The sequence below is a fragment of the Escherichia sp. XD33 genome, assembly GCF_019375075.1.
Taxonomy (GTDB): Bacteria; Pseudomonadota; Gammaproteobacteria; order Enterobacterales; family Enterobacteriaceae; genus Enterobacter; species Enterobacter flexneri_A.
Genome location: NZ_JAENDM010000030.1, coordinates 1 through 52,169, shown reverse-complemented (window position 1 = coordinate 52,169; position 52,169 = coordinate 1). Strand labels below are relative to the sequence as shown.

Annotated in this window: 41 protein-coding genes, 4 pseudogenes and 1 riboswitch; of the genes and pseudogenes, 26 read left to right on the top strand and 19 right to left on the bottom strand. The window is 51.8% G+C overall.

From position 1 onward, the window contains the following. Window positions 1-253: 253 nt before the first annotated feature. Window positions 254-592 carry a Ni(II)/Co(II) efflux transporter accessory subunit RcnB gene (gene rcnB, locus K0778_RS16825; protein WP_000153067.1) on the bottom strand — a complete coding sequence of 113 codons (339 nt, stop codon included), beginning with the start codon at window positions 590-592 and terminating at the stop codon, window positions 254-256. Window positions 593-810: 218 nt separating this feature from the next. After that, window positions 811-1,635 (bottom strand): nickel/cobalt efflux protein RcnA, encoded by an 825-nt coding sequence (rcnA, locus tag K0778_RS16820; RefSeq protein WP_000134636.1) that lies wholly within the window; start codon window positions 1,633-1,635, stop codon window positions 811-813. A gap of 120 nt (window positions 1,636-1,755) precedes the next feature. On the opposite strand from rcnA, the gene rcnR reads away from it, so the two are divergent. The 5 genes from rcnR (at window position 1,756) to K0778_RS16795 (ending at window position 5,517) form a co-directional block, all read left to right on the top strand. Then, a complete protein-coding gene (gene rcnR, locus K0778_RS16815) occupies window positions 1,756-2,028 on the top strand; it encodes a Ni(II)/Co(II)-binding transcriptional repressor RcnR (RefSeq protein ID WP_000019944.1) in 273 nt (90 codons plus the stop codon). Window positions 2,029-2,119: 91 nt separating this feature from the next. After that, a riboswitch (TPP riboswitch) is annotated at window positions 2,120-2,216 on the top strand. A gap of 34 nt (window positions 2,217-2,250) precedes the next feature. Next, on the top strand, window positions 2,251-3,039 hold the full coding sequence (gene thiM / locus K0778_RS16810) for a hydroxyethylthiazole kinase (RefSeq protein WP_001195564.1): 789 nt from the start codon (window positions 2,251-2,253) through the stop codon (window positions 3,037-3,039). Further along, window positions 3,036-3,836 (top strand): bifunctional hydroxymethylpyrimidine kinase/phosphomethylpyrimidine kinase, encoded by an 801-nt coding sequence (gene thiD / locus K0778_RS16805; RefSeq protein WP_000822274.1) that lies wholly within the window; start codon window positions 3,036-3,038, stop codon window positions 3,834-3,836. The genes thiM and thiD overlap by 4 nt, the downstream gene beginning before the upstream one ends. Window positions 3,837-3,900: 64 nt before the next feature. Beyond that, a complete protein-coding gene (locus K0778_RS16800) occupies window positions 3,901-4,719 on the top strand; it encodes a glycoside hydrolase family 25 protein (protein WP_071940762.1) in 819 nt (272 codons plus the stop codon). Window positions 4,720-4,770: 51 nt separating this feature from the next. Further along, window positions 4,771-5,517 carry a GntR family transcriptional regulator gene (locus K0778_RS16795; protein WP_000434038.1) on the top strand — a complete coding sequence of 249 codons (747 nt, stop codon included), beginning with the start codon at window positions 4,771-4,773 and terminating at the stop codon, window positions 5,515-5,517. Here the strand turns inward: K0778_RS16795 and K0778_RS16790 are convergent. Genes K0778_RS16790 through K0778_RS16780 form a run of 3 tightly spaced genes read right to left on the bottom strand, consistent with a single transcriptional unit; the run spans window position 5,491 to window position 8,731 of the window. Next, window positions 5,491-6,456: a carbohydrate kinase family protein gene (locus tag K0778_RS16790; RefSeq protein WP_000011957.1), complete on the bottom strand. Its 966-nt coding sequence runs from the start codon at window positions 6,454-6,456 to the stop codon at window positions 5,491-5,493. The two genes, K0778_RS16795 and K0778_RS16790, sit on opposite strands and share 27 nt — an antisense overlap. Beyond that, a complete protein-coding gene (locus tag K0778_RS16785) occupies window positions 6,453-7,457 on the bottom strand; it encodes an ADP-ribosylglycohydrolase family protein (protein WP_000846231.1) in 1,005 nt (334 codons plus the stop codon). Before K0778_RS16785 ends, K0778_RS16790 begins: the two co-directional genes overlap by 4 nt. Then, a complete protein-coding gene (locus K0778_RS16780; RefSeq protein ID WP_000858484.1) occupies window positions 7,454-8,731 on the bottom strand; it encodes a nucleoside permease in 1,278 nt (425 codons plus the stop codon). The genes K0778_RS16785 and K0778_RS16780 overlap by 4 nt, the downstream gene beginning before the upstream one ends. Window positions 8,732-8,987: 256 nt before the next feature. Here K0778_RS16780 and fbaB point away from each other — a divergent pair, with 256 nt between their 5' ends. From fbaB to K0778_RS16740, 8 genes are all read left to right on the top strand, one after another. After that, window positions 8,988-10,040, top strand: a complete 1,053-nt coding sequence (gene fbaB, locus K0778_RS16775; RefSeq protein ID WP_000129551.1) for a class I fructose-bisphosphate aldolase — start codon at window positions 8,988-8,990, stop codon at window positions 10,038-10,040. A gap of 307 nt (window positions 10,041-10,347) precedes the next feature. After that, on the top strand, window positions 10,348-11,202 hold the full coding sequence (gatY, locus tag K0778_RS16770; protein WP_071940761.1) for a tagatose-bisphosphate aldolase subunit GatY: 855 nt from the start codon (window positions 10,348-10,350) through the stop codon (window positions 11,200-11,202). 28 nt (window positions 11,203-11,230) lie between these two features. Further along, complete coding sequence (gatZ, locus tag K0778_RS16765) at window positions 11,231-12,493, top strand: tagatose-bisphosphate aldolase subunit GatZ (protein WP_001741990.1); 1,263 nt, start codon at window positions 11,231-11,233, stop codon at window positions 12,491-12,493. Window positions 12,494-12,502: 9 nt separating this feature from the next. Continuing rightward, window positions 12,503-12,955, top strand: coding sequence for a PTS galactitol transporter subunit IIA (gene gatA / locus K0778_RS16760; RefSeq protein WP_000182899.1), 453 nt, complete (start codon window positions 12,503-12,505; stop codon window positions 12,953-12,955). A gap of 30 nt (window positions 12,956-12,985) precedes the next feature. Then, entirely contained in the window at window positions 12,986-13,270 is a 285-nt protein-coding gene (gene gatB, locus K0778_RS16755) for a PTS galactitol transporter subunit IIB (RefSeq protein WP_000823270.1), read from the top strand. Window positions 13,271-13,273: 3 nt separating this feature from the next. Then, window positions 13,274-14,629, top strand: coding sequence for a PTS galactitol transporter subunit IIC (locus tag K0778_RS16750; protein WP_071940760.1), 1,356 nt, complete (start codon window positions 13,274-13,276; stop codon window positions 14,627-14,629). 47 nt (window positions 14,630-14,676) lie between these two features. Beyond that, the gene (gatD, locus tag K0778_RS16745) at window positions 14,677-15,717 is read left to right on the top strand and encodes a galactitol-1-phosphate 5-dehydrogenase (protein WP_000844219.1); all 1,041 of its coding nucleotides are present in this window, start codon (window positions 14,677-14,679) and stop codon (window positions 15,715-15,717) included. Between the two features lie 105 nt (window positions 15,718-15,822). Beyond that, complete coding sequence (locus tag K0778_RS16740; RefSeq protein ID WP_001295426.1) at window positions 15,823-16,596, top strand: DeoR/GlpR family DNA-binding transcription regulator; 774 nt, start codon at window positions 15,823-15,825, stop codon at window positions 16,594-16,596. An 81-nt stretch (window positions 16,597-16,677) separates the two neighbouring features. Here the strand turns inward: K0778_RS16740 and yegS are convergent, their stop codons facing one another. Then, complete coding sequence (yegS, locus tag K0778_RS16735; protein WP_000807356.1) at window positions 16,678-17,577, bottom strand: lipid kinase YegS; 900 nt, start codon at window positions 17,575-17,577, stop codon at window positions 16,678-16,680. Window positions 17,578-17,982: 405 nt separating this feature from the next. On the opposite strand from yegS, the gene yegR reads away from it, so the two are divergent. Continuing rightward, on the top strand, window positions 17,983-18,300 hold the full coding sequence (gene yegR, locus K0778_RS16730) for a protein YegR (RefSeq protein WP_001318299.1): 318 nt from the start codon (window positions 17,983-17,985) through the stop codon (window positions 18,298-18,300). Window positions 18,301-18,630: 330 nt separating this feature from the next. Here yegR and yegQ read toward each other — a convergent pair whose 3' ends face one another. From yegQ to mdtA, 8 genes are all read right to left on the bottom strand, one after another. Then, entirely contained in the window at window positions 18,631-19,992 is a 1,362-nt protein-coding gene (yegQ, locus tag K0778_RS16725; protein WP_000476014.1) for a tRNA 5-hydroxyuridine modification protein YegQ, read from the bottom strand. A 146-nt stretch (window positions 19,993-20,138) separates the two neighbouring features. Next, the gene (locus tag K0778_RS16720; protein ID WP_038999770.1) at window positions 20,139-20,471 is read right to left on the bottom strand and encodes a YegP family protein; all 333 of its coding nucleotides are present in this window, start codon (window positions 20,469-20,471) and stop codon (window positions 20,139-20,141) included. A gap of 190 nt (window positions 20,472-20,661) precedes the next feature. Continuing rightward, window positions 20,662-21,384, bottom strand: a complete 723-nt coding sequence (baeR, locus tag K0778_RS16715; protein ID WP_000137877.1) for a two-component system response regulator BaeR — start codon at window positions 21,382-21,384, stop codon at window positions 20,662-20,664. Continuing rightward, on the bottom strand, window positions 21,381-22,784 hold the full coding sequence (baeS, locus tag K0778_RS16710) for a two-component system sensor histidine kinase BaeS (protein ID WP_000675150.1): 1,404 nt from the start codon (window positions 22,782-22,784) through the stop codon (window positions 21,381-21,383). Before baeS ends, baeR begins: the two co-directional genes overlap by 4 nt. Continuing rightward, window positions 22,781-24,196 carry an MFS transporter gene (locus K0778_RS16705; RefSeq protein WP_000130850.1) on the bottom strand — a complete coding sequence of 472 codons (1,416 nt, stop codon included), beginning with the start codon at window positions 24,194-24,196 and terminating at the stop codon, window positions 22,781-22,783. The genes baeS and K0778_RS16705 overlap by 4 nt, the downstream gene beginning before the upstream one ends. Continuing rightward, window positions 24,197-27,274 (bottom strand): multidrug efflux RND transporter permease subunit MdtC, encoded by a 3,078-nt coding sequence (gene mdtC, locus K0778_RS16700; protein ID WP_039023090.1) that lies wholly within the window; start codon window positions 27,272-27,274, stop codon window positions 24,197-24,199. Further along, window positions 27,275-30,397, bottom strand: a complete 3,123-nt coding sequence (gene mdtB / locus K0778_RS16695; RefSeq protein ID WP_039023089.1) for a multidrug efflux RND transporter permease subunit MdtB — start codon at window positions 30,395-30,397, stop codon at window positions 27,275-27,277. After that, the gene (mdtA, locus tag K0778_RS16690) at window positions 30,397-31,644 is read right to left on the bottom strand and encodes a multidrug efflux RND transporter subunit MdtA (RefSeq protein WP_000678989.1); all 1,248 of its coding nucleotides are present in this window, start codon (window positions 31,642-31,644) and stop codon (window positions 30,397-30,399) included. Before mdtA ends, mdtB begins: the two co-directional genes overlap by 1 nt. Window positions 31,645-31,922: 278 nt before the next feature. Here mdtA and K0778_RS16685 point away from each other — a divergent pair, with 278 nt between their 5' ends. The 4 genes and pseudogenes from K0778_RS16685 (at window position 31,923) to pphC (ending at window position 33,948) form a co-directional block, all read left to right on the top strand. Beyond that, complete coding sequence (locus tag K0778_RS16685; protein ID WP_001386899.1) at window positions 31,923-31,979, top strand: type I toxin-antitoxin system Ibs family toxin; 57 nt, start codon at window positions 31,923-31,925, stop codon at window positions 31,977-31,979. A 272-nt stretch (window positions 31,980-32,251) separates the two neighbouring features. After that, the gene (ibsA, locus tag K0778_RS16680) at window positions 32,252-32,311 is read left to right on the top strand and encodes a type I toxin-antitoxin system toxin IbsA (protein ID WP_010723109.1); all 60 of its coding nucleotides are present in this window, start codon (window positions 32,252-32,254) and stop codon (window positions 32,309-32,311) included. 220 nt (window positions 32,312-32,531) lie between these two features. After that, window positions 32,532-33,191 (top strand): VWA domain-containing protein, encoded by a 660-nt coding sequence (locus K0778_RS16675; protein WP_000003154.1) that lies wholly within the window; start codon window positions 32,532-32,534, stop codon window positions 33,189-33,191. Next, window positions 33,188-33,948 (top strand): annotated as a pseudogene (gene pphC / locus K0778_RS16670) (protein-serine/threonine phosphatase PphC). Before K0778_RS16675 ends, pphC begins: the two are co-directional and overlap by 4 nt. A gap of 64 nt (window positions 33,949-34,012) precedes the next feature. On the opposite strand, the gene K0778_RS16665 reads toward pphC, so the two are convergent. Next, complete coding sequence (locus tag K0778_RS16665) at window positions 34,013-34,474, bottom strand: YegJ family protein (protein WP_000722348.1); 462 nt, start codon at window positions 34,472-34,474, stop codon at window positions 34,013-34,015. 199 nt (window positions 34,475-34,673) lie between these two features. On the opposite strand from K0778_RS16665, the gene yegI reads away from it, so the two are divergent. Beyond that, window positions 34,674-36,620, top strand: a complete 1,947-nt coding sequence (gene yegI / locus K0778_RS16660) for a protein kinase YegI (RefSeq protein ID WP_000856082.1) — start codon at window positions 34,674-34,676, stop codon at window positions 36,618-36,620. Window positions 36,621-36,631: 11 nt separating this feature from the next. On the opposite strand, the gene yegD is transcribed toward yegI, so the two are convergent. Then, entirely contained in the window at window positions 36,632-37,984 is a 1,353-nt protein-coding gene (yegD, locus tag K0778_RS16655; protein WP_000469709.1) for a molecular chaperone, read from the bottom strand. 133 nt (window positions 37,985-38,117) lie between these two features. On the opposite strand from yegD, the gene alkA reads away from it, so the two are divergent. Beyond that, complete coding sequence (gene alkA / locus K0778_RS16650) at window positions 38,118-38,966, top strand: DNA-3-methyladenine glycosylase 2 (protein WP_000288396.1); 849 nt, start codon at window positions 38,118-38,120, stop codon at window positions 38,964-38,966. Between the two features lie 108 nt (window positions 38,967-39,074). On the opposite strand, the pseudogene K0778_RS16645 reads toward alkA, so the two are convergent. Continuing rightward, window positions 39,075-42,392, bottom strand: a pseudogene (locus K0778_RS16645) (diguanylate cyclase). A gap of 317 nt (window positions 42,393-42,709) precedes the next feature. Here K0778_RS16645 and udk point away from each other — a divergent pair. The 3 genes from udk (at window position 42,710) to asmA (ending at window position 45,899) form a co-directional block, all read left to right on the top strand. Then, window positions 42,710-43,351, top strand: a complete 642-nt coding sequence (gene udk, locus K0778_RS16640) for a uridine kinase (protein ID WP_001295424.1) — start codon at window positions 42,710-42,712, stop codon at window positions 43,349-43,351. Between the two features lie 91 nt (window positions 43,352-43,442). Further along, window positions 43,443-44,024, top strand: coding sequence for a dCTP deaminase (dcd, locus tag K0778_RS16635; protein WP_001234767.1), 582 nt, complete (start codon window positions 43,443-43,445; stop codon window positions 44,022-44,024). 21 nt (window positions 44,025-44,045) lie between these two features. Further along, complete coding sequence (gene asmA, locus K0778_RS16630; RefSeq protein ID WP_001252361.1) at window positions 44,046-45,899, top strand: outer membrane assembly protein AsmA; 1,854 nt, start codon at window positions 44,046-44,048, stop codon at window positions 45,897-45,899. 451 nt (window positions 45,900-46,350) lie between these two features. Here asmA and K0778_RS16625 read toward each other — a convergent pair whose 3' ends face one another. Then, window positions 46,351-47,934 carry a TerC family protein gene (locus K0778_RS16625; protein ID WP_000454731.1) on the bottom strand — a complete coding sequence of 528 codons (1,584 nt, stop codon included), beginning with the start codon at window positions 47,932-47,934 and terminating at the stop codon, window positions 46,351-46,353. A 72-nt stretch (window positions 47,935-48,006) separates the two neighbouring features. Continuing rightward, window positions 48,007-49,041: pseudogene (locus K0778_RS16620) on the bottom strand (integrase core domain-containing protein); the annotation flags it as partial. 752 nt (window positions 49,042-49,793) lie between these two features. Between K0778_RS16620 and galF the strand changes: the two are divergent. The 3 genes and pseudogenes from galF to K0778_RS16605 form a co-directional block, all read left to right on the top strand. Then, the gene (galF, locus tag K0778_RS16615; protein WP_024188874.1) at window positions 49,794-50,684 is read left to right on the top strand and encodes a GalU regulator GalF; all 891 of its coding nucleotides are present in this window, start codon (window positions 49,794-49,796) and stop codon (window positions 50,682-50,684) included. 393 nt (window positions 50,685-51,077) lie between these two features. Then, window positions 51,078-51,707: a phosphatase PAP2 family protein gene (locus tag K0778_RS16610; RefSeq protein WP_032082730.1), complete on the top strand. Its 630-nt coding sequence runs from the start codon at window positions 51,078-51,080 to the stop codon at window positions 51,705-51,707. A gap of 137 nt (window positions 51,708-51,844) precedes the next feature. After that, window positions 51,845-52,169 (top strand): annotated as a pseudogene (locus K0778_RS16605) (IS1 family transposase); the annotation flags it as partial.

Genomic DNA, 52,169 nt, shown 5'->3' with positions numbered 1-52,169 from the left:
GCGGCGTTTACTGGAAAACTCACTGTCGGCAAAAGTCAGTTGCTGGCTCATCCGGTTACTCATTCTGGGTTCAGGTTACAACACGATGATCTCACATCTCGGACTTATTCGCACCTTCCTTAAATCTGGCGCACTGGAGGCAACCGCATTAATCAACGTGAAATACGACTAATAACAAGCAAGACGAGCAAGTGGCTAATAATAAAAAATAACAAGGTGTCTGCATTTCCCCCTCATGATGAGGGGGCTTTTTTTAGCGATGATAAAAAATCTCACCGTCGTAGGCTTTAATGATTTTACCGTCGGTGTCGCTGATCAACACGTACGCGCCACCCATATAGGTCCAGTGCGTCCCGGCATCAGGCGCGGGCAGGTTACGCAACTGCCACTGCTTAATGTTGTACTCATCGGTACGGTACATTTCTGGTACGGTGTCCCCTGGTTTGAAATGCTTAAAGTCAGCAATGAAACTACTTAACTCATACTTAGAAATTCCCGAGGTATTGGTCGAACCCGCGGTGGCTGGTGCGGCCCAGGCGGCACTGGTAACCAGCAAAAGCGCACCCAGCAACATCTTATTTTTAATGGTCATAAACTCTCCACTTTGGGGATCTGTAATATCAGTCGCATATCTTTCCTGCCATACAATATAACTGACAAGCGATATTTTGTTAGTGATCCCATGATTTCGTAAAAAGTGTAAATGAAAGGATGCCCTAAAAGCATCCTTAGCGAGCAGAGAGTCAGCGGAAATAGCTGATTTAAGAATCATCCTGGGCTGAAGATAACATGCAAGCCTAAAGGATTGAGTTATCGCATTATGCCCATGAAGCCATGTACGCCCATATACACACCGACTAAGCCAATCAACAGACTGGAAAAATAGGGGGCGCGTTTAGCGAGAGTGTTAAATCCGCTCCAGCGTTTTGCGACCTGCTGAACGCTGATTGCTGCGCCAACGCCTACGGTGACAAGCGTTAACGCCAGGCCAATGCTGAAACTGACGACCAGTGTTGCGCCCAGTGTCAGGGCTTTCAACTGAATGCATATCAACAGCACGGTAATTGCTGCCGGGCAGGGGATAAGGCCACCGGTTAAGCCAAATAACAAAATTTGCCAGTTGGTGACCTCTCTACCATCAAAGCGTCGTTTAATGTCATTGGCATGGGCTCGTGCATGGGCATCCTGATACTCGCCATGTTCGTGATGGTGATGATGTCCATGGTCGTGGTGATGTTCGTGATCGTGATGATGATGCTCATAATCATGCCCGTGCATATTCTCCAGCCAGTTGCGTTCGCCGCGCCAGGTACGCCAGAACATCCAGAACGCGGTGCTAATAATGATCACTGCGGAAATCAGCTGGAGCCACGGTTCTGCTGATTGAGCAGTAAAGCGCTTGCTGATCACCATCCCGCCAAAGGCAATTAACCAGACCACTGCGGTATGCGAAATAGTTGCTGCCAGTCCGAGCATCACCGCTTGTTTAATGGTGCCTTTGATGGCGATGATAAACGCCGCCATCATCGTTTTTGAGTGCCCTGGTTCCAGGCCATGAAGCGCACCAAGTAAGATGGCGCTGGGGATGAAGAACCAGGCGTTTCCTTGCTGAAGAAGAGTTGTAAATTCGGTCATGATAATAATTCTTAGTATTAATTCGGCAATCTGATTCTACTCCCCCCCAGTACCTGATACTACCCCCCAGTAGATTAATAGTGCTATGATTTTTCATATTCTTGTTAACCAGGTGTTGCCATGTCTCATACAATCCGTGATAAACAGAAACTGAAAGCGCGTGCCAGTAAGATTCAGGGCCAGGTCGTGGCGCTCAAGAAAATGCTCGACGAGCCGCACGAATGCGCTGCAGTTTTACAACAGATTGCTGCTATCCGTGGCGCGGTAAACGGTCTGATGCGGGAAGTGATTAAAGGTCATCTGACGGAACACATCGTTCACCAGGGGGATGAGCTAAAACGTGAAGAAGATCTGGATGTCGTTCTGAAGGTGCTGGATTCATATATCAAATAATTTATTAACGCGATTGTAAAACTGCCGTTTTTCCTCGTTTACAACGCGTGCGCTGGACATTACCATCCTCCTCTGCGATTTATCATCGCAACCAAACGACTCGGGGTGCCCTTCTGCGTGAAGGCTGAGAAATACCCGTATCACCTGATCTGGATAATGCCAGCGTAGGGAAGTCACGGACCACCAGGTCATTGCTTCTTCACGTTATGGCAGGAGCAAACTATGCAAGTCGACCTGCTGGGTTCAGCGCAATCTGCGCACGCGTTACACCTTTTTCACCAACATTCCCCTCTTGTGCACTGCATGACCAATGATGTGGTGCAAACCTTTACCGCCAATACCTTGCTGGCGCTCGGTGCATCGCCAGCGATGGTTATCGAAACCGAAGAGGCCAGTCAGTTTGCGGCTATCGCCAGTGCCTTGTTGATTAACGTTGGCACACTGACGCAGCCACGCGCTCAGGCGATGCGTGCTGCCGTTGAGCAAGCAAAAAGCTCTCAAACACCCTGGACGCTTGATCCAGTAGCGGTGGGTGCGCTCGATTATCGCCGCCATTTTTGTCATGAACTTTTATCTTTTAAACCGGCAGCGATACGTGGTAATGCTTCGGAAATCATGGCATTAGCTGGCATTGCTAATGGCGGACGGGGAGTGGATACCACTGACGCCGCAGCTAACGCGATACCCGCTGCACAAACACTGGCACGGGAAACTGGCGCAATCGTCGTGGTCACTGGCGAGATGGATTATGTTACCGATGGACATCGTATCATTGGTATTCACGGTGGTGATCCGTTAATGACCAAAGTGGTAGGAACTGGCTGTGCATTATCGGCGGTTGTCGCTGCCTGCTGTGCGTTACCAGGCGATACGCTGGAAAATGTCGCATCTGCCTGTCACTGGATGAAACAAGCCGGAGAACGCGCAGTCGCCAGAAGCGAGGGGCCAGGCAGTTTTGTTCCACATTTCCTTGATGCGCTCTGGCAATTGACGCAGGAGGTGCAGGCATGAAACGAATTAACGCTCTGACGATTGCCGGTACTGATCCGAGTGGTGGTGCGGGGATTCAGGCCGATCTTAAAACCTTCTCGGCACTTGGCGCTTATGGTTGCTCAGTTATTACTGCACTGGTGGCGCAAAATACCCGTGGCGTACAGTCGGTGTATCGCATTGAGCCTGATTTTGTCGCCGCCCAGCTCGATTCGGTGTTCAGCGATGTGCGAATCGATACCACTAAAATCGGTATGCTGGCGGAAACCGATATTGTTGAAGCGGTGGCAGAACGGTTGCAACGTTATCAGATCCAAAACGTGGTACTCGACACCGTTATGCTGGCAAAAAGCGGCGACCCGCTGCTTTCACCTTCGGCGGTTGCTACGCTGCGCAGTCGATTATTGCCACAGGTTTCATTAATAACGCCAAACTTGCCCGAAGCTGCCGCCTTGCTCGACGCGCCACACGCGCGCACCGAACAGGAAATGCTGGAACAAGGGCGATCGCTGTTGGCGATGGGCTGTGGCGCAGTGCTAATGAAAGGTGGTCATCTGGATGATGAGCAAAGCCCGGACTGGCTGTTTACCCGCGAGGGTGAACAACGGTTTACCGCACCGCGCATTATGACCAAAAACACCCACGGCACTGGTTGTACACTCTCTGCGGCGTTGGCTGCACTACGCCCGCGCCATACAAACTGGGCTGACACCGTACAGGAGGCAAAAAGCTGGCTTTCATCGGCGTTAGCCCAGGCCGACACGCTGGAAGTTGGTCACGGTATTGGTCCGGTTCACCACTTCCACGCCTGGTGGTGAGCACCGTACTATAGCTGCTTTGGTTATTGTCAGCCTTTGGCACTGACATTCAGGGATGAAACCAATGCAGCTAAGAATTACCAGTCGAAAAAAACTCACCTCTCTATTATGCGCTCTTGGGCTAATTTCCATCATTGCAATTTATCCGCGTCAGACGGTGAATTTTTTCTATTCGACAGCAGTTCAGATTAAAGACTACATCCACTTCTACGGTTATCGCCCGGTTAAATCTTTCGCAATTCGCATTCCTGCCAGTTATACCATTCACGGAATAGATGTTTCGCGCTGGCAGGAGCGGATCGACTGGCAGCGGGTGGCAAAAATGCGCGACAACGGTATCCGCTTACAGTTTGCTTTTATTAAGGCGACGGAAGGCGAAAAGCTGGTGGACCCCTATTTTTCGCGTAACTGGCAACTAAGCCGCGAAAATGGCATGCTGCGTGGGGCGTATCATTATTTCTCCCCGTCGGTATCCGCTTCAGTTCAGGCGCGATTATTTCTGCAAACGGTGGATTTCTCACAAGGCGATTTCCCTGCCGTGCTGGACGTAGAAGAACGGGGAAAATTATCGGCAAAAGAATTACGCAAGCGGGTAAGTCAGTGGCTAAAAATGGTAGAAAAACGCACGGGAAAAAAGCCGATTATTTACTCAGGAGCCGTTTTTTATCACACGAATCTGGCGGGCTATTTTAATGAATATCCGTGGTGGGTGGCTCACTATTATCAACGTTGTCCGGACAATGACGGAATGGCCTGGCGCTTCTGGCAGCATTCCGACCGTGGACAGGTAGATGGCATCAATGGTCCGGTGGATTTTAATGTGTTTAATGGCACGGTGGAGGAGTTGCAGGGATTCGTTGATGGGATTAAAGAAACGCCTTAAATAAGAAGCAGTGATATACTCCCACCAGACTCCCTGGCAGGAAAAAGACAAATGGAACAAGCGCATACCCAGCTGATTGCCCAACTGAACGAGCGTATTTTAGCTGCGGATAACACGCCGCTTTATATTAAGTTTGCCGAAACGGTAAAAAATGCCGTGCGCAGCGGGGTGCTGGAGCATGGCAATATTTTGCCCGGTGAGCGTGATTTAAGTCAGTTAACCGGCGTTTCGCGCATTACGGTGCGCAAGGCGATGCAGGCGCTGGAAGAAGAGGGTGTGGTGACGCGTTCGCGCGGTTACGGCACGCAGATCAACAACATCTTCGAATACTCGTTGAAAGAAGCGCGAGGTTTTTCTCAGCAGGTGGTATTGCGCGGGAAAAAGCCCGATACGCTATGGGTTAACAAGCGTGTCGTGAAATGTCCCGAAGAAGTCGCGCAGCAGCTGGCGGTCGAAGCAGGAAGTGATGTCTTTTTGCTTAAGCGTATTCGCTATGTCGATGAAGAAGCGGTATCGATTGAGGAATCGTGGGTTCCGGCGCATTTAATTCATGATGTTGATGCCATCGGGATTTCACTTTATGACTATTTCCGCAGCCAGCACATTTACCCACAACGTACACGTTCCCGCGTTAGCGCCCGGATGCCGGATGCCGAGTTTCAGTCACATATTCAGTTAGATAGCAAAATACCGGTGCTGGTGATCAAGCAAGTGGCGCTTGACCAACAGCAACGGCCTATTGAGTACAGCATTAGCCACTGTCGCAGCGATCTATACGTTTTTGTGTGCGAGGAGTAGTTCCTCGCGCGTTGGCGCACAATCACCGCCCCGATGCCCGACAACCCACGACGCCACTGCATTGCCCAGTAATACGGCATCCGCCAGTGGCAGACCAGAGGCCAGCCCGGCAAGTACGCCACCTGCATGACTGTCGCCCGCCCCAATGGTGTCTACAACTTGCGTTGGAAATGCCGGAATGCAGCCAGAAGCGTCGTTGCTGAAATACCATGCACCCTCTTTATCGAGACGAACGATCAACGGCGCGGCAAATTTCTCCTGCCATTGCTTGCCAAGTGTTGTTATCTCTGCGGATAAAGCAAAACGTTCGGCGGCAATCTCAGCCTCTTGACGATTGAGTGATACTAAAGGTCGACAGGCCATGATCCGCGCCAGTAATGCGTCCGGGATATCGCCGATACGTGGGCCAAAATCGATAAACGGCGTCACGTCTTGCAGCTTTTCCAGCCATTCCACTAACAATTCGCCGCAGGGCGAGGCCAGTTGATAACCGGAAAAATAGAGCAGGCTGCCAGGCGCAACGGTTAATCGCGCCAGCCACTGGCGATTCCACTGATTTTCCACACCGCTGAATGACATAAAAGTGCGTTCGCCATCCGGCTCAACCAGCGCCAGACACCAGCCGTTATCGCCTTCGGCGTTATCGATCAGGCTGATTAACCCCTCTTTCGCCATCCGGTTGCGAATAATCTCCGCCCACACGCCCTGACCGAGCGGCAAGGCATTACCCGCTTCGATGCCGAGGCGCTTTAACGCCACGGCAATATTCAGTGCGCAGCCGCCAACGTTAACGCTCTGCTGCTTCAGTTCGATATCGCACCCACGCCAGGGGAGGGCATAAGCGTCGGCGATCACATCAATGACCGCCGCGCCGACGACCATCACCGGCTGACGCGAGGTTAATTCAGGCAGCAGCGTGTGTAATCGAGCGCCGCTCATACCGCCTCCCGTTGTTGACGATATTTCGCCAGCGCTGTGGCATAGCGGTTGAAATCAAGCTGATTTACCGCATCCAGTTCCGCCTTTAATGCAGGATCGATAGCGTTAACGCCATGCAACGCGCCGCAAATCGCCGTCGCCATAGCGCCGATGGTGTCTGTGTCGCCGCCAAGGTTAGCGCACAGGACGGCGCAGCGATTCGGGTCGGTTTGTGCCAGTTCAACCAGCGCAATGGCGCACGGAACGGACTCAATAGTGCTGGTACCTGCGCCAACGACCTGGTAAAGCTGTTCGCTGGCGGATTCGGTGCCGTCGGCATTGCGCACAATTTTCAGCGCAATCTCCAGACGTGCTGCCAGTGAGGCGCTGAAGGTAGTGATGCGTTTTTGCTGTGCATGTCGCGCAATTGAAGGCAGTGAATCTACAATCGCTGACCAGCTTTCTCCGTCAATGGCACGAGAAATCGCCCATGCGATGACTACCGCGCCTGCAACCGCCAGATCGGATTTATGGGTCGGGCTGGACGCCAGCGCCACATCATCAATAAAGGAATCAACATCGTGCGCCGGAAGCAAACAACCTAATGGCGAGACGCGCATCGCTGCGCCGTTGGTCACGCCGTTGTTTTCCAGTTCAGCAATGGGTTTACCGTCGCGAATGGCGTTAAGCGCAATCTTCGAGGTCGGACCAAGTACGTTTTTGTTAAAGGCGTCGAAACGCAGCGCCCAGTCGAGAATATTACGCCCAATCAGATTCGGATCGATCTTGCCTTCACGTTCCAGTAACGCATCCGCCAGACACAGCGCCATCGAGGTATCGTCGGTGAATTCGGCGCGGTTAAAATAACAGGCCGCGTTATTCTCCTTTGGTCCAGGAAGAAAACGGTCAATCCAGCCAAAGTGTGCTTTAACGCGGCTGCGTGGCCAAAGCTCGGAGGGCATCCCCATCGCATCCCCTAACGCCTGCCCATAAAGAGCACCGAGAATACGTTCTGTTTTCATTTAACTTCCCCTTGTGTCAACGCAATATCGCGATCATCGACCTTGATAGCCGTAATTTCGTTGTCGGATTCGCGGAAAAAAATCATGAACAGCACGGCGATAATGGCAATCATCACCGCGCCGAAAGTCCACATCCCGGACCAGTTGAAAGTCAGTCCGTTTACCGGTTCCTGATAAGCGAACATCTTTTCCATCATCACACCGCCAAGACGATAGCCGAGCAAACTGCCGAAGCCCTGGCAGCAGAGCGTGATCAGCCCCTGCGCAGCGGTACGCATATGCACGGGGGCTTTTTTATCGACATAGATGTAAGCGGTAACGTAGTAAAAATCGTAACTTACGCCGTGAAGCAAAATACCGAGGAACAGTAACGCGTAGGTGAAATATTCATCCGCACTACCGTAAATAAAGAAGCCATAGCGGATCGCAGCGGTGACCAGACCAAGCAATAATACCTTTTTGATACCAAAGCGTTTAGTGAAAAACGGCAATGCCAGCATAAAGAAGATTTCAGAGAACTGGCCGAGCGTCATCCAGCCGGTGGCGTTTTTCATGCCAACTTCGGTCAGATAACCGTTGGCAAAGATGTAATAGAACGCTAGTGGCATCGCAAACAGGAATGAACAGAAGAAAAAGACGAGGAAGTTTTTATCGCGCAGCAGGATCAGCGCATCCAGGCCGAGCATGACTTTAATATCCATTTTGCCGGTGCTTTTTGGTGGCGTGTCGGGCAGGAAAAACGCAAACACACCGAGCAGAGCAGAACTTCCGGCGGTAATCAGCAGCGGGATGTTAGTCGGTGAGATATCGGCATACCCCAGTATTTGCGGCAAGAAACCACATGCCAGACCGGAGGCAATCCAGCCGATAGTGCCCATCACACGAATGCGCGGGAAATCACGCTCAACATCCGGCACGTTGGCAAAAGCGATGCTGTTAGTCAGCGCAATGGTCGGCATATAGGTTAGCGAGTAGGCCAGCAGTAACGGGAAGAACCCGGCAAAAGTGGTCTGTTGCGCAGCGAAATACATCAGCAGCGCGCCTGCGAACATCAATACCGCCAGCACTTTCTGCGCCGAGAAAAAGCGGTCAGTGATGGAGCCAACCAGAATTGGCGACAGGATCGCCGCAATGGCGGTACAGGCATACGACCAGCCAATTTCTCCGGCACTAAAACCGCTTTTACTTAACCACAACCACAATGGCACAAACCACGCGCCCCAGATAAACCATTCAACAAACATCATGAACGACAGCTTTGCTGTTGTTTTCATCTTTTAATTCCTTCATGACAGGTAATGTAAGGTACGCGATGACAATACCACTTAATAATACCTTTTAAATACCTTTGCGGTGAAAACTTGACCGCGCTAACATTTTTTCTGATGAATCGAGCCAACAGAAAACGCTGAAAAAACATCCAAAAGATGGAAAAACTCGCCCGTAACGACCAGGATTATGATTGCCCGCAAAAGGCGGGCCAGGAAAATCCATAGCCGATATCCAATCGGAATTTACGGGAGCATAGTAATGACAGATATTGCGCAGTTGCTTGGCAAAGACGCCGACAACCTTTTACAGCACCGTTGTATGACTATTCCTTCTGACCAGCTTTATCTCCCCGGACATGACTACGTAGACCGCGTGATGATTGACAATAATCGCCCGCCTGCGGTGTTACGTAATATGCAGACGTTGTACAACACCGGGCGTCTGGCTGGCACAGGATATCTTTCTATTCTGCCGGTTGACCAGGGCGTTGAGCACTCTGCCGGAGCTTCATTTGCTGCTAACCCGCTCTACTTTGACCCGAAAAACATTGTTGAACTGGCGATCGAAGCGGGCTGTAACTGTGTGGCGTCAACTTACGGCGTGCTGGCGTCGGTATCGCGGCGTTATGCGCATCGCATTCCATTCCTCGTCAAACTTAATCACAACGAGACGCTAAGTTACCCGAATACCTACGATCAAACGCTGTATGCCAGCGTGGAGCAGGCGTTCAACATGGGCGCGGTTGCGGTTGGTGCGACTATCTATTTTGGCTCGGAAGAGTCACGTCGCCAGATTGAAGAAATTTCTGCGGCTTTTGAACGTGCGCACGAGCTGGGCATGGTGACAGTGCTGTGGGCCTATTTGCGTAACTCCGCCTTTAAGAAAGATGGCGTTGATTACCATGTTTCCGCCGACCTGACTGGTCAGGCGAACCATCTGGCGGCGACCATTGGCGCGGACATCGTCAAACAGAAAATGGCGGAAAATAACGGCGGTTATAAAGCGATTAATTACGGTTATACCGACGATCGCGTGTACAGCAAGTTAACCAGCGAAAACCCGATTGATCTGGTGCGTTATCAGTTAGCTAACTGCTATATGGGCCGGGCTGGGTTGATAAACTCCGGCGGTGCTGCGGGCGGTGAAACTGACCTCAGTGATGCAGTGCGTACTGCGGTTATCAACAAACGCGCTGGCGGAATGGGGCTGATTCTTGGACGTAAAGCGTTCAAGAAATCGATGGCTGACGGCGTGAAACTGATTAACGCCGTGCAGGACGTTTATCTCGATAGCAAAATTACTATCGCCTGATACGCCTTATACGAACAACACCACCCCGTAGGACGGATAAGGCGTTTACGCTGCATCCGGCAACCTATGCCTGATGCGACGCTGAAGCGTCTTATCATGCCTACATAGCACTGCCACGTATGTTTACACCGCATCCGGCATAAAAACACGCGCACTTTGCTACGGCTTCCCTATCGGGAGGCCGTTTTTTTGCCTTTCACTCCTCGAACAATTTTCATATTGTCGTTTTTGTGATCGTTATCTCGATATTTAAAAACAAATAATTTCATTATATTTTGAAATCGAAAACAAACGACAGAATATGAAAATGTACGTGGTATCGACAAAGCAGATGCTGAACAACGCACAGCGCGGCGGTTATGCGGTTCCGGCATTCAATATTCACAATCTCGAAACGATGCAAGTGGTGGTAGAAACCGCTGCCAACCTGCATGCGCCGGTCATCATCGCCGGAACGCCTGGCACATTTACTCATGCTGGTACAGAAAATCTGTTGGCGCTGGTCAGCGCGATGGCGAAGCAATATCACTATCCACTGGCAATTCATCTCGACCATCACACGAAATTTGACGATATCGCTCAGAAGGTTCGTTCTGGCGTGCGCTCAGTCATGATTGACGCCTCGCATTTGCCTTTTGCGCAAAATATTTCACGGGTCAAAGAGGTGGTGGATTTTTGCCATCGCTTTGATGTCAGCGTCGAGGCGGAGCTGGGGCAACTTGGCGGCCAGGAAGATGATGTGCAAGTCAATGAAGCCGATGCGTTGTACACCAACCCCGCTCAGGCGCGTGAATTTGCCGAGGCAACCGGAATTGATTCCCTGGCGGTCGCCATCGGCACGGCTCATGGGATGTATGCCAGCGCACCGGCGCTTGATTTTTCTAGACTGGAGAACATTCGCCAGTGGGTGAACTTACCGCTGGTGCTGCATGGCGCGTCAGGGTTATCGACTAAGGATATTCAGCAAACCATCAAACTGGGGATATGCAAAATCAACGTTGCAACGGAGCTGAAAAATGCCTTCTCGCAGGCGTTAAAAAATTACCTGACCGAGCACCCTGAAGCGACCGATCCCCGGGATTATTTGCAGTCGGCTAAATCCGCAATGCGCGATGTGGTGAGCAAAGTGATTGCCGATTGTGGCTGCGAGGGCAGGGCATAACGCACCTGCCATTTAACAAGGAAAAAACATGAAAACGTTAATTGCCCGGCATAAAGCTGGTGAACATATCGGCATATGTTCAGTCTGTTCTGCCCATCCGTTGGTTATCGAAGCGGCGCTGGCATTTGATCGCAACAGCACGCGCAAAGTGCTGATTGAAGCAACGTCAAACCAGGTCAATCAATTTGGCGGTTATACCGGAATGACACCGGCAGACTTTCGCGAATTTGTTTTTACGATTGCCGATAAAGTTGGGTTTGCACGCGAACGCATTATTCTCGGCGGCGATCATCTGGGGCCAAACTGCTGGCAGCAAGAAAATGCGGATGCGGCGATGGAAAAATCCGTCGAGCTGGTAAAGGAATATGTTCGTGCCGGCTTCAGTAAAATTCATCTTGATGCGTCAATGTCCTGCGCGGGGGATCCCATACCGTTAGCACCAGAAACGGTTGTGGAACGAGCTGCTGTGCTTTGCTTTGCTGCGGAAAGTGTGGCGACAGATTGCCAGCGTGAGCAACTGAGCTATGTCATTGGCACCGAAGTTCCGGTTCCGGGCGGTGAGGCCAGCGCCATTCAGTCAGTACACATCACCCATGTTGAAGATGCCGCCAATACTTTACGTACGCATCAAAAGGCCTTTATTGCCCGTGGGCTGACAGAGGCGTTAACACGTGTGATTGCCATCGTGGTGCAGCCGGGTGTGGAATTTGATCACAGCAATATTATCCATTATCAGCCGCAGGAAGCGCAGCCGCTGGCGCAATGGATAGAAAACACCCGAATGGTTTATGAAGCACATTCTACCGATTACCAGACCCGGACGGCTTATTGGGAATTAGTCCGCGATCACTTTGCAATATTGAAAGTCGGTCCCGCATTAACCTTTGCTTTACGCGAGGCGATATTTGCACTGGCACAAATTGAGCAGGAACTTATCGCCCCTGAAAATCGCAGCGGTTGCCTGGCGGTAATTGAAGAAGTGATGCTCGACGAACCGCAATACTGGAAAAAATATTATCGTACGGGTTTTAACGATTCATTACTGGATATTCGTTACAGCCTGTCGGATCGTATTCGTTATTACTGGCCGCATAGTCGGATTAAAAATAGCGTCGATACGATGATGGTGAATCTTGAAGGCGTGGACATCCCACTGGGCATGATTAGTCAGTATCTTCCCAAACAATTTGAACGCATTCAGTCCGGGGAATTATCAGCAATACCGCATCAGCTGATTATGGATAAAATTTATGATGTTTTGCGCGCCTATCGCTACGGCTGTGCGGAATAAGGACGGTATATGACTAACCTGTTTGTTCGTAGCGGAATTTCTTTTGTCGATCGTAGCGAAGTTTTAACCCATATCGGTAATGAGATGCTCGCCAAAGGTGTGGTTCATGATACCTGGCCACAGGCATTAATTGCCAGAGAAGCAGAATTCCCTACCGGGATAATGCTTGAGCAGCACGCTATTGCAATACCGCATTGTGAGGCGATTCATGCTAAGTCGTCAGCCATTTATCTGTTAAGGCCAACAAATAAAGTTCATTTTCAGCAAGCGGATGATGATAACGACGTGGCGGTATCGTTGGTTATTGCGTTGATTGTGGAAAATCCGCAGCAGCAATTGAAACTTTTACGCTGTTTATTTGGCAAGTTACAACAGCCCGATATCGTCGAGACACTAATCACTCTTCCTGAAACCCAGTTAAAGGAATACTTCACAAAGTATGTTTTAGATTCAGACGAATAAATCCCTCTGTAACAATAAAAAGGACTATTTATGAAACGCAAGATTATTGTCGCTTGCGGAGGCGCGGTTGCGACCTCTACGATGGCGGCGGAAGAAATTAAAGAGTTGTGTCAGAATCATAATATTCCTGTTGAATTAATCCAGTGTCGGGTTAATGAAATAGAAACCTATATGGATGGTGTGCATTTGATATGCACCACTGCCAAAGTGGATCGTAGTTTTGGCGATATTCCGTTAGTTCACGGCATGCCTTTTATTTCTGGTATCGGTATCGAAGCATTACAAAATAAAATTCTGACTATCTTACAGGGGTGACCTATGTTTTCAGAAGTCATGCGTTATATTCTCGACCTCGGCCCTACGGTGATGCTGCCGATTGTCATCATTATTTTTTCTAAAATATTAGGCATGAAGGCAGGCGATTGCTTTAAAGCGGGTCTGCATATCGGGATTGGCTTTGTTGGCATTGGCCTTGTGATTGGCTTAATGCTGGATTCCATTGGCCCGGCGGCGAAAGCGATGGCGGAAAATTTCGACCTGAATCTGCATGTGGTCGATGTTGGCTGGCCGGGCTCTTCACCAATGACCTGGGCGTCGCAAATTGCGCTGGTGGCGATTCCGATTGCGATTCTGGTTAACGTGGCCATGTTACTGACCCGTATGACGCGGGTGGTAAATGTTGATATCTGGAATATCTGGCATATGACCTTCACCGGCGCGTTGCTGCATCTGGCAACCGGTTCATGGATGATAGGGATGGCAGGTGTGGTAATTCACGCGGCGTTTGTTTATAAGCTCGGCGACTGGTTTGCCCGCGATACCCGAAATTTCTTTGAGCTGGAAGGTATTGCTATTCCGCACGGTACGTCGGCGTATATGGGGCCGATTGCGGTGCTGGTCGATGCTATCATCGAGAAAATCCTAGGCGTTAACCGAATTAAATTTAGCGCCGACGATATTCAGCGCAAATTTGGTCCATTTGGCGAGCCTGTCACCGTGGGTTTTGTGATGGGGCTGATTATCGGCATCCTCGCGGGTTACGATGTCAAAGGTGTATTGCAGCTGGCGGTAAAAACGGCGGCAGTGATGCTGCTAATGCCACGGGTGATTAAACCCATCATGGATGGTTTAACGCCCATCGCTAAGCAGGCTCGTAGTCGTTTACAGGCGAAGTTCGGCGGTCAGGAGTTCCTGATTGGCCTTGATCCGGCGTTGCTGCTGGGACATACGGCGGTGGTATCGGCAAGCCTGATTTTTATCCCACTCACCATTTTAATTGCTGTTTGTGTGCCGGGTAATCAGGTGCTGCCGTTTGGCGATCTTGCCACCATCGGCTTCTTCGTGGCGATGGCGGTCGCCGTGCATCGTGGAAATCTGTTCCGCACCTTAATCTCGGGTGTCATCATTATGAGCATCACCCTGTGGATCGCGACGCAAACTATTGGTTTGCACACCCAACTGGCGGCTAATGCTGGGGCGTTAAAAGCCGGGGGTATGGTGGCTTCAATGGATCAGGGCGGTTCTCCCATTACCTGGTTACTGATTCAGGTTTTCTCCCCGCAAAATATTCCCGGTTTCATTATTATCGGTGCAATTTATCTGACCGGTATTTTCATGACCTGGCGTAGAGCGCGTGGCTTTATTAAACAAGAGAAAGTCGTTCTCGCAGAATAATTTTTACCTGAGGGGGAGGTTATCCCCCTTAACAATCAGGAGTTTTTATGAAATCAGTGGTGAATGATACTGATGGTATCGTGCGCGTTGCAGAAAGCGTCATTCCTGAAATTAAACATCAGGATGAGGTGCGGGTAAAAATTGCCAGCTCGGGCTTATGTGGTTCCGATTTACCCAGGATATTTAAAAATGGTGCACATTATTATCCAATAACGTTAGGCCATGAATTTAGCGGCTATATTGATGCGGTGGGATCCGGTGTTGATGATTTACACCCTGGCGATGCGGTTGCCTGTGTGCCGTTATTACCCTGTTTTACTTGTCCAGAGTGTCTGAAAGGGTTTTATTCCCAGTGCGCAAAATATGATTTTATTGGCTCGCGGCGTGATGGTGGATTTGCTGAATATATTGTCGTTAAGCGAAAAAATGTCTTTGCTCTACCCACGGATATGCCTATTGAGGATGGGGCTTTTATTGAGCCGATTACCGTTGGTCTGCATGCTTTTCATTTAGCGCAAGGTTGTGAGAATAAAAACGTTATTATTATTGGTGCCGGAACCATTGGCCTGCTGGCCATTCAGTGCGCTGTCGCGCTGGGAGCAAAGAGTGTGACGGCGATCGACATTAGTTCAGAAAAACTGGCACTGGCAAAATCTTTCGGTGCGATGCAAACATTTAACAGTAGCGAAATGAGCGCGCCGCAAATGCAGAGCGTTTTACGCGAACTGCGCTTTAATCAGCTTATCCTCGAGACGGCTGGCGTACCGCAAACTGTCGAACTGGCGGTAGAGATTGCCGGTCCTCATGCCCAACTGGCGCTGGTGGGCACGTTGCATCAGGATCTGCATTTAACATCGGCAACGTTTGGCAAAATATTGCGTAAAGAGCTGACGGTTATCGGCAGTTGGATGAACTACTCCAGCCCTTGGCCGGGGCAGGAGTGGGAAACGGCGAGCCGGTTGCTGACAGAACGTAAGTTAAGCCTGGAGCCATTAATCGCTCACCGTGGAAGCTTTGAAAGCTTCGCCCAGGCGGTGCGTGACATCGCTCGTAATGCTATGCCGGGCAAAGTGTTGCTCATTCCCTGAAACCGCGGGCCAGCGTGATGCTGGCCCGGTATTGTGCAAAACAGATCATTCACCAATGGTCCCCCTTCGTTTACACTAGCCACAATTGAATATGGGTAAATGACGATGAATTCATTCGAGCGAAGGAATAAGATCATCCAATTAGTGAATGAACAGGGAACCGTGCTTGTTCAGGATCTGGCGGGAGTATTTGCTGCCTCGGAAGCGACAATCCGTGCCGATTTGCGCTTTCTCGAACAAAAAGGCGTGGTTACGCGCTTTCATGGCGGTGCGGCGAAAATAATGTCTGGTAATAGTGAAACCGAGACCCAGGAAGTCGGGTTTAAAGAGCGATTTCAGCTCGCCAGCGCGCCAAAAAACAGAATAGCGCAGGCGGCAGTCAAAATGATCCACGAAGGGATGACCGTTATTCTCGACAGCGGAAGTACGACAATGCTTATCGCCGAAGGATTAATGACCGCCAAAAATATCACGGTGATTACCAACAGTCTCCCGGCAGCGTTTGCCCTTTCCGAAAATAAAGACATTACTCTGGTCGTCTGTGGTGGCACGGTCCGCCATAAAACGCGCTCGATGCATGGTTCCATTGCCGAGCGTTCATTACAGGATATTAATGCCGATTTAATGTTTGTCGGTGCTGATGGTATTGATGCGGTTAATGGTATTACGACCTTTAATGAAGGTTATTCTATTAGCGGTGCGATGGTCACAGCCGCTAATAAAGTGATTGCCGTTCTCGATTCATCGAAATTTAACCGTCGCGGTTTTAATCAGGTACTACCAATCGAAAAAATTGACATTATTATTACCGATGATGCTGTGTCAGAGGTGGATAAACTGGCATTGCAGAAGACGCGGGTAAAATTAATTACGGTGTAGTATTGTTCTGTATGCCGGATAAGGTGTTTACACCGCATCCGGCATTACGGATTCTCCCTGGTTCAAGAGAGAATAGTTTGATTAACGCAACAGTGGACAATCTGGTGGTAATCGACAACGCAACGCTGCCGGAAGTATTTCAATATGAAAATTTTGCCCACTCAACGGTTCGCCATCAAGATTAAAGGTGATGTCGTGTGGTGCCTGAATATCAAACCACGACGAAGCGCCTTCGATAATATTCGGGTTATCTTCGTCAGATTTTAAGGTTGATACGAGAGCCGGAAGTATTTCATCGCCGGTAAAAATGCGCAGTTGCAGCAAGCCATCGTTAATTAACGCGTTCGGACACAATTGCTGACCGCCACCGGCCTGACGCCCGTTACCAATACCAATGACCAGGGCGTCACCTTGCCAGTGAAAGTTTTCACCGCGGATTTCACAACGGTCCGGTTGCAGAGTATCCATACGCATTAAGCCATGAATGATGTAAGAGACGCTACCCAGCGCGGCTTTTAATTTTTCCGGCGTTTCTGTGGTAATACGCGTCCCAAATCCGCCTGTCGCCATATTAATAAAACAGGTTTGTTTGTTGACCTGCGCCATATCTATCGCAATGGCGTCACCGGCAATTGCCAGTTTCAGCGCCTTATCCAGTGCCTCAGGAATCCCTACACTGGTGGCAAAATCATTGGCGGTTCCTAATGGCAAAATTCCCAGCGCGGGTATGTCATCCCCCTCACACTGAATCAACGCCGTAGAAACTTCATTAATGGTGCCATCGCCACCACCGGCAATCACCGTTGCGACGCCCAACTTCCGGGCCTCCTCTACATATCGTGCGGCATCGCCTTTCTCCCAGGTGACCCGCACATGGATCGTCATTCCTTCCTCACGCAACAGCATAATTGCTTCGCGCAAGGGTAGATTGTCAGTACTTTTGCCATTAAGAATCAGTAAGCTGGCGGGAAATTCTGCCATGATCGTATGTGCCTTTATGATTGGTCTGTAGATAGTGTAGAGCAGAAAACAAAAGGTGGAGTCAGAACAGGATGAAAGTCGGAGGATAAAAAGTCAGTTCAAGTATGGAGGATTCAGTGGTTACCACCAGGAGCTTGCAATGGGGACAGCGAATACTAACGGCTGCCACCGATAAATTTCAAAAAAGAGCATATACCTAATATTCAACTAAACAGTGGCATCTTCAATATAATATATTAAAGCCCCCATGGAGTTACCCTGAAGGGCCTCAATGTCCGTAATTCCTACTTATGTAGGAAATGTTGTACAGAACATTTATTATAATCCTATTCAATTATAATAATCATGCCATTATTATATTTAAACACTAGAGAGTGTCGTTGGTATTTAATGGGGGAAGGTGAGATGAAAAAGATAGCTGCTATATCATTAATTAGTATTTTTATTATGTCTGGTTGTGCTGTGCATAATGATGAGACAAGTATCGGTAAATTTGGTCTTGCATATAAAAGTAATATTCAGCGTAAACTCGATAACCAATACTACACCGAAGCCGAAGCTTCTTTAGCCAGGGGTAGAATATCTGGTGCAGAAAATATAGTAAAAAATGATGCAACTCATTTCTGTGTTACTCAGGGCAAAAAAATGCAAATAGTTGAGCTGAAGACAGAAGGTGTAGGATTACATGGTGTCGCTCGTCTGACATTCAAATGTGGAGAGTGAGAATATTTTTTGGTAAGCGTCAAATATGCGCGTTCTGGCTGTGCGTAGCCGGAACCTGTGGGAGCACGATGCCGATAAGTGAAAGGCATCGTGCTATGAAGGAGGATTCTATCGATGTGGTCAATGGAAGACGGTTACCAGAGATAGGGCTTATGCATAAAAAAATAAGCCCGTGTAAGGGAGATTACACAGGCTAAGGAGGTGGTTCCTGGTACAGCTAGCATTTTATGGGTTATGTTTTTCAGCGAAACGGATGATAACCTTAATAAATGCAGCTGTATGTGATCGGTTTCTAAGAATTTTCCATCCGGGAAAAATAATCGAAATTAATCACTTACCGTGTGGGTTACGCGTGGTTTCCCCGGAGAAATTACGCATCAGCAGAGCGTAATTGAGCTCAAGATCCTGCGGGACCGGGAGCCACACAGTATAACCATCGCCTGGTGCGACCGGCATCGCTTCACCTTTGGCGTTTTCCATGTGCTCAAGGGTAAAGTTAATGTTGCCTTGCGGCGTCATCAGCTCAAGGCTGTCGCCAACGGAGAATTTATTTTTCACCGCTACCGCCGCGAGGTCCCCCTTGCGCTCACCGGTAAACTCACCAACAAACTGCTGGCGGTCAGAAACTGAATAACCGTATTCGTAGTTCTGATAATCGTCGTGAGTATGACGACGCAGGAAACCTTCGGTATAGCCACGATGCGCCAGACCTTCCAGAGTTTCCAGCAGGCTGGTATCGAACGGTTTGCCCGCAGCGGCGTCATCGATAGCTTTACGGTAAACCTGTGCGGTGCGTGCGCAATAGTAGAAAGATTTAGTACGGCCTTCGATTTTCAGCGAATGCACGCCCATTTTGGTCAGGCGTTCTACATGGGCGATGGCGCGCAGATCTTTCGAGTTCATGATGTAAGTGCCGTGCTCATCTTCAAACGCGGTCATATACTCGCCCGGACGCTGGGCTTCTTCGATCATAAACACTTTGTCGGTTGGCGCGCCGATACCCAGCGTCGGCTCAACATTTTGCACCGGAATCGGCTCGTACTTGTGTACGATGTTGCCAACGTCATCTTCTTTCCCTTCCTGGACGTTGTACTCCCAGCGGCAGGCGTTGGTGCAGGTACCCTGGTTCGGATCGCGCTTGTTGATATAGCCAGAGAGCAGGCAGCGACCGGAGTAGGCCATGCACAGTGCGCCGTGAACGAAGATCTCGATCTCCATATCCGGCACCTGATTGCGGATCTCTTCAATCTCTTCCAGCGACAGCTCGCGAGAGAGGATCACGCGGGTCAGGCCCATTTGCTGCCAGAATTTCACCGTCGCCCAGTTTACGGCGTTAGCCTGCACCGAGAGGTGGATCGGCATTTCAGGGAAGTGCTCACGCACCAGCATAATCAGCCCTGGATCGGACATAATCAGCGCATCCGGCCCCATTTCCACCACCGGTTTCAGGTCACGGATAAAGGTTTTCAGCTTGGCGTTGTGCGGTGCAATGTTGACCACGACATAAAACTTTTTCCCCAGCGCGTGGGCTTCATTGATGCCGAGCTGAAGATTTTCGTGGTTGAATTCGTTGTTGCGCACACGCAGGGAGTAACGCGGCTGGCCCGCATAAACAGCATCTGCGCCATAAGCGAAAGCGTAACGCATATTTTTCAGCGTTCCCGCCGGGGAAAGGAGTTCCGGTTTAAACATAATTCTCTCGTTCTGATGACAGGTCAGATCCGCTTCACCTGATGAAGCGGTTAGGGGAGTGCCCCCACTTTAAGGGCGGGCATTGTAGCGCTGTGGGGGGATCTGGTAAAGCGCCGGACGCCAACAACCCACGCCCGGCATCGTAATTACGTATTGTCTTTCACCGTCTGGCTTGTGCCATTGGCTTTAACGGAGGCAATTCCGGTTTCACGAGATTGCGCGGTGGCGTACATCTGGCTGGAGCCGATAATTTGATGATTAGCGGCTTTCAGATTGAAATAGAATTTGCCGTTACTTGCCGTTTTTTTCTCATAGCGTTCTTCTTGCGGGCTGTTGCTACGCACCGACGCGATGCCCTTTTCCGCAGAGGCTTTTGAGGTATAAAGCTCGCTGGTGAGGATAGTCTCACCATTGCCCGCTTTTAGCACAAACCGGTACTGATTATCACTGCTCTTACTGAGTTCAAACCAACCAGCCATAATGACTCCTTGATTGAAATTGTGTATCGAAAACAGCATCTAAAGGTGCTGTTTACCGATTAAAGTATGAGCGATTTTCTGATGCCTGCCAGGGCGGAGAGATAATGTCAGTTTGCTGACCATGCGTGGGATAATGTTGCCGGATCTGGTCTGAACGCCATCTCCGGCTAACAAAATAATGTCGCTAAAACTAAACGATGCGGCAGGCGTCGGCTTCCCAGCGGTAACCGACGCCATAAACGGCGCGGATAAATGACTGTTCGGCGTCGAGAGATTCCAGCTTGCGGCGCAGGTTTTTAATGTGGCTGTCGATGGTGCGGTCGGTTACTACGCGGTAGTCGTCATAAAGATGATTGAGCAATTGCTCGCGGGAGAACACTTTTCCTGGTTCGTGAGAGAGCGTTTTCAGCAGACGAAATTCCGCAGGCGTCAGGTCAAGCATTTTACCGCGCCATGAAGCCTGAAAACGACCTTCGTCGATAATCAACGGGCTTTCAGCATCCTGTTGCTGCAACTCGCGCTGCGGTTTGCAACGGCGCAAAATGGTTTTGACGCGCGCTACCACTTCCCGTGGGCTGTACGGCTTACAGATATAATCATCTGCGCCAATCTCCAGCCCCAGCAGGCGATCGATCTCTTCGATTTTTGCCGTCACCATCACGATCGGAATGTCAGAAAAACGACGAATTTCCCGGCACAGCGTCAGGCCATCGGTGCCAGGGAGCATCAGATCTAACAGGATCAGATCCGGTGGTGTCTGGCGCACATACGGCAGTACCTGATCGCCGTGGCTGATAAGCGTCGGCGCATAGCTCGCAGCACGCAGATAATCAATGAGCAACTGCCCCAGCTTCGGTTCATCTTCCACGATCAAAATACGCGGTGTGTTTTCGTCGATTGGTAACTCGGTCATACTTCTCTCTGTAAATCCCGTTCCAGCGGTAACTCTACTGTAATGCTTACCCCGCCAAAAGGCGAATGGGCAGCAATAATGCGACCATTATGTGCTTCAACAATGTTCAGGCAAATCGCCAGCCCCAGCCCGGAACCGCCGCTGGCACGGTTGCGGGAACCTTCGGTGCGATAAAAACGTTCAAACAATTTTTGTAGCTGATCGTCACTGACACCTGGCGCACTGTCGGCAAAGGTCAGGCGCACCGTTTTGTCGCGCTGCCCGGCAGAGATTTGCAGGCTGCCGCCGCTGTCAGTGTAGCGCAGGCTGTTTTCCAGTAAGTTATTGAATAACTGCATTAAACGGTCGCGATCGCCAAATACGGTAATACTGTCTGGCAGGGAAAATTGCAGTTTCAGGCCACGACTGGCGAATCGTTCGCGAAATGCGCCGCCCGCCACTTCCAGCAGTGGGATCAAATCTACCGGTGCTTTTTGATAGGCGAGAGCGCCTTCATCAGACATCGACAACTGATGGAGATCGTCAACCAGTTTGGTCAGTGTACCGACCTCCGCCTGTAAAGACGCCACCGTCTCCGGCGTGAATTTACGCACGCCATCCTGAATGGCTTCCAGTTCACCGCGCAGCACCGCTAATGGCGTACGCAGTTCGTGAGAAATATCGGCCATAAAATCGCGCCGCATTTGCTGGTTTTTCTCCAGTGTGCTGGCAAGCTGGTTGAAGTCTTGCGCCAGTTTGCCCAGTTCATCTTCACTGGTGGGCGTTACGCGGGTAGTGAAATCGCCCGCCGCCAGTTTGTGCGTGCCATCGACAAGTCGTTTTACCGGTGCCAGTAAACCGCGCGCCAGCAGAAAAGTGGCAAGTGCCGCGAGTAACGTTGCCAGGGCGACAATCAACCAGCTGGTTTGCCGCTGTTGTTTATCGAAATTGATATCAGTATTGCGCGTTAACCGCTCAACGGGGGAGGCGATCACCGCGCCAACTTCCGCACCGTTGACCAGAATGGGTCGCCGTGTACCGTCAGGTGGAATCGGCGCTCGCGGACCAACCAGCACTTTGTTGTTTTGATCAACCACCCAGAACTGGGTACGCCAGCCGTGCGGTGGCATACCCGGGCCGGGTTTATCTTCCGAATTATCGTGTTCAAATGAACGCAGGATCTGAAAGACAAAGCGATCATTGTTGCGCAGGAAGCGCCAGTTGCCATGCTGCGCATACTGCTCGCCAAGCGCATCACTTAACAGTTGTAATCGCTGTTCATTACCATGCTTGATGTAATCAATAAAGCCACGCTCAAAACTGATACGCACCGCCCAGTGCATACTGATCAGCAAGACAATGCAGGTGGCGAAAATCGCCAGAAACAGTTTGCCGGTAATACCGGGTCGCCAGAACTTCATTGCGCGCTCCTTTTTCGCCGCGAAATAGCTACATTTTGATGCGTATCGTTCGGCACTCTGGCAAAGATGAACGCCGGAAGGGCGATGATCAACGCCATGCTAAGCCAGGTGTACATAAAGACGGTTTGTGTGGTGCCGCTGTCGACGCTGACATGCTGTGAACCAAAAAGTCCCAGCAACAGCCCGGCGATAGTGACGCCGATACTCATCGACAATTGCATAATCATCGACAGCAGGCTGTTGCCGCTGCTCGCCAGATTGTCCGGGAGATCTTTCAGCGTCAGGGTGTTCATGGAGGAGAAACGCGTCGAGTTGACCATCCCTTGTAAAAACAGGACGAACGGCAAAACGTAGTACCAGCCCAGCAGGGCGGTAGTCATAAACAACAGGGTGACCAGCGACAGACCCAGCGTGGTCGCTACCAGTACCCGACGATAACCAAAGCGATTCACCACCTGTACCACAATTCGCTTCATTCCCATGCTGCCAAGCACCATCGGGATCATCATCAGTCCGGCATGAAACGGCGAGAAACCGAGGCCAATTTGCAGGAAAACCGGTGTCATAAAGGGCAACATGCCACTGCCAATACGTCCGGCAAAGCTCCCCGCCAGGCCCAGCGAAAAGGTACGAGTACGGAACAGTTTCAGACTGAACAGGGCACGGTTGTTATTTCTGGCGTGCAGCAGATAAAGCACCAGTGCCACCACGCCAACTGCGACCAGGCCTGCAATCGTCAGCGGCGATAAACCTGTACCTTTACTGCCGTCCAGCGCCAGGGTTAATACCGCCATGCCAACCGCCAGCAATAAAAATCCGGAGAGATCAAAGCGCCGCGTCTGCATGGTGTAGTTTGGCATTAACAGCAATGTGGCGATCGCACCGATAATCCCCACCGGAATGTTGATCAAAAAGATCCAGTGCCACGATGCGTACTCCACCAGCAGACCGCCGAGCGCCGGACCGAGCAGCGGACCGACCTGACCGGGTAACGTGACAAAGGTCATCGCCGCCATATATTGCTCGCGCGGTACGATTTTCATCACCGTCAATCTGCCGACCGGCACCATCATCGCGCCGCCAACGCCCTGTAACGCGCGTGCCAGCAACAGTTCGTTCAGCGTGCCGGAAAGCGCGCAAAACAGTGAACCGAGAGTAAACAGCACGATGGCGGTAAAGAAAATATTGCGCACGCCGACTTTGTCCGCCAGCCAGCCGCTGGCGGGCAGCATCACCGCCACGGTCAGCACATAAGAGACAATGACCATGTGCATATGCAACGGACTTTCCCCGAGGCTTTGCGCCATTGAGGGAAGGGCGGTGTTTACGATGGTGGTGTCCAGCGACTGCATAAAGAAGCCGAAAGCCACAATCCACAATTGCCAACGGGTGCTGTCGGGAAGATCTGTCATTTACTCGGTTACCGTTTGTTTAGGTTTACGCGAAAAACGCAGCCGCAGACGGTCGAAAAAGAGATACACCACCGGCGTGGTATACAGCGTAAGGAGCTGGCTCATTACCAGTCCGCCGACAATGGTGATCCCCAGGGGGTGCCGCAGCTCCGAGCCGTCGCCGCCCGACAATACCAGCGGCAGCGCACCAAACAGCGCCGCCAGGGTAGTCATCATAATCGGGCGAAAACGCAGCAGACAGGCCTGGAAAATAGCTTCCTGCGGCGTCAGGTTACCGTGCCGTTGGGCTTCAAGCGCAAAATCGACCATCATAATGGCGTTTTTCTTCACGATGCCGATTAATAGCATGATCCCTATCAGGGCGATTAGGCTGAACGGGGCATTGAACAGCTCCAGCGCCAACAGCGCTCCAACGCCCGCCGAGGGCAGGGTGGAGAGAATCGTCAGCGGATGTACGTAACTCTCGTAAAGGATACCCAGCACGATATACACCGTGGCGATGGCGGCGATAATCAGGATCACCTGCGAGTTCATCGTCTCCTGGAACACCTGCGCCGTGCCGGCAAAACTGCCGCGCACCGTCGAAGGCACACCAAGCTGGGTCATTGCGCGATCGATCGCCGCACTGGCGTCCGAGAGCGATTTTCCGGTCGGCAGGTTAAACGAAATGGTCGAGGCCGCCGATAATCCCTGATGATTCACCGATAGTGGGGCATTCGCCGGTTGCCATTTAGCGAAATACGACAGCGGGATCGCTTTGCCTTCGTTATTGATAACGAACATTTTTTCCAGCGCACTGATGTCCTGGGTATAGCGCGGATCCACTTCCATCACCACTTTATACTGGTTCATCGGCTGGTAAATGGTCGAGATTTGCCGCTGACCGAAGGCGTTATTTAACAGACTGTTGGCGGCTTGTACGTCGATTCCCAGCCGTGCCATGGTGTCGCGGTCGTAAACCAGATTCATCTCCGCGCCGTTATCCTGCTGATCGGAGTTCACGTCCGCCAGTTCCGGCAACGTCGCCAGTTTTTTGCGGATTTTCGGCTCCCATTCTCGCAGTGCCGCCAGGTCGTCGGATAACAACGTGTACTGGTAGCTGGCGTTCGACTGACGCCCACCAACGCGAATATCCTGTACCGCCATCAGGAACAGATTCGCCCCCGGTTCTTTCGCCAGTTTTACGCGCAGACGGTCGATAATTTGCTGCGCCGTTTCGCTGCGTTCGTCGCGTGGCTTGAGGGTGATAAACATCATCCCGCTGTTCACTCGCGAACCGCCTGTAAAGCCGGTGACATTATCCACTGCCGGATCGTCACGGATAATTTTCATGAAATCCTGCAACTTACCGCGCATCGCCTGAAACGAAATACTCTGATCCGCCTGAATCCCGCCCATCAACACGCCAGTGTCCTGCTCCGGGAAGAAGGTTTTCGGGATCGAGATATACAGCCAGATATTCAGCGCAATGGTGCCAAGCAGCACCACGCCCACCAGACGGGTATGATTGAGCACCCATTTCAGTGACTTGCCGTAGCCTTGTTGCAGGGCTACCAACATGCGACCAAAACCACGCAGTCGCTTTTGCTCGCGCGGCTTGCTGGCTTTCAGCATCCAGCCACACATCATTGGCGTTAATGTCAGAGAAACCAGCAACGATATACCAATGGCGACAGAAAGCGTCACGGCAAATTCGCGTAACAGTCGGCCCGGCAATCCGCCCATCAACAGCAGCGGCAGGAACACCGCCACCAGTGACAGACTCATCGACAGCACCGTAAAACCGACTTCGCGAGTACCTTGCAGTGCGGCTTGCAACGGTTTCATTCCCGCTTCCAGATGACGTGCAATGTTTTCCAGCACCACGATGGCGTCATCCACCACGAAACCAGTAGCGATGGTGAGCGCCATTAACGAAAGGTTATTGAGACTGAATCCGCACAGGTACATCGCCGCAAACGTACCAATCAGCGAAACCGGCACCGAAACGGCGGGAATAATAGTGGCGCGACCCGAGCGCAGGAATAAAAACACCACCAGAATCACCAGCGCCACCGAGATAATCAGCGTTTGCTCGACTTCTTCCAGCGAGGCGCGAATGGTGGGGGAGCGATCCTGGGCAATTTGCAGATCAATCGCCGCCGGAATGGTTTCCTGCAACTCCGGTAATTTTGCCCGGATGCTGTCAACCGTCTGGATAATATTGGCTTCTGGCAGTTTGCGGATCATCAGTAAAATAGCCGGTTTGGCGTTGGTCATCCCGGCGTTGCGCACATCCTGCACTGAGTCGATCACCGTCGCCACATCGCCCAGACGAACCGCGCCGCCGTTGTTGTAGTGAATAATCAACGGCTGATATTCAGCGGCGGTTTTTAGCTCATCATTGGTCTGGATCTGCCAGCGGTGAGTGCCATCTTCCAGCGCGCCCTGCGGTTTACGCACGTTGGCATTGCTGACGGCGGTGCGTACGTCGTCCAGCGACACGCCCTGATTAAACAGCGCCTGCGGATTCAGCCCGACGCGTACGGCGGGCAGTGAGCTGCCTCCGACATCGACATCACCAACACCGTCGATTTGCGAAATCGTCGGAGCCAGCTGCGTCGAGGCGAAATCGTACAGTTCACCCTGCGAATAAGTATCGGACGTCAGCGTGAGGATCATAATTGGCGCATCCGACGGGTTCGCTTTGCGATAGGTCGGGCGGCTGGGCATCCCACTGGGCAGCAAACTTTGTGCAGCGTTGATCGCCGCCTGCACATCACGCGCTGCGCCGTTGATATCCCGGTCAAAATCAAACTGCAAAATAATACGCGTGCTGCCGAGCGAACTGCTGGAGGTCATTTCACTGACTCCGGCAATGCGCCCAAGTGAGCGCTCCAGCGGCGTGGCAACGGAAGACGCCATTGTTTCTGGTGACGCACCGGGCAGCGAGGCGCTGACCATAATCACCGGAAAATCGACCTGCGGCAGCGGGGCGACCGGCAGCATACGGAAGCCCAGTATGCCGCACAGGGTAATGGCAACCGACAGTAAAATCGTCGCCACCGGACGGTAAATGAAGAGGGCAAAAAACTTCACTTACGCCTCCTCTTCATGACGGGCAAAGCGGCTTTTGGTCCTCAATGTCAGGCGGTCGAACAGCAGATAAATCACCGGCGTGGTGAACAGCGTCAGCACCTGGCTGACAATCAGGCCGCCGACCATGCCGATACCTAACGGACGACGCAGTTCCGCGCCGACCCCGGTACTCAACATCAGCGGCAGCGCGCCAAGCAGAGCCGCCAGGGTGGTCATCAGGATCGGACGAAAACGCAACAGACAAGCCTGGTAGATTGCCTCGCGCGGCGACATGCCTTGCTCGCGCTCGGCAGCCAGCGCGAAGTCGATCATCATGATGGCGTTCTTCTTCACGATACCGATCAGCAAAATAATGCCGATAATCGCAATCACATCCAGTTCGCTACCAGCAATCAGCAACGCCAGCAGTGCGCCAACCCCTGCGGTGGGTAGCGTCGAGAGAATGGTGATCGGGTGAATAAAGCTCTCGTACAGAATGCCGAGCACGATATACATCGCCACCACCGCCGCGACAATCAGCCAGACAGTGCTGCCCAGCGCCGACTGGAAGGCGAGGGTGCTGCCCTGGAACTGCGTGGTGATATCCACCGGCAGATTCAGCGTCTTTTCGGTGTCCATAATCGCCTGCACCGCATCGCCCAGCGAATAGTTATCCGGCACGTTAAAGGAGATGGTCGTTACCGGGAACTGATCCAGATGGTTGATGGAGAGCGGCGCAAAACGCTGCTCAATTTTGGCAATTGAGCTTAGCGGCACCACGCCGCCGTCGCTGCTGGTCAGGCGAATGGTATCCAGCGCCGCGAGGCCTGGGGTATTTTCGGTGTTGTGCTCCAGCACCACGCGATACTGGTTGGCCTGAGTATAAATAGTGGAAATCAGCCGCTGACCAAACGCGTTGTACAGGGCGTTATCGACATCCGCCATGCTGATCCCCAGACGGCTGGCGCTGTCGCGATCAACATTGACATACGCCACCAGCCCTTTGTCCTGCCAGTCGCTGGAGACATCAGAAAGCTGTGGCAGTTGCTGGAGTTTTTCCATCAACTGTGGCACCCAGGTACTGAGCGCATCCAGTGACGTGGCCTGCAAGGTAAACTGGTACTGGGTGCGGCTGACCTGAGTATCAATAGTCAGATCCTGCGTTGGTTGCAGGAAGAGATCGACGCCCGGCACTTTATCTACCGCCGTTTGCAGACGGGCGATGACTTTTTGCACCCGATCATCACGTTCATCCAACGGTTTGAGGTTGATTTGTAAACGTGCACTGTTCAGCGACGGGTTAGTGCCATCAACGCCAACAAATGAGGTCAGGCTTTGCACTGCCGGATCCTGCAAAATCACGTCCGCGACCTGGCGTTGTCGCTGGGCCATATTGGCAAAGGAGCTGGATTGCGGTGCCTGCAAAGTGCCCTGAATAATGCCATTGTCCTGTACCGGGAAGAAACCTTTCGGAATGAACACCCACAGCAGCACGCTAAGCAGCAGCGTGCTGAGTGCCACGCTTAAGGTCAGCCACGGATGATTCAGCACTTTCGCCAGTCCACGACCATAGGCGGCGATTATCCTGTCGAACATTTTTTCCGAGGCACGGGAGAAGCGGTTCTGTTTACGCAACGACTCCTGGCTGAGCATCCGCGCGCACATCATCGGTGTCAGGGTCAGCGACACCACCGCTGAGATCAAAATCGCTACCGCCAGGGTAATAGCAAATTCGCGGAACAGTCGCCCGACGATATCGCCCATAAACAGCAGTGGGATCAACACCGCAATCAGTGAGAAGGTCAGCGAGATAATGGTAAAGCCGATTTCACCTGCGCCCTTGAGCGCCGCCGCCAACGGTTTTTCGCCTTTTTCGATATAGCGGGAAATGTTTTCGATCACCACGATGGCGTCATCGACCACGAATCCGGTGGCGATAGTTAACGCCATCAGTGTCAGGTTATTGATTGAAAAATCGAGAAACACCATAACCGCGAAAGTGCCGATTAACGACAGCGGTACAGCAACACCGGGAATGATGGTCGCCGGAATATTGCGCAAAAACAGGTAGATAATCATGACTACCAGCGCGATAGCCATCATCAATTCAAACTGAGTATCATCGACGGATGCGCGGATATTGGTGGTGCGATCGGAAAGCACTGTCACCTTCACCGATTTCGGCAGACTCTCAGTGAGCTGTGGCAGCATCTGCCGAATGCTGTCGGCGGTGGAGATAATGTTAGCACCGGGCTGGCGCTGAACATTCATCACAATGGCCTGTTCTTTGTTCGCCCACGCGCCGAGCCAGCTGTTTTCTGCACCTTGCTCTACAGTTGCGACATCGCCCAGACGAATTGGCGCGCCGTTCTGGTAGGCGATGATTAGCTGGCGATACTCTTCGGCGGATTGCATCTGGTCGTTCGCGGAAAGCGTGACCGCACGGGAAGGGCCGTCGAGGCTACCTTTTGCCGAGTTAACGTTAGCGCCGGTAATGGCGGTGCGCACGGTTTCGCTGGTCAGGCCGAGGGCGGCAATCGCCTGAGCGTTAAGTTTGACGCGAACAGCCGGACGCTGACCGCCGGAAAGCGTCACCAGGCCGACGCCGGAAATCTGCGAGATTTTCTGCGCGACGCGGGTTTCCACCATATCTTCCACTTGCGTCATCGGCATGGCGGTTGAGGTGACGGCGAGCGTCATGATCGGCGGATCTGCCGGGTTCACTTTGCTGTAAACCGGCGGGTTAGGCAGATCGCTCGGCAACAAGTTGGTCGCAGCGTTAATCGCGGCCTGCACTTCCTGCTCGGCGACATCGAGCGGTAATGTTAGCTGGAACTGCAAAGTGATAACTGACGCACCGCCGGAACTTTGCGACGACATCTGTTTCAGGCCAGACATCTGCCCGAACTGGCGTTCTAGCGGCGCGGTAACGGCAGAGGTCATGACATCCGGGCTGGCACCTGGGTAGAGCGTGACCACCTGAATGGTCGGATAGTCCACTTCCGGCAGCGCCGAAACGGGCAGGGCGCGATAACCGATAATCCCGGCGAGTAAGATCGCCACCATCAGCAGCGTGGTGGCCACAGGACGCATAATAAACAGGCGCGACGGGCCGCCTGTGCTGCTCGGGGGTAACACCTGCATCAGGAGCGTGCTCCTTTTTTCGCGTATTCGCGGCTGGTGGCTTTCTCTTCCGGAGTAGTGGCGCTCTGGGCTTCCACCACTTCCACTTTCGCCCCTTCGGTCAGGCGATCAATGCCGTCTGTCACCACGCGATCGCCCGCAGAAATACCTGCACGGATCACCACTTTCTGACTGTCCTGAATGCCCGGCGTCACCAGATGTTTGCTGACCTTGTTTTCGCTATTCAGCACCCAGACAAAATGGCCTTCATTGCCCATTTGCAGGGCGGCTGTTGGGATCACTACGGCGTTTTGTTCGGTGTCGACTAACATGCGCGCGTTAACAAACTGATTGGGAAACAGCGCATCATCCTGATTATTAAAGCGTGCTTTCACTTTAATCGTACCGGTAGTGGCATCGATTTGGTTATCTAGACTTAACAGCGTGCCTTCACTTAATTTCTTCGAGTTGGTGCGATCCCAGGCTTCTACCACCAGCGGTTTTCCGGCTTTCTGCGCCTGCACTACGGTAGCGATATCGCTTTCCGGCAGGGTAAAGACTAAATCGATAGGATGCGTCTGGGTGATCACCACGATCCCGGTGGTATCACCACTGGAGATTTGGTTACCAACATCAACCTGCTTGAGACCAACGCGACCATCGACTGGTGCGGTAATCCGGCTCCAGTCGAGTTGCAGCTGCGCGCTGGCAACGCTTGCTTCATCAGCCTTAATGGTGCCTTCGGTTTCACTGACCAGCGCCTGTTGGGCATCCAGCTCCTGGCGGGAAACGAGATTGGTTTTTGCCAGTTGTTGATAACGCGCCAGGTCACGGCGGGCGTTGGCAAGCGTGGCTTTATCTTTTGCCAGTTGGCCCTGGGCTTGTGCTAATGCAACTTTGAACTGGCTGGGGTCAATTTCTGCCAGTAAATCGCCTGCTTTGACCTGCTGGCCTTCCTGGAAATGTAACGCTATCAGTTGGCCGTCCACGCGGCTGCGCACCGTAACGGTATTAGCGGCGGTAATGGTGCCAAGCCCGGTGAGGTAACGCGGAACTGCCTGTTCTACGGCGGTCGCCGCCTGAACCGGGGCTAATGGGCCGGAACGCATACCACGTCGACCACCCGCTGGCGATTGCTGCGCTTGTTTCGTCGCCCCTGGGGCTGCACTCCGGGAGTCATTGCGGCCTTGCCAGAACCAGAATGCGGCGATGGCGGCGATAACCACCACGATTACGATTACCCAACGGGATTTATAACTACCTTTCATCGTTAAGAGTTTCTCTTCCTGAAACGTTTCGCGGAATGATACTAGTGTAGCCAGCCAATAAGGGAGAAAAATGGAGGAATTATGAAACACTGTCTGGAATCGTCTGAATGACGGGCACATTTGCGAGCACGCATCCAGTAATAACACAGGAAACTATTTTATCTACGCGTTAGCGATAGACTGCTTGCATGGCGAAAGGAGGTAAGCCGACGATTTCAGCGGGACGCTGAAACGGGAAAGCCCCTCCCGAGGAAGGGGCCATAAATAAGGAAAGGGTCATGATGAAGCTACTCATCATCGTGGTGCTCTTAGTCATAAGCTTCCCCGCTTACTAAGACTACCAGGGCGGGGGAAACCCCGCTCTACCCTCACTCCTGAAAGTATGCCTTCACGATAAGATTGTCAATCCGCAGGCTTTGTAGTCTGCGATCCTGCCAGCAAATATTCTTTGCGAGTCGTTACGCAATAATCACAGAGGAAACTATTTTATTCACGCGTTAGCGATAGACTGCATTCAGGGCGAAAGGAGGTAAGCCGATGATTTCAGCGGGACGCTGAAACGGGAAAGCCTCTCCCGGAGAAGAGGGCTTTTAATAAGGAAAGGGTTATGATGAAGCACGTCATCATACTGGTGATACTCTTAGTGATTAGCTTCCAGGCTTACTAAGAACACCAGGGGGAGGGGGAAACCTCTCCCTAACCCTCACTCCTGAAATTATGTCACTCCGCCCTTAGTGTCAATCGACGGCTCTCCGTTCTTGCGAGGCGAATAGCAAAATTTTCTGCGCCGCCGGGCCTAATTCTGAAAGTTTCTTCGTTTGCTCTTATTTCATTATTGCAGTCGGTATGATACCGGACCTCGATAATTCTCTAAGAAAGGATTTCTTATGAGCGAACAAATCACGTTTGCCACCAGCGATTTTGCCAGTAACCCGGAACCACGTTGCCCCTGCATTTTGCTGCTGGATGTTTCTGGTTCTATGAACGGTAGACCTATTAATGAACTTAACGCCGGATTGGTTACCTTTCGTGATGAACTGCTTGCTGATCCGCTGGCTTTAAAAAGAGTGGAACTCGGCATTGTGACGTTCGGCCCGGTGCATGTGGAACAACCCTTTACCAGCGCCGCTAATTTTTTTCCGCCCATCCTGTTTGCCCAGGGCGATACACCAATGGGTGCGGCCATTACCAAAGCCCTGGATATGGTAGAGGAGCGGAAACGTGAGTATCGTGCAAATGGTATTTCGTATTATCGCCCGTGGATTTTCCTGATTACCGATGGTGCACCAACCGATGAGTGGCAGGCTGCAGCCAACAAAGTGTTTCGGGGGGAAGAAGATAAAAGGTTTGCTTTCTTTTCCATCGGTGTTCAGGGGGCGGATATGAAGACGCTGGCACAAATTAGCGTTCGTCAGCCTTTGCCTCTGCAAGGATTACAATTCCGTGAACTGTTTAGCTGGTTATCCAGTTCGCTGCGTTCGGTTTCCCGCTCCACGCCGGGAACGGAAGTTGTGCTGGAAGCGCCAAAAGGCTGGACGTCAGTGTGAGCTGGCGTCTGGTCTATGCATCAACCGTTGGAACGTCGCACATCAGCGCGGACTTGCCTTGTCAGGATGCCTGCCAGATGCAGATTGCCTGGTAAATGACCAGCAGCCATTATTGTCGGTATTTGTCGCTGATGGCGCAGGCAGTGTCTCGCAGGGTGGCGAAGGCGCGATGCTCGCCGTCAATGAAGCGATGGCTTATATGTCGCAAAAAGTGCAGGGCGGGGAATTGGGGCTTAATGATGTCCTCGCCACAAATATGGTACTGACCATTCGTCAACGACTTTTTGCCGAGGCGGAAGCCAAAGAATTAGCGGTTCGCGATTTTGCCTGCACATTTCTGGGACTGATTTCATCGCCTGACGGCACCTTGATTATGCAGATTGGCGATGGCGGCGTGGTGGTAGATTTGGGTCACGGTCTGCAATTGCCTCTCACGCCGATGGCGGGTGAATATGCCAACATGACGCACTTCATTACCGACGAAGATGCCGTTTCCAGACTGGAAACTTTCACCAGCACTAGGCGTGCGCACAAAGTTGCAGCATTTACGGATGGTATCCAGCGACTGGCGTTAAATATGCTGGATAATTCTCCTCATGTGCCTTTCTTTACCCCGTTTTTCAATGGACTGGCGGCAGCAACGCAGGAACAACTCGATTTATTACCTGAATTGTTAAAGCAGTTTTTGTCCAGCCCGGCGGTAAACGAGCGTACGGATGATGATAAAACGTTGGCACTGGCGCTGTGGGCAGAGTGAGTTTCTCATGGCGGTTGAAGACAACAATTCAACCGCCAGTTTAAACAATAAATATAACGGCTGATTAGCGAACTAATTTTGCTCTTAGCTCGTCGGCTTCTTCTTTTGGATAGGTGACCAATAAAGGATCAATGGTATAACCGCCGTAAATTTTATCCCCGCGCGTATACATCCAGTCTGAAATATCTTCTTTCTTGATTTTCCACTCCTGGCCATATTCTACGTTTGTAACAATACCAGGGTCATTGCTGATTACGCCAATAAACATGCCGTTAGAATAAGTGACATCCGTAAGCCAGAAATGCTCGGTTCTTCCGTGATCGGTTATCGGGGCTTTGACTGCGAAAGTATCGGCATCTTTTTTATTCATAACCTCGATGAATTTATCGGTTTCTTTCCGCGCATGTTTAATCGCGTCAGACATCGCTTGTTTATCATAACCTCCCGTCACTAACGTATCCGAAACTTCACTAAAGCCCGCGGTAGTAAAAAATAGCAGACTCAACATAAGTAATATCTTTTTCATTTTTTCTCCAGAATCCCTTTGTAGTCAAAGTTAGCAAAAACCTGTGGAAGTTAATCATTATCAGGCCGAAATTGAATTGTATCCTGATAAAATTGCATTATCATTTTTATTCTTGAGTGGGTTTTCCCCATATAGAAATAATTTTAATGGTTAGTTGTTATTATTCATTGAAATATAATATAACTACCCGCGAAATATTATGAAAACAAATATAAAAGTATTTACATCGACAGGTGAATTGACCACTCTTGGCCGTGAACTGGGCAAAGGTGGTGAAGGCGCGGTTTATGATATCGAGGAGTTTGTCGATAGCGTCGCCAAGATTTATCACACGCCGCCACCCGCCTTAAAACAGGACAAACTTGCCTTTATGGCTGCGACAGCTGACGCGCAGTTGTTGAATTATGTCGCCTGGCCGCAGGCAACGCTTCACGGTGGACGAGGCGGAAAAGTTATCGGTTTTATGATGCCAAAAGTTTCTGGTAAAGAACCGATTCATATGATCTATAGCCCGGCACATCGTCGCCAGAGTTACCCTCATTGTGCGTGGGATTTTCTACTCTATGTTGCGCGCAATATTGCTTCATCTTTTGCTACGGTTCACGAGCACGGGCACGTCGTGGGTGACGTAAACCAGAACAGTTTTATGGTAGGTCGCGACAGCAAAGTGGTACTGATTGATAGCGACTCCTTTCAAATTAACGCCAATGGCACACTGCATTTATGCGAAGTCGGCGTGTCGCATTTTACGCCGCCAGAGCTACAAACCTTGCCATCATTTGTCGGTTTTGAACGCACAGAAAATCACGATAATTTTGGCCTTGCGTTGCTAATTTTTCACGTCTTGTTTGGTGGGCGGCATCCTTATTCTGGTGTGCCGCTTATCTCTGATGCGGGTAATGCGCTGGAGACGGATATTACCCATTTCCGTTATGCCTACGCGTCAGATAATCAGCGACGTGGTTTAAAACCGCCGCCACGATCTATTCCGCTATCGATGTTACCGAGTGATGTTGAAGCCATGTTTCAGCAGGCATTCACGGAAAGTGGCGTGGCAACCGGGCGTCCGACGGCTAAAGCGTGGGTAGCGGCACTGGACTCTCTACGCCAACAGTTAAAGAAATGTATCGTTTCAGCAATGCATGTTTACCCCGCTCATTTGACTGACTGCCCGTGGTGTGCGCTGGATAATCAAGGTGTTATCTATTTTATTGATCTCGGCGAAGAGGTCATTACCACCGGCGGGAATTTTGTGCTGGCGAAAGTCTGGGCGATGGTGATGGCGTCAGTAGCACCGCCAGCATTGCAACTGCCATTACCCGATCATTTCCAACCGACTGGCAGGCCGCTTCCTTTAGGCCTGTTACGGCGCGAATACATCATTCTGCTTGAGATCGCACTGTCAGCATTATCGCTGCTGCTTTGCGGCCTTCAGGCAGAACCGCGTTATATTATTTTGGTTCCTGTGCTGGCGGCTATCTGGATTATTGGCAGTCTGACAAGCAAAGCGTACAAAGCAGAAGTTCAGCAACGCCGTGAGGCATTTAATCGTGCGAAAATGGACTATGACCATTTAGTCCGCCAGATCCAGCAGGTAGGCGGCCTGGAAGGTTTTATCGCCAAACGGACGATGCTCGAAAAAATGAAGGACGAAATTCTCGGGTTACCGGAAGAAGAGAAACGCGCTCTGGCAGCACTTCATGACACTGCAAGGGAACGGCAGAAGCAGAAGTTTCTGGAGGGATTTTTTATTGATGTTGCCTCTATTCCCGGCGTTGGCCCTGCGCGTAAAGCGGCGTTACGGTCTTTTGGTATTGAAACAGCCGCAGATGTTACCCGTCGTGGCGTTAAGCAAGTGAAAGGGTTTGGCGACCATCTGACCCAGGCGGTTATCGACTGGAAAGCGAGCTGTGAACGCCGTTTTGTGTTCAGGCCGAATGAAGCGATAACGCCAGCAGACAGACAAGCGGTAATGGCGAAAATGACCGCCAAACGACATCGGCTGGAATCGACGTTGACTGTCGGCGCGACAGAGTTGCAGCGATTCCGCCTTCATGCTCCAGCACGGACCATGCCGTTGATGGAACCGTTACGTCAGGCGGCAGAAAAACTGGCTCAGGCGCAGGCTGATTTAAGCCGCTGCTGAGCCATTTTCTTTTAACGAAATACCACTTCTGCCCAGCGTGCCAGCCCGGCGGTGACGGAGCCAAAGTCATCGCCGCCTGCAATCGGAATGCCCGGCAACTGTTCTGCCAGCGCTTTTTTAATCAGCGGCGAACGGGCGCTACCGCCGGTCAGGTAGATAACGTCCGGTTTTTCCTGGGCGTTATCCAGCGCCAGTTGCACCTGTTCCAGAATCCGCGCCAGTGGCTGGCTGAGGGCGCTTTCCAGCCCTTGCTGGCTAATCAGCGTAGCCAGTTCATCGCTGATAAACGGCAGTGAGGCGCGGGTTTCCGCAGTGCTTGAAAGGGCGATTTTGCTCTCTTCTGCGCTACGCACCAGGCGATAGCTTAAACGCTGACGCCAGACTTTCTGTAACAGGGCCACTTTTTCCGGTTCGCGGGCATCGCGTACCAGATCGTTAAGCAGACGACCGTTGGCACTACTGTAGAAATCACTCTGTGCAGGAACGTCGTTGATGGCAACCGCATTCCACCACGGCAGAATCGGCAGGGCGATGCCTTTTTCGGTTTCGCCACCCATGCCCAGTAACGGCATCAGGTTTTTAAACGCCAGCGCGATATCCAGATCGTTACCGCCAATACGGCAACCACTGTGACCCAGCAGGCTGGCTTCACGATCGAGACGCGAACGCCACTGCGGCCCCATCAGCAGCAATGAACAGTCAGTCGTACCACCGCCGATATCCACCACCAGCACCCGTTTTTCTTCCTGCAAGGTGGCTTCGTAATCCAGCCCAGCCGCGACCGGCTCGTACTGGAATACCACGTCCCTGAATCCGGCACGCTTCGCCGCGCGTTCCAGAATCCCTTGCGCCTGGGTGTTTGCTTCATCACCGCCCAGCCCCTGGAAGTTGATCGGACGACCAATCACCGCCTGAGTAATCGCTTCTGGCAGCTGTGCCTGCGCCTGCTGGCGAATGTGCAACATCATTGCGCAGACCAGATCCTCAAACAGCGCTACCTGCTGCGGTTTTAAGCCGCTGGCACCGAGGAACGATTTTGGTGATTTCACAAACCACACTTCTTCTGGATCATCAATGTACTGTGCCAGTGAGGAAAGACCGAACTGCACGCTTTTCGCCGTAACATCGATATCTTCTTCGCGGTTATAACGAATCGCCCGACGTAACAGCGCCTGCGTTTCATCGTCGTCTGCCGGAACATCATGATGGCGGTACAGCCATTCGCTTACCGCTTCACGCGTTGGCGCGCAAAGCATTGAAGGCAGCAGCGTGCTGTCGTTTTCCATTTTTAGCAAATGCGGTTTACCGTCACGCATGACCGCCACTGAACAGTTTGCTGTACCGTAATCAAAACCAATAAACACGAAATAATCCCCATGCCGGTGAAGAAGGGGCGTGACTTTAGCGAAATGTTGCCGTCGCGACAACCGGAATATGAAAGCAAAGCGCAGCGTCTGAATAACGTTTATGCTGAAAGCGGATTAACAAGGAGATGCGATGTATACCCTGAACTGGCAGCCGCCGTATGACTGGTCGTGGATGTTGGGATTTCTCGCCGCCCGTGCGGTGAGCGGTGTGGAAACGGTCGCGGACAGTTATTATGCCCGTAGTCTGGCGGTGGGCGAATATCGCGGCGTGGTGACTGCTATTCCGGATATAGCCCGCCATACTCTGCACATAAATTTAAGTGCAGGTTTAGAACCTGTTGCCGCAGAGTGTCTGGCGAAAATGAGCCGCCTGTTTGATCTGCAATGTAACCCACAAATTGTTAACGGTGCGTTGGGCAGGTTAGGCGCGGCGCGGCCCGGATTGCGTTTACCCGGCTGTGTTGATGCTTTTGAGCAGGGCGTGCGGGCGATTTTAGGCCAACTGGTGAGCGTGGCGATGGCGGCAAAATTGACCGCCAGAGTGGCACAGCTTTATGGCGAACGGCTGGATGATTTTCCGGAGTATATCTGCTTCCCGACGCCTCAGCGGCTGGCAGCAGCAGACCCGCAGGCATTAAAAGCGTTAGGTATGCCGTTGAAACGGGCAGAGGCGCTGATTCATCTGGCAAATGCGGCGCTGGAGGGCACCTTACCAATGACAATACCGGGCGATGTGGAGCAGGCGATGAAAACGCTGCAAACTTTTCCGGGTATCGGGCGCTGGACGGCGAATTATTTTGCTTTGCGTGGCTGGCAGGCGAAAGATGTTTTCCTGCCGGATGATTATCTGATTAAACAGCGATTTCCGGGAATGACACCGGCGCAAATCCGCCGTTATGCCGAGCGCTGGAAGCCCTGGCGTTCTTATGCGCTGTTGCATATCTGGTATACGGAAGGCTGGCAACCAGACGAAGCATGACGTTGGTCGCCGGATGCGGTGCGAGCGCCTTATCCGGCCTGGGGAATGAGCGATTTGTAGGCATGATAAGACGCGTTAGCGTCGCATCAGGAGATGGGGAAGCACGCCTCAGTTAATCGCGAAATAACTACTATTCACCAGCAAATCCAGCGGTTGGGCATTGGCAATCACATCACCATAAATCAGATCGACGCCGATGCCCGAAAGCGTATCCATCACTAAGGGTAAAACGACTGGCCCGGCGATGGTTTTCATCCCGAGTCGCTGAGCGTGCCCCTGAATAATCGTAATCAGCATCTCATCCATCAAATTACCCTGCACGTTGGCGCATAACTCACCATCAAGTAGCAGGTAATCTGCCATATTTGCTTTCAGCGAGTTGAAGATTTGCAGATCGCGGCCCATCTGACTGAGCACTATCCGACATCCCGCCAGCCGCAGTTTTTGCACACTTTCTGCGTGATCGAAAATCGCTTCTGCCGGAATAATCAGATGTAATAACCGTGCTGGTAGAGGGCTATTTTCCCGCTGCTCAAGCAGTTCATTCACCAGCGTGGCGCTACTCAAACCAGCAACGGAAAGGGGGAGGGCGATGCTTAAGCCTTTACTGGCAACCGCTTTTGCGGCCTGCTGGAAAAATTCGTGGAATACCCGTCGGTCAAGAGCATGGCTAAGTGCCGGATCGCTGAAGCTACGACGAAATTTTTGTTCATCAATAATCTCGCCTTCGCAACTCCAGAGCTTAAGTGAAATCAGCCACAAATTACGCGCTTCCGGGATCCGCGGCGAAGCGACACCGTGGGCGATCATCATCAACTGATTCTCTTTAATCATCCGCCACTGTTCATCAAGCGACATCGCCGCCCGTTCGCTATGTGCGGCAGCTTGCTGTGGTTCGTAAACCGTCACCCGGCCCCGTCCACCATTTTTGGAGGCATAACAGGCGATATCAGCCTGCGACATCACTTCTGCCGCCTGATGATTGTTGTCATCAATCAAGGTAATCCCGGCACTGGCACCTACCCGATGCACACGGCCTTCCCATATAAAGTGATAATCATTCACGGCACTGATAATGCGTGTAGCGATAAAACGCGCACTTTCGATATTACAGTCTGGTAGCAGCAGACCAAATTCATCACCACCGAGTCGCGCCAGCACGTCGCTGGAGCGCAGCATACTCAGCATCAACGACGCCAGTTCGCGCAGTAAAGCGTCACCCGCCGCATGCCCGGCGCTGTCATTCACCGCTTTAAAGCGATCAAGATCGATAAACACCAGGGCATGTCGCTGATGTGTACTGTTTACCGTTTGCAGCAGGATACGCAGTTGTTTCTCAAAACTGGCCGGTTGGCGAGATGCGTCAGTGCATCATGGGAGGCGCTGTAGCTCAGCTGGCGCAGCATTTTGCGTGATTCGGTAACGTCCTGAATCACCAGAACCGAACCAATATTGCTGCCGTCCAGAGTACTTAACGGCGTAATACTGTAATGCACGTCGTAACTGCCGCCGCTCCGACAGTGCAACACCACATCTTGTTCGATCGCGGAACGTGAGGTGTCGGCACTGTAAATGTTCTCCATTAATGGTCCGTTGTCGCCAAAAGTAATATGCAACACCGTCAGGAGCGGAACACCTAACGCTTCTTCCTGCGTCCAGCCGCTCATCTTCTCCGCCACTGGATTCATAAAGGTAATTTTCATCGCCATATCAATACAGACCACGGCTTCACCGATGGAATCAAGCGTAATGTGCAGGCGCTCTTTTTCCTGAAACAATGCCTCGTTAAGCTGTTTAACCTCGGTCATATCCATATTAATGCCGAGCAGGCGTTCGACTTCGCCTTCTTTATTCAGTACCCGGTTGGCGAGGGCGCGGATATGGCGAATACCGTCTTTTACGGTAATGCGAAATTCCAGCTTAAAGGGCGAGCGTGATTGCAACGAATCACGAATCACTTTTTCGGCATGCTGGCGATCTTCCGGCAGCACGCACTCGTACCACACCTGCCAGTTCGGTTTGATATGCGGAGGAATTTCATACAGCTCGAACATCCGCTTATCCCAGCTAAAAATATTCGGCTTCAGCTCCCACTCCCAGATGCCAATCCCGCCCGCTTCGTTAGCCAGCGTGATGCGCTCCATCAGTTGCTGATTCACCTGTTCGGTGCGTTTTAGCTCGTTAATGTCTTCAATCTGAGCGATAAAATAGAGCGGCGTGCCATCCGTGTGGCGCACCAGTGAGACGGCAAGCAACGCCCAGACAACATCGCCATTGCGGTTGTAGTAGCGTTTTTCCATTGAATAGGTGTTTATTTCACCGCTTATCAGCTTTTCAACCTGTTGGAGATCTTTATTGAGATCCTCCGGCCAGGTCAGTTGCTGAAAGGTGAGTCCGCGCAGCTCTTCCTGACTGTACCCGAGAAACTGGCAGAGCGCTTTGTTGGTTTGCAGCCATTGTCCCTCGGTGCCCACTAACGCCATACCGCTAGCGGAATATTCCATGGCGTTCCGAAAACGGGTTTCGCTTTCGGAAATGTGTTTGCGTTCCGCACGAAAGGCATACATCACCATCGTCATGATGTTGGCGGGCAGCAGGATCAGCAAAAACGGTAGCCACGGCATATGGCTCATCAGGTATGTACGCGGCGTAGCAAGCAGGGAGGGATCCGCGGCCATCATCAGCGACACCATCATCACCGTGGTAAGGAAGATCAAAAAGGCTTCCATTCGTGGCAGGCGCACGGCGCTCCACATCAACAGCACAATAATGAAAGTAAAAGGCCACGGCAGATACAGCATCGAAAGCCAGCTTAACGTCAGTGTGATGGCTAACGTGAGCAGCGACTCAAAAAGCAACCGTGGGTTGCGATGGCGCAGCAGATAGTGTGGTTTAAATAACAATCCCAGCGGCACCAGTGCCAGAGCGCCGATGGATTCTGACAGTACCCATATCAAAAATGCCCTGAGAGGATCGTCTCCGGGCGTCAGCAGGACAACCAGACCCCCCCCCCAACAGAGGCGGAACAATGGCGCTGCCGAGTGCCAGACGCAGCCAGTCAGCCAGATTTTGCAAGGGGTTATACCACGGCAGCAATTTACGTAGCAGCACTGCCCCGACCACGGCTTCAACAATATTGATGGTCGTCCAGGTCATGTTCAGCGAGCTGGTGGAAAAAAGCAGGATGGATGCGGCGATATTTCCCAGCGAACAGCTCAGCGCAATTCCCGGCCACATGCGCCCGGCATGGCGATAAAACGCCACCCTCATGATGGACGTCGGGAACCACAGTGGGGCGAGTTGGGTGCCAAACTGCGAAAGCTCAAGCGAGAAAAGGGTAAAGATAAACGAGACTAAACCTAAACTGACCAGGTGAAGCAGCGGGTGGGGCAGGGCAATTAATACATGCTGTGATTGTTTGCTCATTACCGCTTTATCCGCAAGACCAGGTCGCCAGTATTCGTTTCTGTGTTTATGCTAGTACAAAAGTTTTACATTTTATATGCGAATTGCTCATAAAGTGACGTAAAGGCGGATAATTTGCGCAACTGCGTATAACATTTTTTACCTTACATAAAACTGATCAACGTAATTTGCCACCGGGAATTCTTTGTCAACAATTAACTCTGAGCGCGCGGCAACGCTATTCGACTGGTATCAGGCGGATGAAATCCCTATAATTGCCGCGTTTGGCGCTTCGTCGCCCCCTTCCTAACATCCAGGTTAATCAGGTCGCTAAATATATGACTGATCAGTCTCATCAGTGCGTCATTATCGGTATCGCTGGCGCATCGGCTTCCGGCAAGAGTCTTATTGCCAGTACCCTTTATCGTGAATTACGTGAGCAAGTCGGTGATGAACACATCGGCGTAATTCCCGAAGACTGCTATTACAAAGATCAAAGCCATCTGTCGATGGAAGAACGCGTTAAGACCAACTACGACCATCCCAGCGCGATGGATCACAGCCTGTTGCTTGAGCATTTACAAGCGTTGAAACGCGGCTCGGCAATTGACCTGCCGGTTTACAGCTATGTTGAACATACGCGTATGAAAGAAACGGTGACGGTTGAGCCGAAGAAGGTCATCATTCTCGAAGGCATTTTGTTGCTGACGGATGCGCGTTTGCGTGACGAACTTAACTTCTCCATTTTCGTTGATACCCCGCTGGATATCTGCCTGATGCGCCGCATCAAGCGTGACGTTAACGAGCGTGGGCGTTCAATGGATTCCGTGATGGCGCAATATCAAAAAACCGTGCGCCCGATGTTCCTGCAATTCATTGAGCCTTCTAAACAATATGCGGACATTATCGTGCCGCGCGGCGGGAAAAACCGCATCGCGATCGATATATTGAAAGCGAAAATAAGTCAGTTCTTTGAATAAGCTTGATAAATTGTGTACCGTTCAGTGATAACCTGGTATGCCCTTGACGTAATTGGCGTTAAGGGAGTGATGCGCGAAAGGAGAAAATGCCATGCGTCTGTGTGACCGAGATATTGAAGCCTGGCTTGATGAAGGCCGTTTGTCGATCAACCCACGTCCGCCAGTGGAGCGTATTAACGGCGCGACGGTGGATGTACGCCTGGGCAATAAATTTCGTACCTTCCGTGGTCACACGGCAGCGTTTATCGATCTGAGCGGTCCCAAAGATGAAGTGAGCGCCGCGCTTGACCGCGTGATGAGCGATGAGATCGTTCTCGACGAGGGCGAGGCGTTCTATCTTCACCCAGGAGAGCTGGCGCTGGCGGTGACGCTGGAGTCGGTGACGCTGCCAGCCGATCTGGTGGGCTGGCTGGACGGGCGTTCCTCTTTGGCGCGTCTGGGGCTGATGGTGCACGTCACCGCGCACCGTATCGATCCGGGCTGGTCTGGTTGCATTGTGCTGGAGTTCTACAACTCCGGTAAGCTGCCGCTGGCGCTGCGTCCGGGCATGTTAATTGGTGCGCTGAGCTTTGAGCCGCTTTCCGGCCCGGCGGCGCGACCTTACAACCGCCGTGAAGATGCGAAATATCGCAACCAGCAGGGCGCGGTAGCCAGCCGAATCGATAAAGACTAATTCAGGCCCATTGAGGATACCATGAGACGATTTCTGACGACGCTGATGATACTCCTGGTCGTGCTGGTGGCCGGGTTATCTGCGTTAGTGTTGCTGGTGAATCCGAATGATTTCCGCGACTATATGGTCAAGCAAGTTGCTGCACGTAGCGGTTATCAATTGCAGCTCGACGGGCCACTGCGTTGGCACGTCTGGCCGCAGCTTAGTATCCTCTCCGGGCGAATGTCTCTCACTGCCCAGGGCGCGAGCCAGCCACTGGTTCGCGCAGACAACATGCGTCTGGACGTGGCGCTTTTACCACTGCTGAGTCATCAACTGAGCGTTAAGCAGGTGATGCTAAAAGGGGCAGTGATCCAACTGACGCCGCAGACGGAAGCGGTGCGCAGTGAAGACGCTCCGGTTGCACCGCGCGACAATACCTTGCCGGATCTGTCAGACGATCGCGGATGGTCGTTTGATATATCCAGTCTTAAGGTGGCGGACAGCGTGCTGGTGTTCCAGCATGAAGATGACGAGCAGGTGACAATCCGCAATATTCGCCTGCAAATGGAACAAGATCCCCAACATCGTGGTTCATTTGAGTTCTCCGGGCGGGTTAATCGCGATCAGCGCGATCTCACGATATCCCTTAACGGTACGGTAGATGCTTCTGATTATCCGCATGATTTAACGGCGGCTATTGAACAAGTTAACTGGCAGTTGCAGGGTGCAGATTTACCAAAACAAGGTATTCAGGGGCAGGGGAGTTTCCAGGCCCAGTGGCAGGAGTCACATAAACGCCTTTCATTTAACCAAATTAGTTTGACCGCCAATGACAGTACGCTGAGCGGGCAAGCACAGGTCACGCTGACAGAGCAACCGGAATGGCAGCTGAGACTGCAATTTCCGCAACTGAATCTTGACAACCTCATCCCCCTTAATGAAACAGCGAATGGTGAGAACGGTGCCGCGCAGCAAGGGCTGAGCCAATCAACGTTGCCGCGCCCGGTCATTTCTTCGCGTATTGATGAACCGGCCTATCAGGGACTGCAAGGCTTTACGACTGATATTTTGTTGCAGGCCAGTAACGTGCGCTGGCGCGGAATGAATTTTACAGATGTTGCCACGCAAATGACCAACAAGTCGGGTTTGCTGGAAATTACTCAACTGCAGGGCAAACTTAACGGTGGACAGGTTTCACTGCCGGGCACGTTGGACGCGACATCAATAAATCCGCGGATAAACTTCCAGCCACGGCTGGAAAACGTTGAGATTGGCACCATTCTGAAGGCGTTTAACTATCCGATTTCGTTGACCGGAAAGATGTCACTGGCTGGTGATTTCTCCGGTGCTGACATAGATGCCGACGCATTCCGCCACAACTGGCAAGGACAGGCACATGTCGAAATGACCGACACACGCATGGAAGGGATGAACTTCCAGCAGATGATTCAGCAAGCGGTAGAACGTAATGGTGGTGATGTGAAGGCCGCTGAAAACTTCGATAACGTGACGCGTCTTGACCGCTTTACCACCGATTTGACGTTGAAGGATGGCGTCGTGACGTTAAACGACATGCAAGGTCAATCGCCCATGCTGGCGCTTTCCGGGGCTGGTACGTTGAATCTGGCGGAGCAAACCTGCGACACCCAGTTTGATATTCGGGTCGTGGGTGGCTGGAACGGAGAAAGCAAACTGATTGATTTCCTCAAAGAAACGCCAGTACCGCTGCGGGTTTATGGCAACTGGCAGCAACTTAATTACAGCCTGCAAGTGGATCAGTTACTGCGTAAACATCTACAGGATGAAGCAAAACGCCGTCTTAACGACTGGGCCGAGCGGAATAAAGATTCCCGCAATGGCAAAGATGTGAAGAAGTTGCTGGAGAAGATGTAGGTTACCAGGTGACCTGTCCTGTAGGCCTGATAAGACGCGTAAAGCGTCGCATCAGGCGTTCGTGGCGGCACCATTATATTCTGAATATGTAAGATCGAAGGCTGTTCCGTTCACTTGATGTTCCTCGCTACTATGGAACGCTCAAGCCGGTGAACGTGCCAGGGTGGTTCAATCGCCACCACCCTGGCAACCCAGGCTCCCGGCGGTAAATCGCCGCTGGCGTGGTTCCCTCATCTTATTCCTTTCGGCTATCGGGTACGGGCGCGAGGTAACATCACTGTAAAACGCGCCCTCAGCCCACATCCATGTGGGCTGCCCCGGCCTACAGGAAACGATTCGGCGATTTACAGCCGGACCCACACCCCCGCTGTGATGTCCATGTACCACAGACAACGCTTCATTGCTGAAGTTATAAGGCGTTACGCAGCATTGGGTAAAATGGCCGATACCATCACACCTCGTACTCCATCTCGCCATCCTTACGCAGCGGAATAATCTGCACCTTCTGCACGCGATGGCTTTCTACCTGCAACGTTTTAAGCAAATAATCCCCCACCTGAACTTCTTCGCCAGGTTTTGGAATACGCTGCAAATATTCCATCAATAGCCCGGCAATGGTGTGATATTCACGTTTTTCATCCAGCGGCAGCGGCACATATTGCACCAGATCTTCCAGCGGCATATGACCATTCGCCGTCCAGGAACCGTCCGCATTCTTCTGAATATCATGGCGGGCGTCGATCTCTTCCACTTCGTTCGGTAAGTTACCGGCAATGGTTTCAGTGACGTCACTTAATGTCACAATCCCTTCCACCGAGCCAAACTCATCCACCACAAAAGCAAAGTGTGTGCGGGCATTACGGAACTGCTCCAGGGCAGGTAACAACGGCAAGGTTTCCGGGAACACCAGCGGCTGACGAATCAACACCCGCAGGTTGAGCGGTTCGCCGCGCAGTGACTGTTGTAACAGGTCGATAACGTGAACAACACCGAGCAAATCTTCTGCGTCATCGCCATCAGTAACGACAAGCCGCGTATGCTGATTTCGCTCCAGCAACTGGCGGATCTCGTCTTCCGGCGCGTTGAGATCGATATGCTCAATATCGTGGCGCGACGTCATAATGCTGCTGACGGTACGCTGGTTAAGATTAAGTACCCGCTCAATCATCCGCCGTTCCTGCGGATTAAAGATCTGCTGGTTACCATGATCCACCAGCATGGACGCGGTTTCGGCGTCCAGTTCCGCATCTTCTTTTTGCCCGCTAAGCAGGCGCATTACCGCTTCGGTAGTCCGCTGGCGCAGTGTCTGGTTAGCGGAAAGAAAACGTCGCCGGTTAAAGATAGCCAACTGATTGAACGCCTCGATCATCACCGAGAAACCAATGGCAGCGTACAGGTAGCCTTTCGGAATGACGAAGCCGAAACCTTCCGCCACCAGGCTAAAGCCAATCATCAACAGGAAGCTTAAGCAGAGAATAACGATCGTCGGGTGACTGTTAACGAACTGGGTTAACGGCTTGCTGGCCATCAACATCAGGCTGATAGCGATAACCACGGCGGCCATCATGACCAGTAAATGGTCGACGATCCCGATGGCGGTAATCACCGAGTCGAGTGAGAAGATAGCGTCCAGCACCACTATTTGTGTCACCACGCCCCAGAACTTCGCACCTTTGCGTTGCGTGGGGTTATTGCTATCTTTCCCTTCCAGCCGTTCGTTCAGCTCCATCGTGGCTTTGAACAACAGGAAGAAACCACCAAACAGCATGATTAAGTCGCGGGCGCTAAAGGTAAACGAGCGGAAGCTGAACAGCGGTTGAGTAAGGGTGACCAGCCAGGAGATAGAGGCCAGCAGCAGGAGACGCATCACCATCGCCAGCATCAGGCCAGTGATCCGCGCTCGGTCGCGCTGGGCGGGAGGGAGCTTCTCGGCGAGGATAGCGATAAAGACTAGGTTATCGATACCCAACACCAGTTCGATAACCACCAGCGTGACAAGACCTGCCCAGATTGACGGATCGGCAATCCATTCCATATGTATTAAAACCTGTACGACTGCAGTATGTGTTATCACGATCATGGATAAGATTAGTCTAAAATGCAATGTATGGGTCCACCACATATTGCAATTTTTGTTCTCTTTTAACATATATTCCACGGGCGTCATTAGTGCGAGCGCCTTGTGGGGTCTTTTGCTGTTATACAGCACCAGATATTCCGCCAGCTTCTGGTTAAACAACGCCAGATCCTCAAAGAGTAAAATTTCATTAAACTCAATAAATTGCTCTCTTAATGTCCGGTTAAAACGATCACAGATAGCGTTCATTTTTGGCGTGTAGGGATAGGTCCAGATGTGTTTTATGGCGGCTTCCTGCAGCGTTTTGTCAAAGCTTCCCAGGAACTCTTTCCCGTTATCTGAGATGATCTGGCTGATACCGATAGGAAACAGCCGGGCTGCACGGCTGAAAAAGTGATTGACGATATCACTGTTGGGCGACGGCACAGCCAGCGCCAGTGCGTAATCGCTGTGTTCGTCGATCATGGTAATGATATAGCGACGCATTTCACCCATTCTGAGCTCAATGGCGTCCATCCCAATGAGCTCTCCGGTCTTTACCGGACGATAGTGCTTTGGCCTGCGGGGTTTGGTGGTTCGCTTTTTGACAAACAGAGCCTTACCCCGCGAGCTCAGACGTACTGGTATCATCCGCATTTTATCGTGTGCGGTGGCGATCATTCTGCCGATGGTTGAAACACTCGGGCAGGTCAGGTGGCGTTGTGCGCACCAGGGCTTCAGGCGAACAAAAATCTGCTCTTTACCGAGGTTCGGCAGCTCTGTCCTGAGGCGTCGAATCTCTTTCAGCACATCGGGATGCCAGTGCTTTTTTCGTCGCACCAGAGGTGCCTTACTGTGCGGGATTGGCCCCTCAGGTCCTCCCTTGTTCTGTAACTGACGCCACCAGTAAGGCGTGCGGCAGGATACGCCAAAGGCTTCAGACGCTGCAGAAATATCGTGTTTATCCCAGAAGTGCAGAGCCTTCATTCTCATTGTTGCTATATCAGCCATCACTGAAAGCCTCAACGCATAATCGGCTGTTTGGTAGTACTTAGGATAGCCAACCATCAGGTGCTGCATTTGCATAGTGCAATCTCCCCTTACTTATCCAGAGGCAATTGCAATATCTCTGTGAACTTATACAGGCAATAACGACGCGGACATCGCTCTGCCGTGGGTGGATATATTTCCAGCGGATTAAGCGAACCGATAAGAATTATGTTCCGGAAAAGAACAGTGAAAAAATAACACCATGGCGGCGACCATGGAATAAGCTTTCCGATATCAGAACTTTATCCGCTGCGTTTCAGCGAGGGTGGCAAAAGGGCTTACTCGCGCGGTTCGTCACGGTGAGCGCTGATGCGCAGAGCAGAAGCGAAGCGCGAAGCCCGCTCACAAAACCGGCATAATTCATATTATGAAGTGAGTGCAGAATAGGGTGGATCGCAGTTCACAGCCGCGGATTCAGGCTAATATGTCGTCATATCCGGCTGTTTATACTGAAGTATATTGCCTGGCGAAATTTATTATCTATATATTCTTTTCGGGCATACGCGCGGCGGGTCCGGCGTCCAACAGGTCCCGATAGACGGGCATCTCAGCCACATCGTGCGGAGCAAAGGAACGAGCCGCTGAATAACCTGAACGAGAATAAGATTATTCTCAGTTTTAACTGTTGGTAAAAGGGAGTTGTGTGTATTCTTTTACGTGACAGTGAATTTAAGAATTTGGCGGGCATATGCTCGGGCAGTATCCGTGTATTATCAGTTTCAATGAATTTGTGACATGTACAATTTTGCAAAACCGCGTGTTTTGCAACCAAACAGGTGAAGATGAATATGGCGAATTTGAAAGCGGTTATTCCGGTCGCAGGACTAGGCATGCATATGCTGCCGGCCACAAAGGCAATTCCAAAGGAGATGCTGCCGATCGTTGATAAGCCAATGATTCAGTACATCGTTGACGAAATCGTCGCCGCCGGGATCAAAGAGATTGTTCTGGTGACGCACTCCTCGAAGAATGCGGTGGAAAACCACTTTGATACCTCCTACGAGCTGGAAGCCCTGCTTGAGCAGCGCGTGAAGCGCCAGCTGCTGGCGGAAGTCCAGGCCATTTGCCCGCCGGGTGTAACCATCATGAACGTGCGCCAGGCACAGCCGCTGGGTCTGGGCCACTCCATCCTATGCGCCCGCCCGGTAGTCGGGGACAACCCGTTTGTGGTGGTGCTGCCGGATATCATTCTCGATGGCGGCACTGCGGACCCGCTGCGCTATAACCTCGCTGCCATGGTCGCCCGTTTTAACGAGACCGGCCGCAGTCAGGTGCTGGCGAAACGCATGCCGGGCGATCTCTCCGAATACTCCGTTATCCAGACCAAAGAGCCCATGGTGGCGGAAGGGCAGGTGGCGCGTATCGTTGAGTTCATTGAAAAACCGGACGAACCACAGACCCTGGACTCCGACCTGATGGCGGTGGGCCGCTACGTGTTGTCGGCAGATATCTGGGCTGAACTTGAACGAACCCAGCCGGGCGCCTGGGGCCGTATCCAGCTAACCGACGCCATTGCCGAACTGGCGAAGAAGCAGTCCGTTGACGCGATGCTGATGACCGGCGAAAGCTATGACTGCGGTAAAAAAATGGGCTACATGCAGGCCTTCGTCACCTACGGGATGCGTAACCTGAAAGAAGGTACCAAATTCCGCGAAAGCATTAAAAAATTGCTGGCCTGAGCGCCGGCGTAAGAGTGAGCGGCAGGGCAGGGGTATTTTGCCACGCCGCTCATAACGTTATGCAGAAATTATTCATAACGTGAATGTTATAACGATTGTAAAGAAACGTATGGCTTCGGAGACTTCTGGTAGTTTGCCTCTGGCCTCTGTGGTGCAATGGTCGGAGTAGCGGCAATAATGCTTTGTGAATAGTCACTTAGTGCGACAATTCCTAAAGCGCAGGGAAAGCGGTCAACGTCAGCCAAAAATAAAACTTGACTGCGATCATGTTTCCGCTTTAAACATCTCACTTGCATGCATAAAAATGTGAAATGAATTGGCATGCGAGCTGGTACAGACATTACGGATAATCCCTGAGCACGGCAGTGGACATCATCGAAGGATCACAGGTATATGAACTGGCAACTCATCTCATTTTTTGGCGATAGCACCGTTTTGCTGCCCAGCGCAGCGGCGCTGTTTATTGTCCTGATGCTGCGTAAAACGTCACGGTTGCTGGCGTGGCAGTGGAGTTTGCTGTTCGGCATCACCGGCGCCATCGTCTGCGCCTCCAAACTGGCCTTTATGGGCTGGGGGCTGGGTATTCGCGAGCTGGATTACACCGGCTTCAGCGGCCACTCAGCGCTTTCCGCGGCCTTCTGGCCTATCTTCCTGTGGCTGCTTAGTGCTCGTTTTTCCGCGGGTTTGCAAAAAGCAGCCGTCGCCACCGGCTATATTCTGGCCGCTGTGGTGGGGTATTCACGGTTGGTCATCCATGCGCATTCCGTCTCGGAAGTGATCGCTGGCCTGCTGCTCGGCGCTGTCGGCAGCGCTTTGTTCCTGTTGCTGCAAAAACGTACCACCCATTCGGAAAACGTGCGTATTTCCTGGGGGGGCGTCGCGTGCCTGGTGATGGTCCCGCTCATCCTGTTGCATAGCGGTAATAAAGCGCCGACTCAATCCCTGCTGGGGCAAATCGCCACTGCAGTAGGGCCGCTGGATAAACCTTTTACGCGTACCGATCTGCATAAGCAGGCCTGGTAATCGCCATTTGTTTTACAGGGGAAATTAAGTTTTCGCCGGTTAATTGGACAAATAAGAAAATAATCTACTATATGCCAGTCAAGGTGATGCTGCCAACTTACTGATTTAGTGTATGATGGTGTTTTTGAGGTGCTCCAGTGGCTTCTGTTTCTATCAGCTGTCCCTCCTGTTCAGCTACTGACGGGGTGGTGCGTAACGGCAAAAGCACCGCCGGACATCAGCGCTATCTCTGCTCTCACTGCCGTAAAACATGGCAACTGCAGTTCACTTACACCGCTTCTCAACCCGGTACGCACCAGAAAATCATTGATATGCCATGAATGGCGTTGGATGCCGGGCAACTGCCCGCATTATGGGCGTTGGCCTCAACACGATTTTACGTCACTTAAAAAACTCAGGCCGCAGTCGGTAACCTCGCGCATACAGCCGGGCAGTGACGTCATCGTCTGCGCGGAAATGGAC

Bases quoted from the DNA above. Each gene is read 5' to 3' on its own strand.
- rcnB (WP_000153067.1), bottom strand. From the start codon at position 592: ATGACCATTAAAAATAAGATGTTGCTGGGTGCGCTTTTGCTGGTTACC.
- rcnA (WP_000134636.1), bottom strand. From the start codon at position 1,635: ATGACCGAATTTACAACTCTTCTTCAGCAAGGAAACGCCTGGTTCTTC.
- rcnR (WP_000019944.1), top strand. From the start codon at position 1,756: ATGTCTCATACAATCCGTGATAAACAGAAACTGAAAGCGCGTGCCAGT.
- thiM (WP_001195564.1), top strand. From the start codon at position 2,251: ATGCAAGTCGACCTGCTGGGTTCAGCGCAATCTGCGCACGCGTTACAC.
- thiD (WP_000822274.1), top strand. From the start codon at position 3,036: ATGAAACGAATTAACGCTCTGACGATTGCCGGTACTGATCCGAGTGGT.
- K0778_RS16800 (WP_071940762.1), top strand. From the start codon at position 3,901: ATGCAGCTAAGAATTACCAGTCGAAAAAAACTCACCTCTCTATTATGC.
- K0778_RS16795 (WP_000434038.1), top strand. From the start codon at position 4,771: ATGGAACAAGCGCATACCCAGCTGATTGCCCAACTGAACGAGCGTATT.
- K0778_RS16790 (WP_000011957.1), bottom strand. From the start codon at position 6,456: ATGAGCGGCGCTCGATTACACACGCTGCTGCCTGAATTAACCTCGCGT.
- K0778_RS16785 (WP_000846231.1), bottom strand. From the start codon at position 7,457: ATGAAAACAGAACGTATTCTCGGTGCTCTTTATGGGCAGGCGTTAGGG.
- K0778_RS16780 (WP_000858484.1), bottom strand. From the start codon at position 8,731: ATGAAAACAACAGCAAAGCTGTCGTTCATGATGTTTGTTGAATGGTTT.
- fbaB (WP_000129551.1), top strand. From the start codon at position 8,988: ATGACAGATATTGCGCAGTTGCTTGGCAAAGACGCCGACAACCTTTTA.
- gatY (WP_071940761.1), top strand. From the start codon at position 10,348: ATGTACGTGGTATCGACAAAGCAGATGCTGAACAACGCACAGCGCGGC.
- gatZ (WP_001741990.1), top strand. From the start codon at position 11,231: ATGAAAACGTTAATTGCCCGGCATAAAGCTGGTGAACATATCGGCATA.
- gatA (WP_000182899.1), top strand. From the start codon at position 12,503: ATGACTAACCTGTTTGTTCGTAGCGGAATTTCTTTTGTCGATCGTAGC.
- gatB (WP_000823270.1), top strand. From the start codon at position 12,986: ATGAAACGCAAGATTATTGTCGCTTGCGGAGGCGCGGTTGCGACCTCT.
- K0778_RS16750 (WP_071940760.1), top strand. From the start codon at position 13,274: ATGTTTTCAGAAGTCATGCGTTATATTCTCGACCTCGGCCCTACGGTG.
- gatD (WP_000844219.1), top strand. From the start codon at position 14,677: ATGAAATCAGTGGTGAATGATACTGATGGTATCGTGCGCGTTGCAGAA.
- K0778_RS16740 (WP_001295426.1), top strand. From the start codon at position 15,823: ATGAATTCATTCGAGCGAAGGAATAAGATCATCCAATTAGTGAATGAA.
- yegS (WP_000807356.1), bottom strand. From the start codon at position 17,577: ATGGCAGAATTTCCCGCCAGCTTACTGATTCTTAATGGCAAAAGTACT.
- yegR (WP_001318299.1), top strand. From the start codon at position 17,983: ATGAAAAAGATAGCTGCTATATCATTAATTAGTATTTTTATTATGTCT.
- yegQ (WP_000476014.1), bottom strand. From the start codon at position 19,992: ATGTTTAAACCGGAACTCCTTTCCCCGGCGGGAACGCTGAAAAATATG.
- K0778_RS16720 (WP_038999770.1), bottom strand. From the start codon at position 20,471: ATGGCTGGTTGGTTTGAACTCAGTAAGAGCAGTGATAATCAGTACCGG.
- baeR (WP_000137877.1), bottom strand. From the start codon at position 21,384: ATGACCGAGTTACCAATCGACGAAAACACACCGCGTATTTTGATCGTG.
- baeS (WP_000675150.1), bottom strand. From the start codon at position 22,784: ATGAAGTTCTGGCGACCCGGTATTACCGGCAAACTGTTTCTGGCGATT.
- K0778_RS16705 (WP_000130850.1), bottom strand. From the start codon at position 24,196: ATGACAGATCTTCCCGACAGCACCCGTTGGCAATTGTGGATTGTGGCT.
- mdtB (WP_039023089.1), bottom strand. From the start codon at position 30,397: ATGCAGGTGTTACCCCCGAGCAGCACAGGCGGCCCGTCGCGCCTGTTT.
- mdtA (WP_000678989.1), bottom strand. From the start codon at position 31,644: ATGAAAGGTAGTTATAAATCCCGTTGGGTAATCGTAATCGTGGTGGTT.
- K0778_RS16675 (WP_000003154.1), top strand. From the start codon at position 32,532: ATGAGCGAACAAATCACGTTTGCCACCAGCGATTTTGCCAGTAACCCG.
- K0778_RS16665 (WP_000722348.1), bottom strand. From the start codon at position 34,474: ATGAAAAAGATATTACTTATGTTGAGTCTGCTATTTTTTACTACCGCG.
- yegI (WP_000856082.1), top strand. From the start codon at position 34,674: ATGAAAACAAATATAAAAGTATTTACATCGACAGGTGAATTGACCACT.
- alkA (WP_000288396.1), top strand. From the start codon at position 38,118: ATGTATACCCTGAACTGGCAGCCGCCGTATGACTGGTCGTGGATGTTG.
- udk (WP_001295424.1), top strand. From the start codon at position 42,710: ATGACTGATCAGTCTCATCAGTGCGTCATTATCGGTATCGCTGGCGCA.
- dcd (WP_001234767.1), top strand. From the start codon at position 43,443: ATGCGTCTGTGTGACCGAGATATTGAAGCCTGGCTTGATGAAGGCCGT.
- asmA (WP_001252361.1), top strand. From the start codon at position 44,046: ATGAGACGATTTCTGACGACGCTGATGATACTCCTGGTCGTGCTGGTG.
- K0778_RS16625 (WP_000454731.1), bottom strand. From the start codon at position 47,934: ATGGAATGGATTGCCGATCCGTCAATCTGGGCAGGTCTTGTCACGCTG.
- galF (WP_024188874.1), top strand. From the start codon at position 49,794: ATGGCGAATTTGAAAGCGGTTATTCCGGTCGCAGGACTAGGCATGCAT.
- K0778_RS16610 (WP_032082730.1), top strand. From the start codon at position 51,078: ATGAACTGGCAACTCATCTCATTTTTTGGCGATAGCACCGTTTTGCTG.